We start from the raw sequence: 56,292 nt of genomic DNA on the forward strand, positions 1-56,292 counted from the left end.
GGACGATCGCGGCCGACCCGCACCTCGTCACCAAGATCCTGATCGGGATCAACCTCGCGGTGTTCATCGCCGTCCAGGTGCGGCCGTCGATCCTGCACGACATCACGCTCATCGGCGCCTGGCCGCCCGCCCCCTTCGCAGCCACCATGGGCGTCGCGGACGGCGAGTGGTACCGCCTGGTGACCTCGATGTTCACCCACCAGGAAATCTGGCACATCGGCTTCAACATGATGAGCCTGTGGTTCCTCGGCGGCCCCCTCGAAGCTGCCCTCGGCCGCGCCCGCTACCTCGCGCTCTACTTCGTCTCCGGACTCTCGGGCAGCGCCCTGGCCTATCTGCTGGCCTCCCCGAGCACGGAGACGCTCGGCGCCTCAGGCGCGATCTTCGGCCTGTTCGGCGCCACGGCTGTCCTCATGCGCCGCCTCCGGTACGACATGCGGCCGATCATCGCCCTGCTGGTGATCAACCTCATCTTCACCTTCGGCTGGAGCAGCATCTCCTGGCAGGCCCACATCGGCGGCCTCGTCGCCGGTGTCATCACCGGCTACGCCATGGTCCACGCCCCGCGTGAGCGACGGGCGCTGGTGCAGTACGGCACCTGTGCGCTGGTCCTGCTGGTGGTCGTGGGCATGACCCTGTTGAGGACGGCCCAGCTCACCTGAGCGGTTCAGTTGTCCACAGTGGGTGGCGAATCTTGTGCATAGTGTGCGCGAACAACTGTGCCCCCTGTCGCTGACCCGTGTTTCCGCAGGTCAGGCAGGGGGCGAACGGGTCTTCGATTGCCGGTGTGTCAGTCACACCAGCGTCAACACCCGAGGGGTTATCCACAGATCGTCTTTCTTTTCCCCATGTGGAAAACCGCTGTGGATAACTCAGTGGATAGCCCTGGGTAGAGCTACTTCCACTGTGTGGAGACGCCGAATCCGGCGGCGATGAAGCCGAAGCCCACCACGATGTTCCAGTTGTCCAGAGCGTCGATGGGCAGCGAACCGTCGGTCACATAGAAGACGACGATCCAGGCGAGACCGATGACGAACATGGCCAGCATCACCGGGGCGACCCAGGAGCGGCTGGTCAGCTTGATGGCGGTCGCCTGCTTCGCCGGCGGCGGCGTGTAGTCGGCCTTCTTGCGGATACGTGACTTCGGCACGAGGGTCTCTCCTGTCGATGCGCTGCGTGGCCGCGCAGGTAACTGGGTGTGGCTCGGGGCAGCGTACAAGGGGACACTTAGCGCTCCCCCGGGCGTCCGTTAGCGTAGTGCTTCCGTGGCGCCGAAGGAGATAAGGGTACGTTGAGCAATTCTGCCGACTCCCCCCAGTCCGGATCCAGTCCTGACCGCAGGCGAGGTTTCCGGCCCGTGCGCGTGCTCACCGTGGGCGTCTTCGCTCTCGCGGGACTCATTTTCTTCACCAGTTTCAATACGGCCAAGGGCACCAATATCCGCACGGACACGTCCTTGCTGAAGCTCTCGGACCTCATCCACGAGCGCAGCCAGAAGAACGGCGAGCTCGACGAGTCCACCGGCTCCCTGCGCCGCGACGTCGAGTCGCTCGCCGAGCGGGACGACGGCAGCACCAAGGCCGAGGACGACAAGCTCGCGGCCCTGGAGAAGAACGCGGGCACGCAGCAGCTCAAGGGCGAGGCGGTCACGGTCACGCTCAACGACGCCCCGCCGGACGCCACCGCCAAACTGCCCGGCTATCCCGAGCCGCAGCCCGACTACCTGGTCATCCACCAGCAGGACCTGCAGGCCGTGGTGAACGCGATGTGGCAGGGCGGCGCCCAGGGCATCAAGGTCATGGACCAGCGGCTGATCTCCACCAGCGCCGTGCGCTGCGTGGGCAACACCCTGATCCTGCAGGGCCGGGTCTACTCGCCGCCGTACAAGATCACGGCGGTCGGTGATCCGGAGAAGCTGCAGCAGGCGCTCGCGGACTCCAAGGCGATCCAGAACTACATGGTGTACGTCAACGTCTACGGGCTCGGCTGGAAAGTCGAGGAGGACGGGACGGTGACTCTTCCCGGCTACTCGGGCACAGTGGATCTGCAGTACGCCAAGCCCGTGGAGTAGTCGGTCTCTTCTGGAGCCGCCGGTGCGCGTGATCGTCAGGACCGTCAGCGAGTTGTGCATCACCGTCGGCACCGTGATCGTCCTCTTCGTGGTCTACGTGCTGTTCTGGACCGGCGTGAAGGCCGACGACGTCATGGGCGACCAGATCGACCAGCTGCAGGATCAGTGGTCGAAGGGGAGCGTGGAGCAGCCCAGGGCCACGGGGGGCGCGGAGGCGAGTCCGGAGGATCCGGCGCCGTACAAGAGCGGCAAGCCCTTCGCGATCATGTACATCCCACGGCTTGGTTTCACGTGGAACAAGCCGGTGCTCGAAGGCACCGCCACGAACACCCTGAAGAAGGGCCTCGGCCACTACGCGCGCACCACGCAGCTCGGCCAGCAGGGCAACTTCTCGGTGGCCGGCCATCGGCGGACGTACGGCGATCCCTTCAAGGACTTCCCGAAGCTGCGCCGCGGGGACGCGGTGGTGCTGACGGACGGGACCACCTGGTTCACGTATCGGATCGACAAAGGGCCCTACAAAACGGTGCCCACCGACGTTGAGGTGATCGATCCTGTGCCACGTAAGTCCGGGTACACGCGGTCGGGCCGCTATCTCACGCTGACCACGTGCGATCCGGAGTGGGGGCACAGCCACCGGCTGATCGTCTGGGCGCATCTGGACTCCACACAGCCTGTGGAGGCAGGGAAACCTCAGGCCCTGCGCCGTTAGTCTGGTGCGGTACGGCGTGAGTCTGGTGCCGTGGTGCGACGGAAGGGACGGCATGTACGGCTGGATCTGGCGGCATCTGCCGGGGAACGTGTGGGTGAGGGCGTTGATCTCACTCGTGCTGGTCCTCGCTGTGGTCTACGTCCTCTTCCAGTACGTCTTCCCGTGGGCCGAACCGCTGCTGCCCTTCAACGATGTGACGGTGGACAACCAGTGAGTGCGCGCATTCTCGTCGTCGACAACTACGACAGCTTCGTCTTCAACCTGGTCCAGTACCTGTACCAGCTGGGCGCCGAGTGCGAGGTGCTGCGCAACGACGAGGTGTCGACGGCGCACGCCCAGGACGGCTTCGACGGCGTGCTGTTGTCGCCGGGCCCCGGGACCCCCGAGGAGGCGGGCGTCTGCATCGAGATGGTGCGCCACTGCGCCGCCACCGGTGTGCCGGTCTTCGGCGTCTGCCTGGGCATGCAGTCGATGCAGGTGGCGTACGGCGGTGTCGTGGACCGCGCTCCCGAGCTGCTGCACGGCAAGACCTCGCTGGTCGAGCACGAGGGCAGGGGCGTCTTCGCGGGCCTGCCGACGCCCTTCACGGCGACGCGCTACCACTCGCTGGCCGCCGAGCCGGAGACGGTGCCGGCCGAGCTCGAGGTGACGGCGCGGACGCACGACGGGATCATCATGGGCCTCAGGCACCGTGAACTGCCGGTCGAGGGTGTGCAGTTCCACCCCGAGTCGGTGCTGACGGAGCACGGCCACCGGATGCTGGCCAACTGGCTGGTGGAGTGTGGCGACCAGGGTGCGGTGGCGAGGTCGGTGGGGCTCGCCCCGGTGGTGGGCAGGGCCACGGCGTGACGGCCCTGCGCCCCGAGCGCGAGTCGGAGACCTCGTACGGGGAGCAGTCGTACGAGGTCTCCGGTGCGCTTGGGGACTGGTACGACAGTGCGTCGTACGACACCGGCGGCCAGGACGAGCCGTGGATACCCCCCGCCGACGACGAGACCGTCGCGCTGCGGATTCCCGACGGCGAGTCCATATCGGCGTCTGGCGCCCCATCAGCCCCCTCCGCCACTGGGACCCCGACGGGCGGGCGGGCGGCCCGCAGAAAGGCCGCCAAGCGCCGTCATGGGCGTCACGGGGGCACTTCGGAGCCCGAGACACCCCGGACGGCCGACGAGAAGCCCCTCTCGCGTGTGGAGGCGCGCCGCCAGGCGAAGGCGCGCAAGCCCGGCCCGGCGGTCGTCGCGAGCCGTGCGATAGGCGAGGTGTTCATCACCACCGGCGTGCTGATGCTGCTGTTCGTGAGCTACCAGCTGTGGTGGACGAACGTCCGGGCGCACGCGCAGGCGGACAAGGAGGCGAGCAGCCTCCAGGACGACTGGGCGAGCGGCAAGCGCGCCCCGGGCTCCTTCGAGCCGGGACAGGGCTTCGCGATTCTCCACATCCCCAAGCTGGACGTGGTCGTGCCGATCGCCGAGGGCGTCAGCAACAAGAAGGTGCTCGACAAGGGCATGGTCGGCCACTACGGCGAGGGCGCGCTGAAGACGGCGATGCCCGACGCGAAGACCGGCAACTTCGCGCTCGCGGGGCACCGCAACACGCACGGCGAGCCGTTCCGGTACATCAACAAGCTCACCGCGGGCGACGAGATCGTCGTGGAGACGCAGACCGAGTACTTCGTCTACAAGATGACGTCGACGCTGCCGGTGACGGCGCCGAGCAACACGAGCGTGATCGGGCCCGTTCCGCCGCAGTCCGGTTTCACCGAGCCGGGCCGCTACATCACCCTCACGACCTGCACGCCGGAGTTCACCAGCAAGTACCGGTTGATCGTCTGGGGCAAGATGGTCGAGGAACGGCCGCGCAGCAAGGGCAAGCCGGATGCGCTAGTCCAGTAAGGGCAGATGAAACGTGGCAGCGACCACCGACGGCACCGAAGAGCAGACGAGCACGTCCGGATCCCGGCAGCAGGCCCCGCGCCGGCGCCGCGGCACGGGCCGGATCGCCATGGCGGTCAGCTTCTTCGGTGAACTCCTCATCACGGCGGGCCTGGTCCTCGGCCTGTTCGTCGTCTACTCCCTCTGGTGGACCAACGTCGTCGCCGACCGTACGGCGCACAAGCAGGCCGACAAGGTCCGCGACAGCTGGACCGCCCAGAAGGACACCGGTCCCGGCGCCCTGGACACCAAGAACGGCATCGGCTTCCTGCATGTCCCCGCGCTGAAGAACGGCGAGGTCCTGGTCGAGAAGGGCACGGAGGCGAAGGAGTTGAACGACGGCGTCGCCGGCTACTACACGGACCCCGTCAAGGCCACGCTCCCCACCAGCGGCAAGAAGGGCAACTTCACCCTCGCCGCCCACCGCGACGGCCACGGCGCCAAGTTCCACAACATCGACAAGATCAAGAAGGGCGACCCGATCGTCTTCGAGACGAAGGACAAGTGGTACGTCTACAAGGTCTACGCGATCCTTCCGGAGACCTCGAAGTACAACGTCAAGGTCCTTGGCAAGATCCCCAAGGAGTCCGGCAAGAAGAAGGCCGGCCACTACATCACCCTGACGACCTGCACGCCGGTGTACACGTCCCGGTACCGGTACGTGGTGTGGGGCGAGCTGGTCCGCGTCGACGCGGTGAACAGCGAGCGGACGCCGCCGAAGGAACTCGGCTGACGAGAGCTGGCGGAAGACGGCGGAAGCTGACGGAAGCCGGCGGAACCTGACGGAAAGAGCCCCGGCACCCTGATCAGGGTGCCGGGGCTCTTTCCTGTTGCAGGGGGGACGGTCAGTCCTCCGTGCGGGCCGCCGTTCCGGACGTACCGCCGAAGATGTTGCCGCCGTTGTTCCCGCCGTTGTTGTTGCCGACGCTGACGGTGGTCAGGGTGATCTGGGTGCTGCCCGGATCGTCGACCTCGTTGCCGGCGCCGGGATCCTGCTGGGCCACGAGCGCGGTGTCGCTCTGGTCGCTGTTGTTCGCGAACTGGATGTTCGTGAAGCCGGCCGCATTCAGGGTCTGCCTGGCCTGCGAGACCGTCTGGCCGACGACGTTCGGGACCTCGGTCTTGTCCGCGGCCTTGCCGATCTGGATGTTCACCGCGGAGTTCTTGTCGGCCTGGGTACCGGACCCCGGCGTGGTCGAGATGACCTTGCCGATCAGGTTGGTGTCGTCGGTCTCGACCTCGGTGCAGTTGCCGACCAGTTCGTTGGCCGTCATCTGGGCCTTGGCCTCGTCACAGGTCTTGCCGGTGACGTCCGGGACCGTGGCCTTCTCCTCGGCCTTGGCGATGGTGAGGGTGATCGTGGAGCCCTTCTCCACTTCCTCGCCGAGCTTCGGGTCCTGCTCCAGGACGGTGCCCACCTCTTCTGTGGACTCCTTGTCCTTCGTCTTGACTTCGAACCCGTACTTCTCGCCTTCCAGCGTCTCCGTGGCATCGTCGATGTTCTGGCCGAGAACACTCGGCACGGCCACCTTCGGGGCGCCGGTGGAGACCACGATGCTGACGGTGGAGTTCTTCTCGACCGTGGTGCCCGACTTCGGGTCCTGGTCGCAGACGTTGCCCTTGGTCGTCTCCTCGCAGGCCTTCTTCGTGACGTCCCCGAGCTTGAGGCCGCTGTTGGTCAGGCGTTTTCCGGCTTCGCCCTGAGACACGTTGACGAGGTTCGGCACGGCGACCGTGTCGTTGCCCGCGCCTCCGTTGCCGCTGAAGATCCACTTTCCGATCAGGATCGCGCCGACGAGCACGAGGACACCCGCGACCACCAAGAGGATCGTCGAGGTGTTCGACTTCTTCTGGCGGCGCCGGTCGGGGCGGTCGTCGTAGCCGTAGCCGCCGTCGTCCGGGTTCATGGGCGGCAGCATCGACGTGGCGCCGGCGTCCGTGGCGCGCAGGGCCGTGGTCGGCTGGTCGTCGGGGTAGCCGCCGTAGCCGACCGAGCCCATCGCTGCCGTGGCCGCGACCGGCTGGCCGTCGAGACAGGCCTCGATGTCGATGCGCATCTCGTCGGCGGACTGGTAGCGGTAGTTCGGGTCCTTGACCAGTGCCTTGAGGACGATGGCGTCCATCTCGGGCGTGATCTCGGGGTCGAACACCGACGGGGCCTGCGGCTCTTCCCGTACGTGCTGGTACGCGACCGCGACCGGGGAGTCGCCGACGAAGGGCGGGCGGACCGTCAGGAGCTCGTACAGCAGACAGCCCGCGGAGTAGAGGTCCGACCGCGCGTCCACCTGCTCGCCCTTGGCCTGCTCCGGGGAGAGGTACTGGGCGGTGCCGATGACCGCGGAGGTCTGCGTCATCGTCATGCCGGAGTCGCCCATGGCGCGGGCGATGCCGAAGTCCATGACCTTGACCTGGCCGTTGCGCGTGAGCATGACGTTCGCCGGCTTGATGTCACGGTGGACGATGCCGGCTCTGTGCGAGTACTCCAGGGCCTGGAGGATGCCGATGGTCATCTCCAGCGTCCGCTCCGGCAGCAGCTTGCGGCCGGAGTGGAGCAGCTCGCGGAGCGTGGAGCCGTCGACGTACTCCATGACGATGTACGGGATCGAGACCCCGTCGATGTAGTCCTCGCCCGTGTCGTAGACCGCGACGATCGCGGGATGGTTGAGCGAGGCGGCCGACTGGGCCTCCCGGCGGAACCGGGCCTGGAAGGAAGGGTCGCGCGCGAGGTCCACGCGCAGCGTCTTCACCGCCACGGTGCGGCCGAGTCGGGTGTCATGTGCGAGGTAGACCTCCGCCATGCCACCACGACCGAGCACATGGCCCAGTTCGTACCGGCCGCCGAGGCGACGCGGCTCTTCCATAGCTTCCTACCAGCCCTCTCCGTCGGTCCCGACCGGCACATGCGTGCGGTCGGAGGCTGCCGTCCGGGCCTACCGTACCCGTCTGGCGTTGTGTGACCTGGCCAAGCCCGTCACCCGATACAGGACCGGTATCGCAACGTGCACCGATGCGAAGGGGACGTGATCGGGGTCACTTCTTGCTGTCGATGACCGCCTCCATCACGCTCTTCGCGATGGGGGCCGCGAGGCCGCCACCGGAGATGTCGTCACGGACCGCGTTGTCGTCCTCGATCACAACAGCCACGGCTACGGGCGAGCTGTTGCCGACCTTGGCGTACGAGAGGAACCACGCGTACGGGTTCTTGCTGTTGTTCTCGCCGTGCTGTGCGGTACCGGTCTTGCCGCCCACCGTGACGCCGTCGATCTGGGCGTTCTTGCCGGTGCCGTCCTTGACGACCGTCTCCATCATCGACTGGAGGATCTGGGCGTTCTCCGCGGACAGCGGCTGGCTCATCTTCTCCGGGTCGGTCTTGGAGATGGGGTCGACGTTCGGGGCCTGGAGCTCGTCGACCATGTACGGCTTCATCAGGGTGCCGTCGTTGGCGACGGCCGAGGCGACCATGGCCATCTGCAGCGGGCTCGCGGCGGTGTTGAACTGGCCGATGGAGGACAGCGCGACCTCGGAGGGCGCCATGTCCTTGGAGAAGACCGACGCGCTGGAGCGGACCGGGGTGAACTGCTCCTCGTCGAAGCCGAACTTCTTGGCCTCGGCGAGCATCTTGTCGTTGCCGAGGTCGGAGCCGACCTTGCCGAAGACGGTGTTGCAGGAGTACTGCAGCGCCACGCGCAGAGTGGCGTTCTTGCAGGGGATGTTGCCCTCGTTCTTCAGCTGGGTCGTGGTGCCCGGCATGGTCCACGGCAGCGGTGAGTCGGTCTTCGAGTCGGCGCCGTCGTAGAGGTTGTTCTCCAGGGCGGCGGCCGCGGTGACGACCTTGAAGGTGGAGCCGGGCGGGTAGACCTCGCGCAGCGCCCGGTTGAGCATCGGGTCGTCGGGGTTGTTCTTCTTGTCGAGGGCCTTCCAGGCCTTCTCGTCCGACTCGCTGCCGCCGGCGATCGTCGAGGGGTCGTACGACGGGTAGGAGGCCAGCGCCAGGATCTTGCCGGTGGTCGGGTCGAGGGCGGCGACCGCACCCTTGCCGCCCTGCTTCTTCAGGCCGTCGTAGGCGGCCTTCTGGGCGGCGGCGTTGAGGGTGGTGACGACGTTGCCGCCCTCCTTCGCCTTGCCGGTGATCATGTCGAGGGTGTTGCGGAAGAAGAGCCGGTCGTCGTTGCCGGTGAGGATGCCGTCCTCGATGGACTCCAGCTGGTTGGCGCCGTAGGCCTGCGAGACGAAGCCGGTGACCGGCGCCCACATGGCGCCGTCCTTGTAGGTGCGCTTGTACTTGAAGTCGCCCGTGGTCGTCTCCGCGTGCCCGGTGATGGCCTTGCCGTCGACGATGATGTCGCCGCGGGGCGTGGCGTAACGCGCGATGAGGACGCGGCGGTTGTCGGGGTCTTCCTTGAGGCTGTCGGCCTTGACGTACTGGAGCCAGTTGTCGCGGACGAGCAGGGCGAGGACCAGGAGGCCGCAGAAGATCGCGATCCGGCGCAGGGGCTTGTTCATGACGGGCGGACCACCTGGGTCATCTCGGCGTCGGGGTTCGGGGCGGGGGCGGGCGCCGGGCGGCGTGCGGTGTCGCTGATCCTGATCAGGATGCCGATGAGGGCCCAGTTGGCGATGACGGAGGAACCTCCGTACGCCAGGAAGGGCATCGTCATACCGGTCAGCGGGATCAGGCCCATCACACCGCCGGCCACCACGAAGACCTGCAGTGCGAAGGCGCCGGACAGGCCGATGGCGAGCAGCTTGCCGAAGGGGTCGCGGGCGGCGAGTGCGGTGCGCACGCCGCGTTCCACGATCAGGCCGTAGATCAGCAGGATCGCCATGATGCCGGCCAGGCCCAGCTCCTCGCCGAAAGTGGCGAGGATGAAGTCGGAGTTGGCGGCGAACCGGATGAGCTCGGAGTGGCCCTGGCCCCAGCCGGTGCCGAGGGTGCCGCCGGAGCCGAACGCCCACAGGGCCTGCATGGCCTGCTCGGAGTGGACCATGCCGTCGCCGTTCGGGGTGCGGCTGAGCGTGTACTCGCGCATGGGGTCGAGCCAGGCCTGGACGCGGGTCTGGACGTGCGGTTCGAAGCTGGCCACGCCGACGGCGCCGACCGCGGACATCAGCAGACCGAAGACGATCCAGCTGGTCCGCTCGGTGGCGACGTACAGCATGATGACGAACATTCCGAAGAACAGCAGCGAGGTACCGAGGTCGGTCTCGAAGACCAGGATGAGGATCGAGATCATCCAGACGACGATGATCGGGCCGAGGTCGCGGCCGCGCGGCAGGTACAGGCCCATGAAGCGGCGGCTGGCGAGGGCGAGCGCGTCGCGCTTGACCATCAGGTAGCCGGCGAAGAAGACCGCCAGGACGATCTTGGCGAACTCGCCGGGCTGGATGGTGAAGCTGCCGACCTGGATCCAGATCTTGGCGCCGTAGGTGATGTCGGCGCCGAGGCCCGGGACCAGCGGGAGGAGCAGCAGGACCAGCGCGCCGACCATGGAGATGTAGGTGTAGCGCTGCAGGACGCGGTGGTCCTTGAGGAAGATCAGGACGACCGAGAACAGGGCGATGCCGAGTGCCGTGTAGATCAGCTGGTTGGTGGCCTTGCCGCCGGCGACGCCGATCCCCCGCAGCAGCGCGGACTGGTCGAGCCGCCAGATGGCGACGAGGCCGAGGCCGTTGAGCAGGGTGGCGAGCGGCAGCAGCAGCGGGTCCGCGTACGGCGCGAACTTGCGTACGACGAGATGGCCGACGCCGGCCAGGAGGCCGAGGCCCAGGCCGTAGCTCAGCAGGCCGGCGGGTACCTCGTCGTCGATCGCGAGGCCCACGTTGGCGTAGGCGAAGACCGGGATGAGGACGGCGAACACCAGCAGGGCGAGCTCGGTGTTGCGCCGGCTCGGGGCACCGATCGAGCCGATCGTGGACGTGTGGTGCGTCGACGTGTTCGTGGGACTACTCATCGTGTGACTGGGCCTCTCACCGCTTGCTCACTGCGTACCGCACTGCGAGACGACCTTCTGCTCTTCCTCCGAGAGAGTGGGGCCGGGGGTGGGCGCGGTCGGGGATGCGGAAGCGTTCGGGGACGGGGAGGTCGTGCCGGTCGGGCTCGGTGTCGCCTTGGACGCGAGGGAGGAGGTGGTGGTTCCCGTGGTCCCGCCGGCCTCGCCTTCGCCCGTCTCGGAGTTCTTCTCGCTCTCGGTCGCCTGCGCGTCGGCCTTCTTCTTGCAGGCGGAGGCCTGCACGGCCAGCTCGTCGATCTTCTTCTGGGCGGTCTTGAGGTCGCCCTCGGCGATCGTGCCCTCGACGAGCTTCTGCTGGTACGGCGGCAGGTACTTGAGTTCGATCTCGGGGTGGTCCTTGGAGACCTTCGAGAGCGAGACCCAGGCCAGGTCCTGGCTGATGCCCCGGTACAGGGCGATGTGTTCGTCGTTGGCGCCGACGTAGTACTGCGTCTGGGTCCAGCGCCAGCCGCCGTAGAGGCCGCCGCCGATGATGCCCAGCGTGAGGGCGATGTAGAAGGATCTCTTCAGCCACTTGCGGCCGGTGCGGGGCTTGACGAAGTCGTCGTCGCCGTAGTCACCGAAGCTGCCCGCGGGGATGTAGCCGGTGGTGTCGCCGGAGCCGGGCGGGCCGAACTCGCCGCCGCCCTGGCCGGGGACCTGGCGGCCGAGCCCGGAGGCGCGGCCGGCCGGGGTCTGCATGATGCCGTTGTCGTGCAGCTGGAGCTGGTTCTCGGCGACCGCGCCGACCACGACCGGGGTGTCGGAGAGCTGCCCGGCGAGGGTGTCCCCGGTGTCCAGGTCCAGTACGTCGGCGACGATGACCGTGATGTTGTCGGGGCCGCCGCCGCGCAGCGCGAGCTGGATCAGCTCCTGCACGGTCTCCTGGGGGCCCTGGTAGCTGGCGAGGGTGTCCTCGAGGGTCTGGTGCGAGACGACCCCGGACAGTCCGTCGGAGCAGATCAAGTAGCGGTCGCCGGCGCGGACTTCACGGATGGAGAGGTCGGGCTCGACGTGCTCGCCGCTGCCCAGCGCGCGCATCAGCAGGGAGCGCTGCGGGTGGGTGGTGGCCTCTTCCTCGGTGATACGGCCCTCGTCGACCAGGCGCTGCACCCAGGTGTGGTCCTGCGTGATCTGGGTCAGGACGCCGTCGCGCAGCAGGTACGCGCGCGAGTCGCCGACGTGCACGAGGCCGAGGCGCTGGCCGGTCCACAGCAGGGCGGTGAGCGTGGTGCCCATGCCCTCGAGTTGGGGGTCCTCCTCGACCAGGGCGCGCAGTTGGTCGTTGGCGCGCTGGACGGCGGTGCCGAGGGAGGTGAGGACGTCGGAGCCGGGCACGTCGTCGTCGAGGGCGACGATGGTGGAGATGGCCTCGGAGGAGGCGACCTCACCGGCGGCGGCGCCGCCCATGCCGTCGGCGATCGCGAGCAGGCGCGGGCCGGCGTATCCGGAGTCCTCGTTGCCCTCCCGGATCATGCCTTTGTGCGATCCGGCGGCGAAGCGCAGTGACAGACTCATGCGCACCTCGCCCGTCGGCTCCGGGTACATCCGCACGGTGCCCACCCTCCGGTCGGGAGCGCGCCGGGGCCCGTCGTGGGGGCCGCCGCTGCGTGCTCGCTCCGCTCGCGCTCATTCATGACGTAGCACTACTTCCGCAGCTCGATGACGGTCTTGCCGATGCGGATCGGCGCGCCGGGCGCGATCGGCGTGGGGGTCGTCAGCCGCGTTCGATCGAGGTACGTGCCATTGGTGGAGCCCAGGTCCTCGACGATCCACTGGCCGTCGCGGTCCGGATAGATCCTGGCATGCCGGCTGGAGGCGTAGTCGTCGTCCAGCACGATGGTGCTGTCGTGCGCCCGGCCCAGCGTGATGGTCTGGCCCTGGAGCGCGACGGTGGTGCCGGTGAGTGTGCCCTCGGTCACCACCAGCTTGGTGGGGGCGTTGCGGCGCTGGCGGCCACCGGAGGCCTGCTGGCGTTGGGGCGGGGGCGCGGCCTGCCGGGCGGCCTGCTGCGGCCGCCCGCTCTCTCGCCTGGACCCGCGCTGAGTGACGCGCGTTCCGAACAGGTCGCTGCGGATGACCTGCACGGCCACGATCACGAACAGCCACAGTACGGCCAGGAAACCCAGCCGCATGACCGTGAGGGTCAGCTCTGACATTGCCCCCGCTTCACCCTTCGGCTTGCCGGTAAATGATGGTGGTGCTGCCCACGACGATCCGCGAGCCGTCGCGGAGCGTAGCGCGGGTGGTGTGCTGCCCGTCCACCACGATGCCGTTGGTGGACCCGAGATCCTGGATGGTCGAGGGCGTTCCGGTCCGGATCTCACAGTGCCGGCGCGAGACGCCGGGGTCGTCGATCCGCACGTCGGCCTCGGTGCTGCGGCCCAGCACCAGCGTCGCGCGGGAGATCTGATGGCGGGCGCCGTTGATCTCGATCCAGTGGCGGGTGCGTCCGCCGGCTGCCGGCTGTGCGGCCGGCGGACGCTGGGCGTCGGCGGGCTGCGGGTAGCCGTAGCCGCCGGGTGCGCCGGGGCGGCCGCCGGGGGGCGGCGCGGCCGGCATGGGCGGGGCGCTCGCGGGTGCGGCGGACGGCGGTTGGCCGTAGCCGCTGGGGGCGGTCGGCCGTGCGGCCGGGGCCGCGGTCCCGGGAGCCTGCTGATTGGTGGAGGAGGCGAGCGTACGGCTGCGCACCCGGTACAGGCCGGTGTCGAGGTCGTCCGCCTTCTCCAGGTGGACCTTGATGGGGCCCATGAAGGTGTAACGCTGCTGCTTGGCGTAGTCGCGCACCATGCCGGCGAGCTCGTCGCCGAGCTGGCCGGAGTAGGGGCTGAGCCGCTCGAAGTCCGGTGTGCTCAGCTCCACGATGAAGTCGTTGGGGACGACCGTGCGGTCGCGGTTCCAGATGGTCGCGTTGTTGTCGCACTCGCGCTGGAGTGCTCCCGCGATCTCCACGGGCTGCACCTCGGACTTGAACACCTTGGCGAAGGTGCCGTTGACCAGACCTTCGAGACGCTGCTCGAACTTCTTCAGGACTCCCATGGGGCACCTCCTTCGGCGTTGCCGTCCTGTGTACTGCGTACCTGGTACTGCTTACTGATCGTATCCACGCGCCGCTCGATCGGCTGGTTCCCCCTGTCGGACCGGTCGACAGGTGTCGACGACTCCGAAGTTCCCTGTGGAGCTCCCCTTCGAACTCCTCTGTCAAGGATCGTAGAGGCGGCCGCAGACCAGTGTCCCGCACCTGACTGTGGAGCCCGACCTGCTCCGGGGGAGACGGGGGCTACCGGTACGAGGTTGATACGTGAACCGTTACACGTTGATACGTAGCCGAGGGCGCCCCGGGTTGGTCGGTCGCCGGCGGGAGCTGACGAACCCGCTGGTGGGCGGCTGCCCAGGGATAAGGGATGTGAATCCACCCTCTCCGGCGTGCTAATGTTCTCGGTGTCGGAAGGCCCCGGACCACGCGGAACGGAGCCCAGGACACACCCAATGCGCGGGTGGCGGAATAGGCAGACGCGCTGGATTCAGGTTCCAGTGCCCGCAAGGGCGTGGGGGTTCAACTCCCCCCTCGCGCACCATACGAGACGGTCGTCATCGTGAACACGATGGCGGCCGTCTCGCTTTGTTGTGCCCGCGGGCAGGTGGGGCGCCGGGTGTGAGCTCTTTCTCACGTGAGCCCGGTCACCGGCGGGGGCGGGCGGGGCGGCGGTGGCATCGTGCTGCACCCTGTCCGGTCCCTGTGGGCGGGTGTCGGCACCCTGCCGGTGTGGCTCCCTGCATTGCATTTCCGTGGTGGGGAGCGGAAATGCTCGGCAGGAATTCAGTTGTCGGTCGGGCAGGGAGAACCGGTCGGCGAAGCGGGATGAATTTCTGTTTCTGATTTCCGAGAGGGAATTACTTAATGAGCGTTTTCGGTCGCCGCGTAGGACCCGATCCGGGGCTCGGAGCCCGTCGCGACGGCCGGCGTGGACGGGGTCGGCCCAGCTGGGGATGGCAGGTCCCCCTCCCGGTTCACCACGCGGTGCCGGGTTCCGACGAGGAGTTCGCGCCCGTGTGAAACCTTCCTGAGGCGCTCCGGAAAATCTTCGGGCGGTGAGTCCCGAAGTCGCTCCGCAGGCGCTCGTGACGCGTCGGGAAAAAACGAACTCCTGGAGCAGCGGAAGGAATTGGCCGAGGCGGATACGTTCCCGTATCGAGGAGCTCACACAGCGGTGCGAGGACCTTGCCGTACGGGGCGTGGCGATGCGCGGTGTCCGTCTCGACAGCGTTCACCTGCCCGCGGAAGATCGCGGTCACGAGGGCGGAGGTGTACGACCCGGCGGTCTGACGGGCCGACCTCCGGCTGAACCGAAGCCGGGCGCCGTACGGCTGTGGGCATGGGGCCGTAGACACATGTGCGCGGCGTCGGCCGGGACGGAGGAGGTGCCGACGGGCGCCGGTCAGGGGGTCACTCCCGCAGGCCGGCCAGTTCCACCGGCCGGCGCCGCATGGCGAGGCCGGCCGGGGCGACGGAGGAGACCACGGCGAGCACCGCACAGGCACCGACGGCCGCGCCGAGCTCCGCCCACGGCATCTCCACCGGGCTCCACACCGACAGCAAGCCGAGCGCGCCCCACATGCCCAACAGGTTGAGCCCGGCGACCAGGAGCCCGAGCACCCCGCCGACCGCGACGACCATCAGCGCCTCGGCGCCGACCAGCCGCAGCACCTGCCCCTGGGTGGCCCCGGCCAGCCGCAGCACGGCCAGGTCGCGGACCCGGTCGCAGGTCGCCATGACCATGGTGTTGGCCAGGGAGATGCCGGTGTAGAGCAGGGCGATGCCGAGGACCAGCAGGAAGCCGATGGGGGTCCCTCCGCTCGAGCGAAGCCGGGAGTGGGGGAGGGCGGTCCGGTTGGTCTCGGGGTAACTGGACTGTACCCACTGGGACTTGGTGAAGATCTCCCCGCCGGACGCGCTCACCGCGTTCCGCAGTCCGGCGGCCACCGCCGCGGAGTCGGCGCCGTCGGCGAGGGCGACGTCCACGCGGTCGACGCTCGCGCCGGGGGCGTTGGCCGGGGTGACGTAGACGCCGTTGTCGCCGGTGCCGGTGGTCATGACCGCGGCGATCCGCAGCGACTTCTTCGTGCCGTCGCCGAGCCAGACGTCCACGGTCTGTCCGACGGTGTGCTTCTCCCACTCCTCGTTGACGATGACCGACCCGTCGTCGAGGTCGCTCACCTTCCCGGCGGCCAGCGGCAGACGGACGGTCTCGGCGAGCGGGCCGGCCTCGGCGGCGCGGGCCTCGGACTTGATGAGGGCCACGCCCTCCTCCAGGACGTAGACGGCGCTCGACGAGGTCGCCGACACCTCGGCACCCTGCACCGCGCGCAGCTTCTCCACCGTCGCCGCGTCGAAGCCCGCGTCCCCGGCCGGGGTGACGACGAAGGCGGCGGCGGTCTGCTCGCGCGTCTCGGTGGCCTTGGCCTCGTTCAGCGTGGCGGTGGCGCCCAGCAGCGAGCCCGTGAGGGCGACCGTCACGAGGACGGGCGCCGCGATGGCAGCCGTACGACGGATGCCCGCGGCCGCGTTCTCGCGCACCAGCATCCCGCCCGCGCCCGGCAGTTGGGCCGGCAGCCAGGCGATCAGCCGGGTCAGCGGGCGCACCAGGACCGGCGCGAGCAGCGCGATCGCGGTGATCAGCAGCATCGGGCGGCTGACATAGGTCTTGCGGTGCAGCAGCTCGCCCGGGTCGGTCACCAGGGTCAGGCCCAGCGTCACCGCGGCGGTCAGCAGCAGGCCCGCCCCGAACAGTCGGCGGCCCCACGTCATCGCCTTGGTGTCCACGGACGCCTCGCGCAGCGCCTGGGTGGGACCGGTGCGGCCGGCCCGCCAGGACGCGGCGATCACCCCGAGCAGCGCGACGAGCAGTCCGGTCCAGAAGGCCATGTGGTACGGCCAGGTGAAGTCCCCGATGGTGAACCAGCTCGGCGCCAGCTCCCCGTCGACCACCCACTCGGCGAGCCGCGGGGCGCCGTACGCGCCGAGCACGCAGCCGGCCGCCGAGGCGAGCACGCCGACCAGCAGCGCCTCCGCGCACACCATCCGCCGGATCTGGCCCGGCGTGGCCCCCGCGGTGCGCAGCAGACCGAACTCCCGGCGCCGCTGGGCGACCGCGAAGGCGAAGGTGGACGCCACCACGAACACCGACACGAAGGCGGTGACCCCGCCGGCGGTGCCGAACATGGCGTTCATCGCGGTGAGCGCTTCGCTGTCGCGGTCCGGGTCGGCGTCCGCGAGGCGGCGCTCGGTGCCGGTGAGCACCTGGGCGGTGTCGCCCACCGCGCTTCTGACCGCCGTGGCATCCGCGTCCACCACCACCAGCTGCGTGCTCACCGGCGAGAGTTCGGCCGCCCGCGCGTCGGTGTAGAAGACGGCGTCCTCGAAGCCGCGCGGGGCGGCGGTGCCGACGGTGCCGACGACCGTCACGGTGCCGTGGTCGGTGCGCACCTGCTGACCGGTCCGGGCCCAGTCGCCGGTGACGACTTCGGTGGCCGCTCCGGGCGCTCGTCCGGCCGTGATCTCGTACGGCGTGAACGCGGCCGTGGACCAGGGGTGGCCCACCAGGTCGCCGGGCCCGCCCTCGGCGCGTACGGCGAAGGACCGGTCCGCGACGACGGTGCCGAGCTCCTTCAGCTTCGCCACGGTCTGCGCGGGCACCGCGCGCGGGTGGGCGAGCTTGTGGGTGCGGTCGCCGATCGGGGTCGGCACGGACAGGGTGTCCTGCCCGCGGACGACGACCGGCGCCGCGGCGAAGCGCTCCGGCTGCCGCTCGGGCGCGTCCAGCGAGGAGGCGAGGGCCAGCCCCATCACGACGAGCAGGGCGACGCCCAGCGAGAGCGCGACGAAGCTGCCGACGAAGGTGACCCAGCGGGTGCGCAGGGTACGAAGGGTGATGCTCAGCACGGGGTGGCCTCCGAGTTGCTCAGGAGGGCGGAGTCCGAGGTGGTCAGGAGGGGGGCTGCCGGGGCGGTCAGGAGGGCCGATTCCGAGGCGGGCGGTACCGCAGCCTCCAGCTTGGTCATGCGGGCGGCGATGTCGTCGGCGCCGGCCCCGGCCAGCTCGCCGTTGACGCGGCCGTCGACGAGGAAGACGACGCGGTCGGCGTAGGAGGCGGCCACCGGGTCGTGGGTGACCATGATGATCGTCTGGCCCTCACGGTCGACCATGCCGCGCAGCAGGGTTAGCACCTCACGGCTGGTCTGCGAGTCCAGGGCACCGGTCGGCTCGTCGCCGAAGAGGACCTCGGGGCGGGTGACCAGGGCGCGGGCCAGGGCGACGCGCTGCTGCTGCCCGCCGGACATCTCCGTCGGCCGGTGCCGGGCACGGTCGCCGAGCCCGACCTGCCGGAGCACCTCACGGACCTGGGCCTTCGGGACGCGCCGGCCGGCCAGGCGCAGCGGCAGGGAGACGTTCTGCTCGGCGGTCAGCGACGGCAGCAGGTTGAACGCCTGGAAGACGAACCCGATGCGCTCCCGGCGCAGCAGGGTCAGCTTGGTCTCGCTGAGCCTGGTCAGCTCGGTGCCGCCCACCGCGACCGAGCCCGAGGTGGGGCGGTCCAGGCCCGCGGCACACTGCAGCAGGGTCGACTTGCCGGAGCCGGAGGGGCCCATGACGGCGGTGAAGGTGCCGCGCGGGAAGGAGAGGGAGACCTGGTCGAGCGCCGTCACGGCGCTGTCGTCCGACCCGTACCTCCTGCTGACGGAACGCAACTGGATGGCGTCGTTGTTCATGTGTCCCCACTTCGTTCGGTGTCTGTCCTCCCGCGCACCTGGGCGGGACAGGGCATCGGGGCATCGAGGGTTCGGGGGTTTGGGCATCGGGCATCGGGCTGTGCGGGGTCTGTCACCCGGGCCCGGTGGGCCCGATGACGTAGCCGACGAACACCGCGCCCGCGCCCCGCCGTTCGATCGGACCGAGGGCCCGCTCGGTGTACCTGCGCCCGCCCGCCCGGGCCTGCGGCGGGGTCAGGATCCGGGACTTCCGGTACCGGCCGACGGCGTAGCCGGCCAGGTTGCCCAGGGCCGCGCCGGTCGATGCGGTCAGCAGCACCGCGCCGGTCGATGCGGTCAGCAGCAGCACGCCGGTCAATGCCGTCAGCAGCACCGCGGCGAGAATGCCGGTGCCGCCGTGCGCTGCCATCTGCTCCGCCGGCCAAGCCGTCATCCGGGGTGCCGCCTCTCTCGTCTTCTCGATGCCTCCACGAAACCGTGCGGAGCCACTCGGACGCAGTGCGGCAGAACCGAGACTCGGGGTAGGGCCAGGCATACCCACGGGGCTCGTCTCAGCCTGCCTGGACCGGCCAACCGGGCCGTACGACAGTGGAGTTACGACAGTGGAGTTGGGCTTCACCCGGTGAGGCGCCCGTGACCCGTCGTAGGGCGGCCGGGACCGTCGTACGGCCGACTCGGCGGCACCCCGCCCACCGGCCCGTACCCCGCCTCCCACCTGGCCGGATCGTGGCCCGCGCGCCCCCGGGGGTATGGCCGGCCCTACCCTCCGTCCGCCCCCTGGACCCATGGCCCCGCCCCCCGCCGCCCTTCTACCGTGATCCCCATGCACCCTCGGAATGTGTGGCAGGCCATGTCCCGGCCGGGCTTCCTGCTGTCGGCGTGGCCGTGGCGCTCGGTCGGCTATCTGCTGACCGGTGTGGTCTGCGGTGTCCTCGCCCTGGTGGGGATCGTGACGCTGGCCGCGGTCGGCGGCGCCCTGGCCATCGTGCTCGTGGGGCTGCCGCTGCTCGTCGTCCTCGCGCTGGCCGGCCTCCCGGTCGCCCGGGTGGAGCGGCGCAGGCTGCGGCTGGTCGACCTGGACCCGGCCCCCGACCCGCAGCGGCTGCCCGCCACCGAGGGCCTGTGGGTCTGGCTCATGACCCGGCTGCGGGAGCAGGCGACCTGGCGCGAACTCGGGTACGCCCTGCTGTTCGCCGGCCTGCTCTGGCCGGCCGACGCCCTCGTGGTCACCGTCGCCCTGCTCTTCCCGGTGTCCATGGCCGCCACTCCGCTGCTCATGGCCACCGTCGGCGGGGGCGAGGAGACGAAGGTGCTCAAGCAGTGGACGGTCACCACCTGGCCGACGGCGTTCGGGGTCGCCGTCCTCGGGCTGCTGCTGCTGGCCCTCGGCGCCTATGTCCTCGGCGTCGCGGCCGGCGCCCGCGCCGAACTGACCCGCCTGCTGATCGCCGACCGGGACGCCGAACTCGGCGCCAGGGTCGTCGAACTGAGCCGTTCCCGCGTGCGGTTGGTGGACGCCTTCGAGGCGGAACGCCGGCGCATCGAGCGCGACCTGCACGACGGTGCCCAACAGCGCCTGGTCGCCCTGACGATGACGCTGGGCCTGGCCCGCCTCGACGTCCCGCCCGGACCGCTCGCCGATCAGCTCGCCAAGGCCCACGACGAGGCGGGCAAGGCGCTCGCGGAGCTGCGCGAGCTCATCCACGGCATCCACCCCAAGGTCCTCGCGGACTACGGCCTGACCGCCGCCGTCGCCGACGCCGCGGACCGGTCCGTGGTCCCGGTCGACGTCGAACTGGCGGTGCCGGGGCGGCTGGAGCAGGCGGTGGAGGCGGCCGCGTACTTCGTCGTCTGCGAGGCCCTCGCCAACATCGCCAAGCACAGCGGCGCACAGCGCGCCGAGGTGCGGGGCGGGCACGCGGGCGGACGGCTGCTGCTCGAGGTGCGGGACGACGGCCGCGGCGGCGCCGACGCCTCGGCGGGCAGCGGACTGACCGGACTCGCGGACCGGGTGTCGGTCCTGGATGGCAAACTCGCCCTGTCCAGTCCGCCGGGCGGACCGACCCTGCTGCGTGTGGAGTTTCCTTGCGAGTTGACCGAGGCGGCCGATCGCTCCGCGTAGTACTGGCCGAGGACAGCGTGCTGCTGCGCGAGGGCCTCATCGGCCTGCTCGGCCGCTGCGGCCACGAGGTCGTCGCGGCCGTCGGCGACGCCGAGGCGCTGATCGCCGCCGCCGAGGAGCACACCCCCGACATCGTCGTCACCGACGTCCGTATGCCGCCCGGTTTCCAGGACGAGGGCCTGCACGCCGCGGTCCGCCTCCGCGAGACCCGTCCCGGCCTGCCGGTGCTGGTCCTCAGTCAGTACGTGCAGCGGGCGTACGCCTCCGAACTCCTCGACTCCGGCGACGGCACCGGCGTCGGCTACCTCCTCAAGGACCGGGTCGGGCAGGTCGAGGAGTTCGTCGACGCGCTGTGCGAGGTCGCGGGCGGCGGCACGGTCGTGGACCCCGAGGTCGTACGACAGCTGCTGCGCCGCCGCCGGGACCCGCTGGAGCGGCTCACCCCGCGCGAGCGGGAGGTCCTCGCACTGATCGCGCAGGGCAGGTCCAACGGGGCGATCGCCCGTGAACTCGTCGTCTCCGAGGCGGCGGTCGGCAAGCACATCGGGGGGATCCTGACGAAGCTGGACCTGCCGCCGGCGGACGAGACGCACCGGCGGGTGCTGGCGGTGTTGGCGTATTTGCGGGCGTGAGGGGGTGGGGGCCGGGGGGCTTCGTGGCCCGGTGGCCCGGTGGCCCGGTGGCCCGGTGGCCGGTGGCCGGTGGCCGGTGGCCCGTTGGCCGGGAAGCATCTCCCGATATAGGTGTGGCATGCGTACGGCTTAGCGCCGACGTGAACTGTGGGCCGCGCCCGGCGACTCCCGCCGGGCGCCCCGTGCCCCGGTGAATCCTTCCGGGGCACCTGTGCCGGGAGGTAAGGCCCGTGCGCCGTCGCCTCACCGTCTCGCTGCTCGCCGCCCCCTGCTCCCTGCCTCCTGTTCACCGCTGCGCTCGCCGTGCTCACCAGCTGGACCCAGACCGGCACGTTCGACGCCAACAAGGCCCGCCTGGACACCGCGTTCCACGCCGGCCTCCAGCGCGTCCGCGCGACCTGCTCGGGCCTGAAGAAGGCCTCGTGCAACGCGACGGTGTGGACGTACTACCAGGCTGTGGACAAGCTGGGCTGAGTTGTCCACAGGGTCTGACGCGTTTCGGCCACCGGCTGTACGGTCGGCACAAGTTGATGTTCGGGCCGACGGTCGGGCCGAGGTGCGGAATGGCGCGGGGAGGCGGTCGCAGTGACCGAGAGCGGTGTGAGTGTGGAGACCGGGGTGCGGGGGACGGTTTCGGACACCGGGCCGGTGCGGCGGCTGCCCAGGGTGCCCGGCTTCGCCGAGCGGTCCGCCGCGGGCTCGCCCAAGCAGGAGGGCAAGGCCCTGCGCGACGGCGTCCCGCGCAGCGCGCACGCCACGCTCGACCTCGACGCCTCCCGCCCCGACGCGGTGAGCGCGGTCGAGGCGTCGAGCCACGGCCGCATACCCGGGCTCAAGCCGATCCGGATCGGCAGGATGGCGGCCACGCCGTTCGCCTTCCTGCGCGGCGCGGCGGGCCTCATGGCGCACGACCTGGCCCGCACCCCCATGACCAGGATCCGCGCCCAGATCTGCGGCGACGCGCACGCGGCGAACTTCGGCCTGTACGGCGACGCCCGCGGCGGCCTGGTCATCGACCTGAACGACTTCGACGAGACGGTCCACGGCCCCTGGGAGTGGGACCTCAAGCGGCTCGTCGCCTCGCTGGTCCTCGCGGGCCGGGAGGCCGGCGCCGACGAGGACACCTGCCGGGCGGCGGCGCACGGCGCGGTGGGGGCGTACCGCCGCACCATGCGGCTGCTCGCCAGGCTCCCGGTCCTGGACGCGTGGAACGCCATCGCGGACGAGGAGCTGGTCTCCCACACCGACGCCCATGACCTGATCGGCACCCTGGAGCGGGTCTCGGAGAAGGCGCGGGCCAACACCAGCGGGCGTTTCGCGGCGAAGTCGACGGAGCCGACCGAGGACGGCGGCCGCCGCTTCGTGGACGCCTCGCCCGTACTGCGGCGCGTTCCCGACGCAGAGGCGGCAGCAGTGGCCGCGTCCCTGGAGGAGTACGTGACCACGCTCTCCGAGGACCGCCTCCCGCTGCTGGCCCGGCACGCGGTGCACGACGTGGCGTTCCGCGTGGTCGGCACGGGCAGCGTCGGCACCCGCTCCTATGTCGTCCTCCTGCTGGACCACCGCGGCGAGCCGCTGGTCCTGCAGGTGAAGGAGGCGCGGGCCTCCGCCCTGGTGCCGCACCTGGTGACCGCCGGCTTCGAGGCGCCGCCCGTCGACCACGAGGGCCGCCGGGTCGTGCTGGGCCAGAAGCGCATGCAGGTCGTCAGCGACATCCTGCTGGGCTGGACGACGGTCGAGGGCCGTCCCTACCAGGTCCGTCAGTTCCGCAACCGCAAGGGCAGCGTCGACCCCGCGGCCCTCTCCGCCGACCAGATCGACGACTACGGCCGCATGACCGGCGCCCTTCTGGCCCGCGCCCACGCCCACAGCGCGGACCCCCGCGTGATCGCCGGCTACTGCGGCAAGAGCGAGGAACTCGACGAGGCGATGGCGGCCTTCGCCGTGGCTTACGCCGACCGCACCGAAGCGGACCACGCGGACCTGGTGGCGGCGGTACGGGTGGGGAGGGTCGCGGCGGAGCTGGGGGTGTGAGGACGGGCGGTGCCTCGCGTGGCCGGGGCGGCCGGAGCCCCGGCGCGGCACGCACGGGGGCAGGAATGCGGTACGCGGCCTGAAGGCCTTGCCTGCACCCCGCGCCCCGCAGGCCTTGCCCGCGTCCCGCACCCCGCGCCCCGCACGAGGTGCGAGGCCGATCCGCCCGTCTGATGCTGAGAGGCCATCCGTCCGCCCGAGGGCATCCCGGAGCAGAGCCTGGCCTGCGGAAAGCGGGGCATCGAGTGGGACACCGCGTCGCTCTGCCGGAAGCCGCTGCCGACGTGCCGGTCGGTGTCTGCTCCTCGGCGTGAGCAGAGGGCACCGGCGCCGTGGCCTACGCTGTTCGGATGACGACCCCGGAAGCTGAGCAGCAGGGTGGGGGTGCCGCCGGTGAGGAGCAGGTGACGCCCGAGGGCGCCGGTGTGCCCCGGCCCGAAGAGCGGCTGGAGCGGGCCGTGCGCGCCGCCGAGCAGGCGCTGATCGAGTACGAGATCGCGGTGGAGACCTTCCGCATCGAGGTGGACAACTTCTCCCGGCTCCACCACCAGAGGCTCGGCCCGGTGTACGCGCGGCTCGACGAACTGGACGCCCAGATAGCGGAGGCCCGGGCCGCCCGCACCGGCGACCCCGAGGACCGGCGCAAGGCGGACGAGGCACGGGCCCGGGTGCTGCCCATGCCCGGCGTCGAGGAGCTGTTCCACGGCTGGATGGACGGGGAGGGGCTGTTCCCGGAGGCCGAGGCGATGCTCACCGACCAGCCGGTGCAGCCCCCGCAGCGGGTGCGCCCCAGCGACGAGGCCCGCAAGCTCTACCGCGAGCTGGCCCGCAAGGCCCACCCCGACCTGGCGCAGGAGGACGGGGAGCGGGCACGGCGCGAGGAGTTCATCACCCGGGTCAACGCCGCCTACTCCCGCGGCGACGAGACGCTGCTGCGGGAACTGGCCGAGGAGTGGGCCGCGGGCCCCGTGCCCAAGGAACAGGGCCCCACCCCCGCCGAGGAGCTCTACGCCCGCCTCGAATGGCTCGCCCAGCGCAAGGAACTGCTCTCGGTGGTCGCGCGGGAGCTGGAGGAGAGCGCGATCGGCGGGATGCTCCGGCTGGCCCCGGACGACCCGGACCGCCTCCTGGAGGAGATCGCCGAGCAGCTGCTGGCGCAGGTTTCCGAGCGCGAGTCGGAGCTGGCGGAGCTGCTCGGGCAGGAGTGACCCATGGCCGTGTCCGGTCCGCGCCGGCGTCGGGTAGCGTCGGACACATGTCTTTTGGAGCTGGTGTGCCCACGGTCGAGGTCACGGACCTCAAGGACAGCGACTTCCTGCTGGACGTCCGCGAGGACGACGAGTGGCAGGCGGGTCACGCCGAAGGGGCGCTGCACATTCCCATCAGTGAGTTCGTCGCCCGGTACGGCGAGCTGACCGAGGCGGCACCGCAGGACGGGCGGGTCCACGTGATCTGCCGCTCCGGTGGCCGCTCGGCCCAGGTCACGATGTACCTCGCCCAGCAGGGCATCGACGCCGTGAACGTCGACGGCGGCATGCAGCTGTGGGCGGAGGTCGGCCGCCCCGTGGTGACCGACGACGGACAGCCGGGCTTCGTTCTCTAGCCCCCTCCCGGCCGCTCAGCCCAGGGGATGGGCCGCCAGCAGGTCCCCCAACGCCTCCTCGTGTGCCGCCGCCGGGCCGAGCGACAGTTCCAGGTACTTGGCCCAGGCGTGGTACCGGTGCAGGGGATAGTCGACGTCGGCACCGAACCCGCCGTGCAGATGCTGTGCCGTCTGCACGACCCGCCGCACGCCCTCCGAGGCCCAGATCTTGGCCACGGCGACGTCCCCGGCCGCGGGCAGCGCACCCTGCGCCCCCGAACCGATCCGCCACGCGGCCTGCCACAGCGTGACCTCCATCGCGCGCAGGTCGATGTACCGGTCGGCGGCCTGCACGGCGACGGCCTGGAAGGTGGCGACCGGGAACCCGAACTGCTCCCGCTTGCTCGTGTACTCGCTGCTCATCCGCAGCACCCGCTCGCCCAGCCCGAGCGCCAGCGCACACGTCCCCGTGGTCAGCAGATCCCGCAACCACTCCCACGCGCCCTCGGTGTCGATCACGTCCCGATCCGCGATCCGCGCGGACTCCAGCCGCAGCTCGCCCAGCCGCTCCCCGCTGGTGGAGAACTGCTCCCCGAGCACGACCCCTTCACCCACCCGGGGGACCAGCGCGAGGACGGTCCGATCGGCGGCCGTCCGCGCCGGTACGACGACGAAGTCGGCGTTGTACGCCCACGGCACCGCCGTCTGCACCCCGTCCAGGACCCAGTCGGCGCCCTCCTGCCGAGCGGTGACGGCGAGTTCGGCCGGGTCGTGACCGGTACGGCCGTTCGCGGCGACGGTCAGCACGACCTCCCCGCGCCCGGCCCCGGCCAGCAGACCTGACCTCAACTCCTCACCGCCGTAGGCCTGTACGGCCGACATGGCCGCGCTGCTCTCCAGCAACGGCACCCGCGCCAGCACCTTCGCCGACTCCCGCAGCACCAGGCACAGCGCGATGGCGTCCAGGCCGGCCCCGCCGTACTCCGGGTCCAGCAGCAGGCTCAGCAGGTCCGCGTCGGCGAGCCTGGCCCACAGCGCACGGTCGAAGTCGTCGGCGACGGCGCCTGTGGTGAGCGCCGGGCTGGGCACCGCGTCCGGCGCGACGTCGGCGAACACGCCGCGCGCCGCCTCGGCCGCCGCCTGCTGCTCCTCGGTGAAGGTGAAGTCCACGGTCCCGGTCCTCCCGACGGCTCAGCTGATCTGACGGTCCGTCAAGATAGAACAGGTTCTAGAAGAAGGGAACGGGCTGCCGATGCCTACGTGTCGAATACCTACGTGTCGAATACCTACCTGTCGAAGGTCTACCTGTCGAAGTCCAACTCCACCTTCTCGGTCACGGGATGCGACTGGCACGCCAGCACATACCCCGACTCCGTCTCCTCCGGCTCCAGCGCGAAGTTGCGGTCCATGCGCACCTCGCCGGAGACCAGGAAGGCCCGGCACGTCCCGCACACCCCGCCCTTGCAGGCGTAGGGCGCGTCGGGTCGGTTGCGCAGCACTGTCTCCAGAAGGGACTCGCCGTCCTGGACGGGCCAGCTCCCGCCGCGGCCGTCCAGCCGGGCGGTCACCGTGCTGTGCGCGGGAGCAGGCGCGGTCGCGGTCGCGGTGGGGGCGACGGGGTCCACATGGAAGATCTCCTCATGGATGCGGGTACGCGCGACCCCGAGCTCCCGCAAGGCCCGTTCCGCCCCCTGCACCAGCCCGAACGGCCCGCACAGGAACCACCCCGCCACCCGCTCCACCGGCAACAGCGCCGGCAACAGCCCGGTGAGCCGCTCCCGGTCGAGCCGTCCGGACGGCAGCCCCGCCTGCTGCTCCTCCCGGGACAGCACCGTGACCAGCTGGAACCGCTCCGGCCAACGGTCCTTCAGATCGGCGACCTCCTCGAGGAACATCGTCGAGGCGGACGTCCGGTCGCTGCGTATCAGACAGAACCGGGCCTCCGGCTCGCGCGCCAGCAGCGTCGCCGCGATCGACAGCACCGGGGTGATGCCGCTGCCGCCGACGATCGCCGCGTAGAGCCCGGGCGCGGGGTCCAGGCTGAAGCGTCCCGCCGGTGTCATCACCTCCAGCTCGTCACCGGCGTTGATCTCCTTGAGCGCGTACGCCGAGAAGGCCCCGCCGTCCACCAGTCGCACCCCGACCCGCAGCGTGCGGGGCCCGTCGCCGGCCGGGGCCGGTGCCGGGGAGCAGATCGAGTACGTCCGCCGGATCTCCTGGCCGTCGGCCGTGCGGCGCAGGGCGAGATGCTGGCCCGCGGCGTGCCGGTACTCCTCGCGGAGCTCGGGCGGCACGGTGAAGGTGAGGGCCACGGAGTCGTCGGTGAGCCGGTCGACCGCGGCCACCGGGAGCGGGTGGAAGCGGGCCATCACAACTCCTTGAAGTGGTCGAACGGTTCACGGCACGCGAGGCACCGCCGCAGCGCCTTGCACGCCGTCGAGGAGAACCGGCTGAGCAGCTCGGTGTCGGCGGACCCGCAGTGCGGGCACCGGATGGGGTCGGTCTCCGGGGCGAGGGCGGCCCGGGTCGGCCCCAGCTGGAGGGCGACCGGTCCGGCGGTCCGCCCCGCGCGCGGCGGCGCGATGCCGAACTCCCGCAATTTGCGCCGCCCTTCGTCGGTGATGTCGTCCGTCGACCAGGCGGGAGCGAGCACCCTGCGGACGGTGACCTCCCGCATCCCGTGCTCCTGGAGCACCCGCTCGATGTCCACGGACATCGACTCGACGGCCGGGCAGCCGGTGTACGTCGGGGTCAGCTCGACCTCGACCGAGTCCGCACCTCTCATGTGCACCGCGCGCACCACGCCCAGCTCCCGCAGCGTGAGCACGGGCAGTTCGGGGTCGGGCACCGAACCGGCGAGCGCGAGGAGTTCCGCCTCCAGCGGGGTGGTCGTCACCATGACGCCCCCGGGTGACTGCGGTGGAGGTGCTGCATCTCGGCGAGCATCCGCCCGAAGGGCTCGGTGTGCAGGCCCTGCCGGCCTGCCCCGGCCCTCCACGCCCCGGAGCGCGGACCTTCGGGGACGGTCAGGGTGGCCCGGCGCAGCATGCCCTCGACGGACTCCAGCCACGCCGCCTCCAGGGCGGCTCCGTCGACGTCGAGCCCCTCCACCGGCCGGAACATCTCGCCGGTGAACCTCCACAGCGCCTCGCACGCCCGCTGGGCGCGCTCATGGCTCTCGTCCGTACCGTCGCCGAGCCGCACGGTCCACTGCTCGGCGTGGTCACGGTGGTAGGCGACCTCCTTGACGGCCTTCGCGGCGAGCGGCGCGAAGGGGCCGTCGCCCGCGGCCAGTTCGGCGTAGAGCAGGTGCTGGTAGGTGGAGAAGTACAGCTGGCGGAGGATGGTGTGGGCGAAGTCGCCGTTCGGCTGCTCGACCAACTGGACGTTGCGGAAGGCGCGTTCCTCGCGCAGGTAGGCCAGCTCGTCCTCGTCGCCGACCAACGACAGCAGCACCCGGGCCTGGCCCAGCAGGTCCAGCGCGATGTTGGCGAGGGCGACCTCCTCCTCCAGGACGGGGGCGTGGCCGGCCCACTCCCCGAGGCGGTGCGAGAGCACCAGGGCGTCGTCGCCGAGGGCGAGGGCAGCGGTCGTGGACACGGTGGTGGTCACAGGTGCTTCACCCCCTCCGGGATCTCGTAGAACGTCGGGTGCCGGTACGGCTTGTCGGCGGACGGTTCGAAGAACGGGTCCTTCTCGTCGGGCGAGGACGCCGTGATCGAGGACGAGGGGACGACCCAGATCGAGACGCCTTCGCCGCGCCGGGTGTACAGATCACGGGCGTTGCGCAGGGCGAGCTCCGCGTCCGGTGCGTGCAGGCTGCCGGCGTGGGTGTGGGAGAGGCCGCGGCGGGAGCGTACGAAGACCTCCCACAGAGGCCAGTCGGTGTTCGTCATGCGCGTGTTGCTCCCGTCTCGCCGGTGTGCTTGTCCGCGTAGGCCGCGGCCGCCTCCCGCACCCAGGCGCCCTCGTCGTGCGCGCGCCTGCGCTGCGTTATCCGCTGTTCGTTGCAGGGGCCGTTGCCCTTGAGGACCTCCCGGAACTCCGTCCAGTCGATCGGGCCGAAGTCGTGCTGCCCGCGCTCCTCGTTCCACCTCAGGTCCGGGTCGGGGAGGGCGAGGCCCAGCGACTCGGCCTGCGGGACACAGATGTCGACGAAGCGCTGGCGCAGCTCGTCGTTGGAATGGCGCTTGATCTTCCACGCCATCGACTGCGCGGAGTGCGCGGACTCGTCGTCGGGCGGGCCGAACATCATCAGGGACGGCCACCACCAGCGGTCCACCGCGTCCTGCGCCATCGCGTGCTGCTCGGGGGTGCCGCGGCTGAGGGCCAGCAGCAGTTCGTACCCCTGGCGCTGGTGGAAGGACTCCTCCTTGCAGATGCGGACCATCGCGCGTGCGTACGGGCCGTAGGAGCAGCGGCACAGGGGCACCTGGTTGGTGATCGCGGCGCCGTCCACCAGCCAGCCGATCGCGCCGACGTCCGCCCAGGTCAGGGTCGGGTAGTTGAAGATCGAGGAGTACTTCTGGCGGCCGCTGTGCAGCTTGTCGAGCAGTTCGTCGCGGCCGGTGCCGAGGGTCTCGGCCGCGCTGTAGAGGTAGAGGCCGTGGCCGGCCTCGTCCTGGACCTTGGCCATCAGGATGGCCTTGCGGCGCAGTGAGGGTGCGCGCGTGATCCAGTTCGCCTCCGGCTGCATACCGATGATCTCGGAGTGGGCGTGCTGGGCGATCTGCCGGACGAGGGTCGCGCGGTAGGCGTCGGGCATCCAGTCGCGCGGCTCGATGCGCTCGTCGGCGGCCACCGCGGCGTCGAAGCGCCGCTCGTACGCGACGGTGTCGACGGCGGTGTCCTGGGCGCCGTACGCCTGTGTACGGGTCGTCTGGTGCGCGGCTGCTGTCGCCATGAGGTCCCCCTCGACCTGGGCCCTGCCGGAATCTGCTCCCGACCGATCGTTCGGTTCGTGCGATTCCATGGTGTGACGGGCGCCGTAAGGTGTCAACCGCTGTGGATAACCTGCGGGCGTCCCCTGTGGACAACCGGACGGAACCGGAGGGGAGTGGGGAGGACCACGGCGAGGTCGGCCCGGCGGGGCTGTGCGGGGCGGGCGGGCCTGAGTACCGTTCCCGTTCGAGTGCCGTGGAGTGGCGCATGTGGGTGCTGGGGCGCCCTGCGGCCGGGCGGCCGGAAGAGGACAGGAATCGGGAAACGGGGCGGAATGGACGCGTACGACGCAGGCTCGGAGGCCCGGCAGCGGCCGGACGGGCCGAGCGAGCCGGGCGGTGCCCCCGAGCCGGCCGAGCCCTCCGCCGGCATGCCGGCGACCCTCCCCGGCCCGTATCCCGAACCCCGAACCGGTGTCGCCGCCCTCTCGCTCCGCTATCAGATCGGTGCCGCCCTGGCCCTCGCGGTCGTCGCGGTAGCCGTCTGTGTCCACATGGGCATGGTGCTCCTGCACGTCGCGCCGTCGAACACGGTGACGAAGCAGCACGGCAAGGCGATCGACGAATGGATCTACCCGGAGTTCGAGCAGAACTGGAAGCTCTTCGCCCCCAACCCGCTGCAGCAGAACATCTCGGTCCAGGCCCGCGCCGAGATCCGCACCGCGGACGGCGGCAGCCAGGAGACCGGCTGGTACGACCTGTCCGCCGAGGACGGCAAGGCCATCGACGGCAATCTGCTGCCCAGCCACACCCAGCAGAACGAGCTGCGCCGGTCCTGGGACTTCTTCATCGCAACGCACGACGGCGACAACCGTCCGATGGGCCTGCGCGGCTCCCTGTCCGAGACGTATCTGCGCCGCATCGTGGTGCTCCGCCTGGAGCGTGAGGACGCGGCCGGAGAGGGCGGCTCCGTTCAGCGCGTCCAGGTCCGCTCCCGTACCACCAACGTCCGGCCGCCGAAGTGGAGCCAGGAGCAGGTCTCGGACCAGCCCGTGTACCGCGAGCTGTCCTGGTGGACGGTCCCGGCGGACAGTGCGGACGACAACACGGAGGGGAGTGCGCGGTGAACCGCTTCGCCCTGTCCCTGTCGACCGCCATCGCCCGCGTCACCGAGTCGGCCCTCGGCCCCTACCAGACCGCAGTGATCCGCATCGGCTTCAGCGCGACCTGGCTGCTGTTCCTGCTGCGCGAGTTCCCGCACCGCCAGGAGCTGTACGGACCGGACGGCCCGTGGAGCTGGGACCTCGCCGATCAGCTGATCTCGACCAACGGCGCCTTCTCGGCCCTGATGTGGTCGGACGGCCGCTTCTGGTTCGAGACCCTCTACGTGCTCGCCGCACTGGCGAGCCTCCTGTTGCTGCTCGGCTGGCGCACCCGCACGATGTCCGTGCTGTTCATGGTCGGCGTGCTCTCGCTGCAGAACCGCAGCATCTTCATGGGCGACGGCGGCGACAACGTCCTGCACCTGATGTGCATCTACCTCGTGTTCACACGCTGCGGCCAGGTGTGGTCGCTGGACGAGCGGCGGGCCCGGCGGACGAGTGCGGCACGCGCGCGTGGGGAGCACGTCCGGGACCGGGTCGGCCCGGCCCTGTGGACCGTGCTCGGGCTGGTTCTGGTCACCGTGACGGTGCTGGGGCGGCTCGACGGCGACCTGGTCGTGCCCGTGCTGCTGTGGGGCGTGTGGCTGGCGCAGGCCCTGTGGTGGGCCGTCGGACGCTTCGTCCGGGGCGCCGAGCCGCGGATCCTGCTCGACGTCGTCGCCAACATCGTCCACAACGGCGCCCTGCTCGTGATCATGGCCGAGGCCTGTCTGATCTACGCGACGGCCGGCTGGTACAAGATCCAGGGCTCGCGCTGGCAGGACGGCACGGCCGTCTACTACCCCCTCCACCTCGACTACTTCTCGCCCTGGCCCGCCCTCGCCGACCTGCTGTCGGCCAGCAGCGTCATGGTGCTGCTGGTGACGTACGGCACGGTCGCCGTCCAGGTCGCCTTCCCGTTCACGCTGTTCAACCGGCGGGTCAAGAACATCCTGCTGGCGGCCATGATCACCGAGCACGCGGTGATCGCGGTCGTCCTCGGGCTGCCGTTCTTCTCGCTGGCGATGATCGCCGCCGACGCGGTCTTCCTGCCGACGTCGTTCCTGTGCCGCCTGGGCGACCGGGCGGCACGCGCGCGTGACCGGCTGGTGGCGGGCAGGGGCCGTACGACGTTGCCCGGGCAGCGTGCCCGCAGGACCTCTGAGAGCCCCGGCGACCCGGAGAACCCCGAGCACACGCACGTAGGCTTCACGGCATGACCGACCCCCTGCGCGCCTGGCACCGACTCGAGGGCACCGGCGTCCTGCTCGACGGCTTCCACGCCCTCAAGCACGCCGTGCGCTTCGGGGCCGAGGTCCCGGTGGCGGTCGCCGTCGACCGGGTGGCCACGCTCGCCCTGGCCGACGAGCTGGCTCCGGACGTACGGGACACCCTGGACGCGCTCCTGACGGAGGTACCGGAGTCGACGTACCAGGCCCTTGTCCCGCGCCCGCACCCCACCGCGGTGGTCGCCCTTGCCGTACGGCCCTCCCGCGCCGCCAACCTGGAGAAGCTCGCGCGCACGCCCCGGCCCACCCCTGTCGTGGTCCTCGACGACCCGCGCAACCTCGGCAACGCGGGGGCCGTGATCCGCCTGGCCGCCGGCTTCGGGGCGACCGGCGTGGTCACGACCGGGACGCTCGACCCCTGGCATCCCACGGTGGTGCGCGGCGGGGCGGGGCTGCACTTCGCGACCGCCGTGGAGCGGCTGACCGTCGCCGAGCTGCCGCCCGGGCCGGTGTTCGCGCTCGACCCGGAGGGCGACGACATCCGGGGAGTGAAGCTCCCGGACGACGCCGTCCTCGCGTTCGGCTCGGAGCGGAGCGGCCTGTCCGCCGAACTCCGCGCGCGGACCGACCATTTGCTGTCCCTGCCGATGCGTCGGCAGGTCTCCAGCTACAACCTGGCGACGAGTGTGGGGATGACCCTGTACCACTGGAGCATGGGCACTGCAGCGCCCCTTTAGGGGCGCTGGGCTGGATCGATTTGCGGCTCCGCCGCGTGGGCGCGACCAGCCACAATCGGGCCCGCAGCCGCGCAGCGACCCGCACCCCCGAGCTCTTAGGCCTCCCGACGAACCTCAACAACCCGGAACCGGTTCGCCACGAACGCCCCGTCGCACAGCGCAGCGTTCGCCGCCGGGTTACCCCCCGACCCGTGGAAGTCGGAGAACGCGGCGGTCTGGTTGACGTACACCCCACCGGTGAGGTTCAGCGACAGCTGGGCCGCCTCCTCCAGGCACACCTCCTGCACGGCCTGCTCGACCTCCTCGTCGGTCGTGTACGCCCCGACGGTCATCGCACCCTTCTCGCGGATCGTCCGGCGCAGCAACTCCACCGCGTCGGATGCCGAGTCCACCGCCACGGCGAAGGAGACGGGCCCGAAGCACTCGCTCATGTACGCGGCCTCGTCGTCCGCCCCCTCCCAATATTTCCGCGCCCCGTCCAGCTTCACGATCACGGGCGTGCGCACGACCGCGTCCGGGAACTCCGGGTTGCCGATCTCCCGGGAGGCGAGGGCGACTTCGCCCAGGCCGGCCGCGGCCTCCAGACGCGCCTTCACGTCCGGGTTGACGATCGCGCCGAGCAGGGCGTTCGCGCGCGCGTCGTCGCCGAGGAGTCCGTCGACCGAGCGGGCGAGGTCGGCGACGACCTCGTCGAAGGTCTTGGGTCCCTCGTCGGTGCGGATGCCGTCCCGGGGGATGAGCAGGTTCTGTGGGGTGGTGCACATCTGGCCGCTGTACAGGGACAGCGAGAACGCCAGGTTGGAGAGCATCCCCTTGTAGGTGCCGGCCGACTCCACGAGCACCGTGTTGACGCCGGCCTTCTCCGTGTAGACCTGCGCCTGGCGGGCGTTGGCCTCCAGCCAGTCGCCGAACGCCGTGGAGCCCGTGTAGTCGATGATCCGGATCTCGGGCCGGGTGGCGAGCGTCTTCGCGATGCCCTCGCCGGGGCGTTCGGCGGCCAGCGCGACCAGGTTCGGGTCGAAGCCGGCCTGGCTCAGGACCTCCCGCGCGACCTGCACGGTGAGCGCGAGCGGCAGCACCGCGCGCGGGTGGGGCTTCACCAGGACCGCGTTGCCGGTGGCGAGCGACGCGAACAGACCCGGATAGCCGTTCCACGTCGGGAAGGTGTTGCAGCCGATGACCAGCGCGATCCCGCGCGGGACCGGCGTGAACTGCTTGGTGAGCGCCAGCGGATCGCGCTTGCCCTGGGGCTTGGTCCACTCCGCCGTGTCGGGGGTGCGGACCTGCTCCACGTACGCGTACGCCACCGCCTCCAGGCCACGGTCCTGCGCGTGCGGTCCGCCCGCCTGGAACGCCATCATGAACGCCTGGCCGGAGGTGTGCATGACCGCGTGCGCGAACTCGTGCGTCCGGTCGCTGATCCGCTTGAGGATCTCCAGACAGACCACCGCGCGCGTCTCCGCGCCCGCGTCCCGCCACGCGCGCTGTCCGGCCTTCATGGCGGGCAGCAGCTCGTCGATGTCCGCGTGCGGGTACTCGACGCCCAGCTCGATGCCGTACGGCGACACCTCGCCGCCCACGAAGTCGTCCGTGCCGGGCTGGCCGAGGTCGAGGCGGGTGCCCAGGAGGGCGTCGAAGGCGGCCTTGCCCGCCGCCGCGTCCAGGCTGCCCTGCTCGCCGTAGGCCTTCGGGTGCTCGGGGTGCGGGGACCAGTACGCGCGGGTGCGGATCGCCTCCAGCGCCTGGTCGAGGGTGGGCCGGTGCTTGGCGATCAGCTCGTGGGCGGTCAGTTCGGCGGCCATGCGGGACCAACTCCTCGTCTCAAGAACTCTTCGTCGAGCTCATGACCTGGGCAGAGATAGGGGCAGGAAATCGAGGGGTGCGGCGCGAAGCGCCTCAGGCAGGGTGGTGGCGGGTGACGGGTGGGCCAGTGAGAGTTAGAGTAACCGAACGATCGGTCGGGACAAGGGGGTCCGGCGCATCTGTGGAAAACCCCGTGCGGGAGGATCGCGCACATGACAGGCATCGACCTCAGCAGCCCCGTGGCCGTCGTCGGCACCGGCACCATGGGCCAGGGCATCGCCCAGGTCGCCCTGGTCGCCGGCCACCCCGTACGGCTGTACGACGCCGTCCCCGGCCGCGCGCGGGAGGCGGCCGACGCGATCGGCGCCCGCCTGGACCGGCTCGTCGTCAAGGACCGCCTCACCGGCGCCGACCGGGACGCGGCACGCGCCCGGCTCACTTCCGCCGAGACCCTCGCCGACCTCGCGGACTGCACCCTGGTCGTCGAGGCCGTCCTGGAGCGCCTCGACGCCAAGCAGGGCCTGTTCCGCGAGCTGGAGGACATCGTCGGCGAGGACTGTCTGCTCGCCACCAACACCTCCTCCCTGTCGGTGACGGCCATCGGCGGCGCCCTGCGCAACCCCGGCCGCCTGGTGGGGCTGCACTTCTTCAACCCCGCCCCGCTGCTGCCCCTGATCGAGGTCGTCTCCGGGTTCGCCACCGACGTCACGTCGGCCACGCGCGCGTACGAGACGGCACGCGCCTGGGGCAAGACGCCGGTCGCCTGCGCCGACACCCCCGGCTTCATCGTCAACCGCATCGCGCGGCCCTTCTACGCCGAGGCCTTCGCGGTCTACGAGGCCCAGGGCGCCGACCCCGCCACCATCGACGCGATCCTGCGCGAGTCCGGCGGCTTCAAGATGGGCGCCTTCGAACTGACCGACCTCATCGGCCAGGACGTCAACGAGTCGGTCACCCACTCCGTGTGGCGGGCCTTCTTCCAGGACGCGCGCTTCACGCCCTCGCTCGCCCAGCAGCGCCTCGTCGAGGCCGGCCGCCTCGGCCGCAAGACCGGACAGGGCTGGTACGACTACGCCGACGACGCCGATCGCTCCGAGCCGCACACCGCCGAGCCGGCCCAGCCGCCCGCGTACGTCGTCGCCGAGGGCGACCTGGGCCCCGCCGCCGAGCTGCTCGCCCTGATCCGTGAGGCGGGCATCCAGGTCCGCGACGACGACGAGGACCACGGCACCCGTCTGGTGCTGCCCGGCGGCGGCCAACTCGCGCTCGCCGACGGTCAGACCTCGGTCGAGTTCCGGGACGTCGTCTACTTCGACCTCGCGCTCGACTACCGCTGGGCCACCCGTATCGCCCTGTCCGCCAGCCAGGACACCACCTCGCAGACCCTCTCCGAGGCCATCGGCCTCTTCCAGGCGCTCGGCAAGGACGTCAGCGTCATCGGCGACGTCCCCGGCATGATCGTCGCCCGTACGGTCGCCCGGATCGTCGACCTCGCGCACGACGCCGTCGCCAAGGGCGTGGCCACCGAGGAGGACATCGACACCGCGATGCGCCTGGGGGTCAACTACCCGCTCGGCCCCTTCGAGTGGAGCCGCAGACTCGGCCGCAACTGGGCCTACGCCCTCCTCGACGACCTGCACCTGCGCGACCCCTCGGGGCGCTATGCACCGTCCCTCGCGCTGTACCGCCACGCGTACGCCACCGACAAGCGGGAGGGCAGCACCTCATGACCACCGCCAAGCGCGACACGTACACGCCGGAGACCCTGCTGTCCGTCGCCGTCCAGGTCTTCAACGAGCGCGGCTACGACGGCACCTCCATGGAGCACCTGTCCAAGGCGGCCGGCATCTCCAAGTCGTCGATCTACCACCACGTGTCCGGCAAGGAGGAGCTGCTGCGCCGCGCCGTGAGCCGGGCGCTCGACGGGCTCTTCGGGATCCTCGACGAGGAGCACGCGTGCGTGGGGAGTGCGTCCGAGTGCCTGGAACACGTCGTCCGGCGCATGGTCGAGGTGCTGATCACCGAACTGCCGTACGTGACGCTGCTGCTGCGCGTGCGCGGCAACACCGGCACCGAGCGATGGGCCCTGGAGCGGCGCCGCGACTTCGACCATCAGGTCGCCGAGCTGCTGAAGGCGGCGGCCGCCGACGGGGACGTGCGCGGCGACGTGGAGGTCCGGCTCGCGACCCGGCTGGTCTTCGGGATGATCAACTCCATCGTGGAGTGGTACCGCCCGGACGGGCGCGGCATGAACGAACGCGAAGTGGCGGACGCGGTCGTGCGGTTGGTGTTCTCGGGGCTCCGCAAGGAGGCTTGAGAGGGCGGCCTGAGGGGTCGGCTGGAGAGGCTCCAGGCGAGTTCAGCCCTGCGGCTCCAGGTCCTCCTCCTCGAACACCAGCAACGTGCGTGTGCTGAGCACCTCGGGGATCGCCTGGAGGCGGGTGAGGACCAGTTCGCGCAGCGCCTTGTTGTCGGGTGTGTGCACCAGGAGCAGGACGTCGAAGTCGCCGCCCACCAGGGCGATGTGGGACGCGCCGGGCAGCTGTCGGAGCTGCTCGCGGACCGTGCGCCAGGAGTTCTGGACGATCTTCAGGGTGATGTAGGCCGAGGTGCCCTGGCCTGCGCGTTCGTGGTTGACGCGGGCGCCGAAACCCCGGATGACGCCGTCCTCGATGAGGCGGTTGATACGCGCGTAGGCGTTGGCGCGCGAGACATGCACCCGTTCGGCGACGGACCTTATCGACGCGCGGCCGTCCGTCTGGAGCATCTGCAGGATGTCCTGATCGATGGCGTCGAGCGGACGGGGGGAGGGCACGGGCCCGCTGCCGTCCGGACTCTCGGCCATTTGTTCAGGTGCCATGTCCCCCCGCCTCCCTACCATGGACGTACTGCGTCCATCTCAGGTTGTGGAGAACCGTTTGTCCACAGCCTGAGGGGGCCTGTAGCCAAAATGTGCCGACGACCGAACAATCGGTAGGTGAGGCGCCTCACATCCGTGACGCGTCCGGAGCCGCTCCCACGAGGAGGTGCCGTCATGACGGTCATGGAGCAGCGGGGCGCATATCGGCCATCACCGCCGCCCGCCTGGCAGCCCCGCACGGACCCCGCGCCGCTGCTGCCCGACGCGGAGCCCTACCGCGTGCTCGGCACGGAGGCGGCCGCCCAGGCCGACCCGGCCCTGCTGCGCCGCCTGTACGCCGAGCTGGTGCGCGGCCGCCGCTACAACGCGCAGGCCACCGCCCTCACCAAGCAGGGCCGCCTCGCCGTCTACCCCTCCAGCACCGGCCAGGAGGCCTGCGAGGTCGCCGCCGCGCTCGCCCTGGAGGACCGCGACTGGCTCTTCCCCAGCTACCGCGACACCCTCGCCGCCGTCGCCCGTGGCCTGGACCCCGTGCAGGCGCTGACCCTCCTGCGCGGCGACTGGCACACCGGCTACGACCCGCGCGAGCACCGCGTCGCCCCCCTGTGCACCCCGCTCGCCACCCAGCTCCCGCACGCCGTCGGCCTCGCGCACGCCGCCCGCCTCAAGGGCGACGACGTGGTCGCGCTCGCCATGGTCGGCGACGGCGGCACCAGCGAGGGCGACTTCCACGAGGCGCTGAACTTCGCCGCCGTCTGGCAGGCCCCGGTCGTCTTCCTCGTCCAGAACAACGGCTTCGCGATCTCCGTCCCGCTCGCCAAGCAGACCGCGGCCCCGTCGCTGGCCCACAAGGCCGTCGGCTACGGCATGCCCGGCCGCCTGGTCGACGGCAACGACGCGGCCGCCGTGCACGAGGTCCTCTCCGGCGCAGTACGGCACGCGCGCGAGGGCGGCGGCCCCACGCTGATCGAGGCCGTCACGTACCGCGTCGAGGCCCACACCAACGCCGACGACGCGACCCGCTACCGCGGCGACGCCGAGGTCGAGACCTGGCGCGGGCACGACCCGATCGCCCTCCTGGAGCACGAGCTGACCGAGCGCGGCCTGCTCGACGAGGCCGGCATACAGGCCGCGCGGGACGCCGCCGAGACCATGGCCGCCGACCTGCGCGAGCGCATGAACCAGGACCCGGTGCTCGACCCCATGGACCTGTTCGCCCACGTGTACGCCGATCCCACCCCGCAACTGCGCGAACAGCAGGACCTGTTGCGGGCCGAGCTGGCGGCCGGGCACGAGGAAGGCGCGCAGCGATGACCACCGTCGCCCTCAAGCCGGCCACCATGGCGCAGGCCCTCACGCGCGCGATGCGCGACGCCATGGCGGAAGACCCCACCGTGCACGTCATGGGCGAGGACGTCGGCACCCTCGGCGGCGTCTTCCGGATCACCGACGGGCTCGCCAAGGAGTTCGGCGAGGACCGCTGCACCGACACCCCGCTCGCCGAGGCCGGCATCCTCGGCACGGCCGTCGGCATGGCGATGTACGGCCTGCGCCCGGTCGTGGAGATGCAGTTCGACGCCTTCGCCTACCCGGCGTTCGAGCAACTGATCAGCCACGTCTCGCGGATGCGCAACCGCACGCACGGCGCGATGTCCCTCCCCCTGACCATCCGCGTCCCCTACGGCGGCGGCATCGGCGGCGTCGAGCACCACAGCGACTCCTCCGAGGCCTACTACATGGCGACCCCGGGGCTCCACGTCGTCACACCCGCCACCGTCGCCGACGCCTACGGCCTGCTGCGCGCCGCCATCGCCTCCGACGACCCGGTCGTCTTCCTGGAGCCCAAGCGCCTGTACTGGTCGAAGGACTCCTGGAACCCGGACGATCCGCGGACCGTTGAACCGATAGGCCGCGCGGTGGTGCGGCGCTCGGGCCGGAGCGCCACACTCATCACGTACGGGCCGTCCGTACCCGTCTGCCTCGAAGCCGCCGAGGCGGCCCGGGACGAGGGGTGGGACCTCGAAGTCGTCGACCTGCGCTCCCTGGTGCCGTTCGACGACGAGACGGTCTCCGCCTCGGTACGGCGGACCGGGCGGGCGGTCGTCGTACACGAGTCGGGCGGGTTCGGCGGCCCGGGCGGGGAGATCGCGGCCCGTGTCACGGAGCGCTGCTTCCACCACCTGGAGGCGCCGGTGCTGCGCGTGGCGGGGTTCGACATCCCCTACCCGCCGCCGATGCTGGAGCGTCACCACCTGCCCGGCGTGGACCGGATCCTGGACGCCGTGGGGCGTCTGCAGTGGGAGGCCGAGGGCTGATGGCACAGGTGCTGGAGTTCAAGCTCCCCGACCTCGGGGAGGGACTCACCGGGGCGGAGATCGTCCGCTGGCTGGTGGAGGTCGGCGACGTCGTGGCCGTCGACCAGCCGGTCGTCGAGGTCGAGACGGCCAAGGCGCTGGTCGACGTGCCGTGTCCGTACGGCGGTGTGGTCACCGCCCGCTTCGGCGAGGAGGGCACGGAACTTCCGGTGGGGGCACCGCTGATCACCGTCGCGGTGGGCGCGCCGGCCGCCGGCGATTCGACCGAGGGCTCGGGGAACGTACTCGTGGGATACGGCACTTCGGAGGCGCCGGCGCGCAGGCGGAGGGTGCGGCCGGGACAGACGGCACCCGTGGCACCCGCACCTGCTGTGGGAGCGAACGGCCACGTCAGTGCACCCGAGACAGTGGACGGTCCCGTCCCCGTGATCTCGCCTCTGGTGCGCAGGCTCGCCCGCGAGAACGGCCTCGACCTGAGGGAGCTGACCGGCTCCGGACCCGACGGCCTGATTCTGCGGGCGGATGTCGAGTACGCGCTGCGCGCCGCCGCCGCGAAGGGACAGGCAGCGGTGCCGGCGACGACAGCCCTCCCGCAGACCGCCGCCCCCGAAGGCACCCGTATCCCCCTCAAGGGCGTCCGGGGCGCCGCCGCCGACAAACTCTCCCGCAGCCGCCGCGAGATACCGGACGCGACCTGCTGGGTGGACGCCGACGCGACCGAGCTCATGCGGGCGCGGACGGCCATGCAGCGCTCTTCTGGGGGACGCCCCCAGACGCCCGCGGCCGGGGGCGTCAAGATCTCCCTGCTCGCCCTCCTGGCAAGGATCTGCACCGCAGCCCTCGCCCGCTTCCCCGAGCTCAACTCCACCGTCGACATGGAGGCCAGGGAGATCGTCCGGCTCGACGCCGTGCACCTCGGGTTCGCCGCGCAGACCGAGCGGGGCCTGGTCGTACCGGTCGTCAGGGACGCGCACGCGTGCAACGCGGAGTCGCTGACGGCGGAGTTCGCCCGGCTGACCGAGGCGGCCCGCACGGGCAGCCTCACCCCCGGGGAACTCACCGGCGGCACCTTCACGTTGAACAACTACGGCGTGTTCGGCGTCGACGGCTCCACGCCGATCATCAACCACCCCGAGGCGGCCATGCTCGGCGTCGGCCGCATCGTCCCCAAGCCCTGGGTGCACGAGGGCGAGCTGGCGGTGCGGCAGGTCGTGCAGCTCTCGCTCACCTTCGACCACCGGGTGTGCGACGGCGGCACGGCAGGCGGCTTCCTGCGCTATGTGGCGGACTGCGTGGAACAGCCGGCGGTGCTGCTGCGCACGCTTTGATGACGCCCGATGCCCTGATTGCACCGGCTCCCCCGCGTTCCCTGTGATCGCTGCGGCACGCATACTCGGGGGGTGACCGCATACGACGCCGTCGTCCTCGCCGGAGGTGCCGCCCGGCGGCTCGGCGGTGCGGACAAGCCCGGCGTGCATGTGGGCGGCCGCGCCCTGCTCGACCGGGTGCTGGCCGCCTGCGCCGACGCGCGCACCACCGTCGTCGTGGCCGCTCCCCGCCCGACCGTGCGGCCCGTGACCTGGGCCCGCGAGGACCCGCCCGGCGGCGGCCCGGTGGCCGCCCTTGACGCCGGGCTACGGCACACCTCGGCGGAGCACGTGCTGGTCCTCTCCGCCGACCTGCCCTTCCTCGAAGAGGGCACCGTACGGCGGCTGCTGACCGTCCTGCGTGAGAGTGGCGCCGACGGCGTGCTGCTCACGGATGCCGACGGCCGCGACCAGCCGCTGGTGGCCGCGTACCGCGCGCCCGTGCTGCACCACGGACTCAAAGCACTCACAAGCGAGCACGGCGGCCTCACCGGCCTCCCCCTCCGCCGACTCACCGCCGGCCTCCATCTCAGCCGCGTCCCCGACCCCGTCGCATCCTTCGACTGCGACACCTGGGACGACATCGCCACCGCCAGGGCACGCATCAGGGAGCATGGGCACGTGTTGGATGAATGGATTTCCGCAGTCAAGGACGAGCTGGGCATCGACCTGGACGTCGACATCAGCGTGCTGCTCGACCTGGCCCGCGACGCCGCCCACGGCGTGGCCCGGCCCGCGGCACCACTGACCACCTTCCTCGTCGGCTACGCGGCCGCGCAGGCCGGGGGAGGCCCCGAGGCGGTGGCCGAGGCATCCCGCAAGGCCGCCGCCCTCGCCCTCCGCTGGGCGGACGAGAACGACGAGAACACGGCCGACGCCAAGCCGGACACAGCCCCGGACGCCGGATGACCGCCCGGGCGACCCGGACCGGCGAGGACGCCGAGGACCTCGACATCGAGGAAGTGCTCGCGCTCGTGAAGGAAGACAACGGCCGCACCCCCGGCAACCACGTGCCCGCGCCCGGCCCCCAAGAGCCGGAACAGAAGTCCGGACCCAAGCCGGACCCCCACCACAAGGCCACCCCCTGGCCCGAGGCCCGCACCATCGCCGCCCGAGCCGCCCGTGCCATGCGCCTGGGCACTCGCCGAGCGCTCGTCTCGGTACGCATCGAGGACGCCCTCGGCCTCACTCTGGCCGCACCTCTCGCCGCCCTCACCGATCTCCCCTCCTTCGACACCTCGGCGATGGACGGTTGGGCGATCGCGGGCCCCGGCCCTTGGGAAGTACGCGACGAGGGTGTCCTGGCCGGGCGCGCGGAGCCCGAGCCGCTCACCGACGGCGAGGCGGTCCGTATCGCCACCGGCGCCCGGATCCCCTCGGACACCACCGCCGTCCTGCGCAGCGAGCACGGCCGCAGCGACGACAAGGGCCGCCTGCACGCCACCCGGGAGGTCCAGCACGGACAGGACATCCGCCCGCGCGGTCAGGAGTGCCGCAACGGCGACCAGCTCCTGCCGCCCGGCACCCTCGTCACCCCGGCAGTACTCGGCCTCGCCGCGGCCGCCGGATACGACACCCTGACCGCCGTACCCCGCCCCCGCGTCGAAGTCCTCGTCCTGGGCGACGAGTTGCTCACCAAGGGCACTCCCCGTGACGGCCTGATCCGCGACGCGCTCGGCCCGATGCTCCCGCCCTGGCTGCGCGCACTCGGCGCCGAGATCACCGCCGTACGCCGCCTCGGCGACGACGCCAAGGCGCTGCACAAGGCCATCACCGCATCCGACGCCGACCTCGTCGTCACCACCGGCGGCACCGCGGCCGGCCCCGTCGACCACGTCCACCCCACGCTCCAGCGCATCGGCGCCGAGCTCCTGGTCAACGGCGTCAAGGTGCGCCCCGGCCACCCGATGCTGCTGGCCCGCACCAAGGAGAACCAGCACCTGGTCGGCCTGCCGGGCAACCCCCTCGCCGCCGTCTCCGGCCTGCTCACGCTCGCCGAACCGCTGCTGCGCACCCTCGCCGCACGCCCGGCCCCGGAGCCGTACACCCTGCCCCTGAGAGGCGAGGCGCACGGGCATCCGTACGACACCCGGCTCATCCCCGTCGTCCTGCGCGGCGACAGCGCCGTTCCGCTGCACTACAACGGCCCCGCCATGCTGCGCGGTATCGCGGCGGCGGACGCGCTGGCCGTCGTACCGCCCGGTGGGGCCCGTCCGGGTCAGGAGCTCGAACTCCTCGACCTGCCCTGGGCGTCCGCCGGAATCGGGGTGTGTTTCACGTGAAACTTCCGGGCCATGACGCGATCGCCCGCCAGGCGGACGAGCATCTCGTGACCCATCGGGTGAAGCTCCCGAGGAAGGTGGTGGAGCACCCGTTCCGGCAGGTGGCCAAGCGGGTCATCATGGCTCTGCTGGTGCTGGTCGCCACCGCCCTGATCGTCTACTTCGACCACGACGGCTACAACGACAACTCCGACGGCTCCGTCGACCTGCTCGACTCCTTCTACTACGCGACCGTCACCCTCTCGACCACCGGCTACGGCGACATCACGCCGGTCAGTGATGCCGCCCGGCTCGTCAACATCTTCGTCGTCACGCCCCTGCGTGTGATGTTCCTGATCATCCTGGTCGGCACCACGCTCGAGGTCCTCACCGAACGCACCCGGGAGGAATGGCGCCTGAACCGCTGGAGGTCCACCTTGCGCGACCACACCGTCGTCGTCGGCTTCGGTACGAAGGGGCGCTCGGCGATCCAGACCGTCTGTGCGACCGGGCTGAAGAAGGAACAGGTCGTGGTGGTCGACCCCAGCGCCAAGGTGATCGAGGCAGCCACGGCCGACGGCTATGCGGGGATCGTCGGGGACGCGACGCGCAGCGAGGTACTCAAGCGGGCCGAGGTCCACAAAGCCCGGAAGATCATCATCGCGACCCAGCGCGACGACACGGCCGTCCTGGTGACGCTGACGGCCCGGCAGCTCAACAAGGGCGCCAAGATCGTGGCCGCGGTGCGCGAGGAGGAGAACGCGCCGCTGCTGAAGCAGTCCGGCGCCGACGCGGTCATCACCAGCGCCAGCGCGGCCGGCCGGCTCCTCGGTCTGTCCGTGCTCAGCCCCGCGGCCGGCATGGTGATGGAGGACCTCATCCAGCAGGGCAGCGGGCTCGACATCGTCGAACGGCCGGTCATAAAGGCCGAGGTGGGCAAGGGGCCGCGTGAGACGGACGACCTGGTGGTGAGCGTCGTACGCGGGCACCGGGTGCTCGGATACGACGATCCGGCCATCGGGACGCTGGAGTTGACGGACCGGTTGATCACGATCGTGCGGGCGACGCCGGGCTCGCAGATCGCGCCCGACGTCCGCCCGATTCCCTCGAGCTGACTACTTGCGGTTGTACAGCCGCATCGTGACCGGTCCGAAGATCGCGATGAACAGGCCCGCCCAGCCCAGCGACCAGGCGATCTCGTCGGTCGGCCAGGCGCCCGCCATCAGCTCGCGGACCGCCGAGGACAGGTGGGTGATCGGGCTGTTGTTGACGAAGGCCTGCAGCCAGCCCGGCATGGTCGTCGGGTCGACGAAGATGTTGGACAGGAAGGTCAGCGGGAACATCACCATCATGCTGACGCCCATCACCGACTTCTCGGTGCGCAGCAGCAGCCCGAACATCGTCCAGATCCACGAGAACGCGAACGAGAAGACGATCAGCAGCGCGATCCCGGCGACCACACCGCCGAACCCGCCGTCCGGGCGGTAGCCGAGGATCACGCCGACGGTGAGCATCACGACGGACGCGATCGTGTAGCGCAGGGCGTCGCCGAGCAGATAGCCGACCATCACCGAGGGCCGCCAGATCGGCAGCGTACGGAAGCGGTCGAAGACGCCCTTCTCGATGTCGGTGTTCACCGAGACGCCCGTGTACATCGTGATCATCACCACCGACATCACCATGATGCCCGGCAGCAGGAACTGGATGTACTCCTTCGGGGACCCGGCCAGGGCACCCCCGAACAGGTACGTGTACATCAGCACCATCATGATCGGGAACGCGGTGACGTCGAAGAGCTGCTCCGGTACGTGCTTGATCTTGAGGATCGCCCGCCAGCCGAAGGTCAGCGAGGCCGACAGCGCGCTGGGCCGTGGCGGCCGTTCCCCGGCGACGAGCAACGCGGCGAGGGACTCGGCGCTGACGGGGGCGAGGTCCTGGGTCTCGGTCGTTGTCGCGGTGCTCATGCCGCCACCTCGTCCTTGGGCTCGTGGGTGTCGTGTCCGGTGAGGGCGAGGAACACCTCGTCCAGGCTGGGCTGGCCGAGGGAGAAGTTGTCCACTACGACGCCGCCCCGGGCCAGCTCGGCGAGCGCGCGGGCCGCCTGCTCGGCCGCCCCCTGACCGTTCGCGGCGCCGCCGCCGACGCGCGCTGTCAGGGCCACCGGATCGGGCTCCAGCTGCACCTGCACGTCCAGGGTCCGCCGTAGCACCTCCGCCGCCTCGGGCCGCTGCTGTGCGTCCCGCAGCCGCAGGTGTACGGAGCCGGCGCCGACGGACGCCTTGAGCTCGCCCTTGGTCCCCTCGGCGATCACCCTGCCGTGGTCGATGACGGCGATCCGGGACGCCAGCTGGTCGGCCTCGTCGAGGTACTGCGTGGTCAGCAGCACGGTCGTGCCCTGGGCGACCACCGCGCGCACGATGTCCCAGACCTGGTTGCGGCTGCGCGGGTCGAGGCCGGTCGTCGGCTCGTCGAGGAAGAGCAGCTCGGGGGTGTTGAGGATGGACGCGGCGATGTCGATGCGGCGCCGCATGCCGCCGGAGTAGTGCTTGACCTGCTTTCCGGCCGCTTCCGTGAGCCCGAAGGCGTCCAGTAGCTGCCCGGAGCGCTCCCGCGCGGCCCTCTTGTCGTGGCCGAGGAGCCGGCCCAGCAGGACCAGGTTCTCGGTGCCGGTGAGGTCCTCGTCCACGGAGGCGTACTGGCCGGTGAGGCTGACCCGGCCGCGGACCTCGTCGGCCTCGCGGACGACGTCGTGGCCGAAGACGTGCGCCTGGCCGCCGTCAGGACGCAGGAGGGTGGCGAGCATCCTCACTGTGGTTGTCTTGCCGGCGCCGTTCGGGCCGAGGAGGCCGTAGACCGTGCCGGCCGGCACGGCGAGGTCGACTCCGTCGACGGCCCTCGTATCGCCGAAGGTCTTCACCAGGCCTGCGGTCTCGATGGCCACGGCTGACGGGTGCTGGCTCATGGTGGGGTTTCCTTCCGCGTACTTGGGTTACGCATGGGGAGACCTTTACCGTCGCTCAAACTCATCGGTCCTGCACAGTGATTTTCGGAGGGGACCTGTTGCAGGGCGGCTGCGGGCCGGTGGGGGCTGGTCGCGCAGTTCCCCGCGCCCCTGAGTGGGTGCGGGCAGCGCCAGTCACGATGGGCGGGGAGTAGCGTCGCCGCCATGCATGCGATCACGATTCCCGAACCTGGTGGGCCCGAGGCGCTGGTCTGGAGTGAAGTCCCGGATCCCGTGCCCGGCGAGGGCGAGGTCCTGGTCGAGGTGGCGGCCAGTGCCGTCAACCGGGCCGACATCCTGCAGCGGCAGGGCTTCTACAACCCGCCGCCGGGGGCGTCCCCCTACCCCGGCCTGGAGTGCTCCGGGCGGATCGTCGCGCTCGGCACCGGCGTCTCCGGCTGGTCCGTCGGCGACGAGGTGTGCGCGCTGCTCGCGGGCGGTGGCTACGCCGAGAAGGTCGCCGTACCGGCGGGCCAGCTGCTGCCCGTGCCCAAGGGCGTCGGCCTCACGCAGGCCGCGGCGCTGCCCGAGGTGGTCTGCACGGTCTGGTCGAACGTCTTCATGATCTCCCACCTGCGCCCCGGCGAGACGCTGCTCGTGCACGGCGGCTCCAGCGGCATCGGCACGATGGCGATCCAGCTCGCGAAGGCCGTCGGCGCGAAGGTCGCCGTCACGGCGGGCACGCAGGGGAAGCTGGACCGGTGCGCCGAACTGGGCGCCGACATCCTGGTCAACTACCGCGAGCAGGACTTCGTCGAGGAGATCAAGAAGGCCACCGACGGAGCCGGCGCCGACGTCATCCTCGACAACATGGGCGCCAAGTACCTGGACCGCAACGTCCAGGCCCTCGCCGTCAACGGCCGGCTCGCGATCATCGGCATGCAGGGCGGCATCAAGGGCGAGCTGAACATCGCCGCACTCATGAACAAGCGGGCCGCGATCAGCGCGACCTCGCTGCGCGCCCGCCCGATCGAGGAGAAGACGGCGATCGTGGCGGCCGTACGCGAGCACGTCTGGCCCCTCCTCGACGCCGGTCACATCCGCCCGGTCGTCGACCGCGAGGTGCCGATCAGTGACGCGGCCGCCGCGCACCGGGTCGTGGAGGAGAGCGGCCACATCGGCAAGGTCCTGCTGGTCACGGCGTAGGTCCTAACCGCGCCGCACCCTCAGGGCGAGGAGAGCGAGCCCCAGGCCGAGCCCGACGAGCACCAGGCCGCTGCCGAGGGGCAGGATCTGCAGCCGGGGCCGGGAGGGTGCCTCGGCCTGCCCCACGGGGTGCGCGGACGGCCCGGTTTTCTGCGGCTCATCCGCTGCGGCATCGGCGGCGGCCTCTGTGGCACTGTCCCGCGCGCCGTCGGTGGCCTCGTCGGTGTCGGCGGCACCCGCGTCGTTCGGTGGCGTCTCCGCTTCCGGGTCGGCAGACCTCGCGGGATCCACCGGCTCCACCCGCCGTCCCGGCCGCTCCCGGCCTTCCCCCGCCCGGCTCCCGGCCCGGGAGCCGGAGGGGGAAGGCGCGACGGAGGCTGAAGGGGAGGCACGCAGCGGCCCGTGCGCCGGCATCGGCTCCGACGGGGTACCGGAGGGGGTGGCCGACGCGCTCGCGGTGGCACTCGGCGACGACTCGACGCCGTACGCCTGCTGAGCTCCGTAGGGAGAAACCACCGCCGCCGCCCCCACCACGATCAGCAGTCCCGTCGCCCGCAGCCATGGAGTCACGGAACAAGCCTGGCATCAGGTAGCTCACCCGGCATTCCGGACTCCGCTGGACAGTCGATCCGCTCTGTAAACGGTGGATCACCCTCCACCGGGGGCACCAGGGTGGTGAGGTGTACGGGTGCGAGAGAATGGCGGCATGGAGATGCCGAGGAACGAACGGTCGCCGGAGAACCCCCAGATCCTGGTCGTGGGCCAGGACGGGATGGCCCTCGGCGGCGGAGGCGACGAGGACTCCCGCGAGATTCCGGTGACGGAGATGGTCGAGCAGCCGGCGAAGGTCATGCGGATCGGAAGCATGATCAAGCAGCTGCTCGAAGAGGTCCGCGCCGCTCCCCTGGACGAGGCGAGCCGGGTCCGGCTCAAGGAGATCCACGCCAGCTCGGTGAAGGAGCTGGAGGACGGCCTGGCCCCCGACCTCGTCGAGGAGCTGGAGCGGCTCTCCCTGCCCTTCACGGACGACGGGATCCCGAGCGACGCGGAACTGCGCATCGCCCAGGCCCAGTTGGTCGGCTGGCTGGAGGGTCTCTTCCACGGGATCCAGACCACGCTGTTCGCCCAGCAGATGGCCGCGCGGGCCCAGCTGGAGCAGATGCGCCGCGCGCTCCCGCCGGGCGTCGGCGGCCACGAGGGCGACGACCCGCGCGCGGGCGGCCGCTCTGGCGGCCCGTACCTGTAAACCCCTCACACACGCACGAAGGGCCCGGCAGCTTCGGATGCCGGGCCCTTTACTCGTTCTACTCGTTCGGGTTCTTGTGCGGCTTCAGTGCGAAGTCGGTGTGCGTGACCTTGGCCACGGCCCGCCGCCGGCCGAGCCGACCTCAGGGCACGGACACGTCAAGCTCGGTGCCCGTTCCGTGGCCGTAAGCGAAAGAAGCGTCGCGCAAGCGTTACAGGTGCCCTACGGCCGGTACACAGGATTTGCACGCCGGCACGTAATACAGGTTTGATGACCGGTCCGTCTCGGTCCGGTCCCCGGGCTCATCCCGGACCGGTGGCTTGCGCGGAGGCTGTAGCGTGGCCGACGGAGACCGTAACAACACCGCGCGCACCGCGGGCAGAAACGACGGCGAGGACTGATGGCACAGCAGCAGCGCGCTCAGGGCCCGTCCGACCCCGAGGCGACTGGCGGCGGGATGTCAGATGCGCCGGAATTGTGGGGTAACGGCGGGCTGGTCGGCGACGGCCGATATCGACTGACACGCAGACTCGGCCGGGGCGGCATGGCCGAGGTGTTCGCGGCCGAGGACGTACGTCTCGGACGCACCGTGGCGGTCAAGCTGCTGCGCGCCGACCTTGCCGAGGACCCGGTTTCCAAGGCCCGCTTCACGCGCGAGGCCCAGTCCGTGGCCGGCCTCAACCACCACGCGATCGTCGCCGTGTACGACTCCGGCGAGGACTTCGTCGGCGGTCAGTCCGTGCCGTACATCGTCATGGAGATCGTCGAGGGGCGCACGATCCGCGACCTCCTCCTCAACGCCGAGGCGCCCGGCCCCGAGCAGGCCCTGATCATCGTCTCCGGTGTGCTGGAGGCGCTCGCCTACTCGCACCAGCACGGCATCGTGCACCGCGACATCAAGCCGGCGAACGTCATCATCACGCACAACGGCGCCGTCAAGGTCATGGACTTCGGCATCGCCCGCGCGCTGCACGGCGCCCAGTCGACGATGACGCAGACCGGCATGGTCATGGGCACCCCGCAGTACCTCTCCCCGGAGCAGGCGCTCGGCAAGGCGGTCGATCACCGCTCCGACCTGTACGCGACGGGCTGCCTGCTCTACGAACTCCTCGCCCTGCGGCCCCCGTTCACCGGCGAGACCCCGCTGTCCGTGGTCTACCAGCACGTCCAGGACATCCCGACGCCGCCGTCGGAGTTCTCCGACGCCTCGCCGCCGGAGCTCGACGGGCTCGTCATGCGCTCGCTCGCCAAGGAGCCGGACGACCGCTTCCAGACGGCCGAGGAGATGCGCGGGCTGATCCAGTACGGCCTGCAGATGCTGTACGACCAGGGCAGTCACACCGGCACCTGGAACACCGGCCCGGTGAACGCGCACGACGGCCGGCAGACCCCGGCGGGAGGCTTCGCGAGCACGACCGTGCTGCGCCAGACCGGCGACCCCTCCGGCACCGCCCAGATCCCCCGGCCCATCCTGCCCTCCGGCTACGGCGGCGGGGACGACGGCGGCTTCGAGGGGAACGGCAACAAGGGCAGCGGCCGCGGCAAGCTCTGGATCCTCGCCGTGCTCGCGGTGGTCGCCATTGCCGCGGGCGTCGCGCTTGCGCTCAACGGCGGTGACGGGGGCGGTGGCGGCAACGGCACCACGACGTCGCCGACCGCCTCGCAGACCACCGACGACGAGACGGCCAGCGAGACGCCGAGCGACGAGGCGACGGACGAGGCCACCGACACGTCCACGGACGACGGCACGAGTTCCGGCGGCTCCAGCTACACGCCGTCGTACACGCCTTCGTACACGCAGTCCTACACGCCTTCGCCCACGGCGACGCAGCCGTCCGAGACGGCGACTGAGCCGACGGAGACGGCCGAGCCGACCGAGACGGCGACGCAGCCCACGGAGACGGCCGAGCCGACGGACACCGCCGGGGGCGACACCGAAGGCGGCGAAGGCTGATCAGCCTCCACTGACGCACACTCCGCACGCGCGCGTGGGACCCGGGAACGGGCTCCACGCGCGCTTGCCGGGCTCCTGTGCCGGCCGCCGTGTCAGTCGCCGTGCCGGTCTTCATGTCCGGCGGCGAACGCGTCGCACACCGCGTCGTACTCCCGCGTCCACCACACCGCGAGCGCCGAGGCCGCCGGGAACTGCGGGTCCGCGCGGGTGTCGCCGCGCTCGTAGTGCCAGCGCAGCATCCAGAAGTCGTTGAGGCGCTCCCACCACACGCGGTGCACGGCCGCCGCGAGCTGGGAGGGCGTGGCCCCGGCCGCGCGCCGGTACGCGCGCGCGTACGCCCGCACCTTCGGCAGGTCGAGCGCCCCCGCGGGCCGTACGAAGAAGATCGCGGCGGCGCGTACGGCCTCCTCCGCGCGGGGCTTCACGCCGAGCCGGTCCCAGTCGACGATCGCGGCGGGCGCGTCGCCCTTGTAGAGCAGGTTGAACGGGTGGAAGTCGCCGTGCACCCAGCCCACCGAGCCGCCGTGCGGAGGCCGCCGGCCGGCGTGCTGTTCCAGCAGTGCGCGCCGCTCCAGGAGGCGGTGGCGGGCCAGTTCGTCGAAGGAGTCGGCGGGGCGGTGGCGGCGTACGCGCGCGAGGAGGTCGTCGATGAGGGCGAAGGTGTCGGCGGGGTCGGCGCTTCCGTCGGCGGGGGCGGCGCCCCCGGCGGGTTGGGTGCGCGCCCGCGCGTGCGCCGGCATCACGCGCTCCAGGCTCGCATGCACCACCCCCAGCAGCGCTCCGAGCCGCCCGCACTGGCCGGCGGTGAGCTGGCCGCCGTGGCGGTGCCGCCCCTCGATCCACGGGTGCAGGGCGTACGCGTGACCGCCGACGACCGCCACCGTGCGCCCGTCGTGGCCGGTGAGCGGCGGCGCCACCGGGACGCCCAGGTCGGCCAGGCGCTGGGTGGCCCGGTGCTGGCGGGCGATCGCGGCCGGGTCGGCGGTCTCCGGGTCGAAGTGGTGCTTGAGGAAGTAGCGGCCGCGGGTCGTACAGAGCCGGTAGCCGCGGTTGAGCAGCCCCTGGTCGACGGGTTCGCAGGCGAGGGCGGAACCGGCGGCGTACTGGCGGAGGAGGGCGCCCAACGGGGGCGCGTGAGGCATGAGGGGTGGTACACATGGGCGCGGCACGCGCCAGATGCTAGGGCACGATCCGGGCCTGTGAGCTGGGCGTTGTCACAGACAGTCGCTGACAGTCTCTTTCGGTCACGGCATGTGCTCGAAGTGGCGTTCCAGGGCGCCGTCCGTCGAGTGCACGGTCCCGAACTGGGGCTCGACGGCCAGATAGACGGGCTCGTACGGCTCGCCGTCCACGGAGCGGGGAGCGGGGCCGAAGCGCTCGATCTCGGCGGCGGTGGGGTCGTACGCCGCGCACTCGCCCACGACCTGCACCGACCACAGGCCCTCCCCCGGGCGGGCGAAGCTCAGGTTGTCGGAGCCGTACGCGACCACGCCGCCGACGCACGCCCGGTGGTAACCGACGCTCCCCGGCATCCGGATCAGGAGCCGGCCGTCCACCACGATGTGGCGGGCGAAGGCGAGAAAGGGCAGGGCGCGCATGCTGGTGGCGACCCGGCCGTAGTCGGTACGGGCGAGCAGGTCGACGGCGAGCTGTTCGGCGGAGGGCATGTACTCACTGTGCGCGGAGGGGCAGCAGCGACAACAGGGACATAGGTCCCTAATGCGCTCGGTGACGCCTCAGTGTTTCTCCGCCTGCATCCGCGCCACGTACGCGGCCGCCTGGGAGCGCCTCTGCATACCGAGTTTGGAAAGCAAACTCGAGACATAGTTCTTGATCGTCTTCTCGGCGAGGTGCAGCCGCTCACCGATCTGGCGGTTGGTGAGCCCCTCGCCGATCAGGTCGAGGATCCTGCGCTCCTGGTCGGTGAGGTGCGCGAGCTTGTCGTCGGACCTGGCGGTGCCGCCGTCGCGCAACCGCTCGAGCACGCGCGCGGTGGCCACCGGGTCGAGCAGGGACTTGCCGGCGGCGACGTCCCGGACGGCATCCAGCAGTTCGTTGCCGCGGATCGCCTTGAGGACGTACCCGGAGGCGCCCGCCATGATCGCGTCGAAGAGGGCCTCGTCGTCGGCGAACGAGGTCAGCATCAGGCACTTCACCGACTCGTCCCCGGAGCGGATCTCGCGGCACACCTCGACGCCGCTGCCGTCCGGCAGCCGTACGTCGAGCACCGCGACGTCGGGCCGGGTGGCCGGGATCCGCGCCAGCGCTTCGGCCGCCGTGCCGGCCTCGCCGACGACCTCGATGTCCGCCTCGACCGACAGGAGTTCATGGACACCGCGCCGGACGACCTCGTGGTCGTCGAGGAGAAATACCCTGATTTTTCCTTCTTCGCGCACGAGGTCAGTCTCACACAAGCTCCACGGACCTGCTCCGGGTGGGCTCTTCCCGTGACCTGGGTCACCGATATAACGTGCCGTTGTTCCGGCCCCCTGCAAGGCTGTGACCAGGAGTTGTTCCAGGCTTTCGGGATTTACTTGGAAATCCAAGCAAAATCCCAGGTCAGGAGGGGTTTCACAGAAATGTGGAGCACTGGGTAACGTGCCTTTTGCAGGGCGCTCGCCGGGGCACCTGTCACGCCTGTCCCGAACGAGCCGCACCCACCCCGTGCGTCCGTAGGGCCGCAGGTGAGCCGCACTGGCACCCGGCGAACCCGGGTACGCCGGACCGACGGAGGAGCACACGTGACCGTGGAGAGCACTGCCGCGCGCACACCGCGACGCAGCGCCAGTACCAAGAGCCCGGCCGGCAAGCGCACGACCGCCAAGAAGGCGCCGGGCACCGACCCCGAGCTCGTGCAACTGCTGACGCCCGAGGGCAAGCGCGTCAAGAACGCCGAGTACGACTCGTACGTCGCCGGCATCACCCCCGATGAGCTCCGCGGTCTGTACCGCGACATGGTGCTCACCCGCCGCTTCGACGCCGAGGCCACCTCCCTTCAGCGCCAGGGCGAACTGGGCCTGTGGGCCTCGCTGCTCGGCCAGGAGGCCGCCCAGATCGGCTCCGGCCGGGCCACCCGCGAGGACGACTACGTCTTCCCGACCTACCGCGAGCACGGCGTCGCCTGGTGCCGAGGCGTCGACCCCACCAACCTGCTGGGCATGTTCCGCGGCGTGAACCACGGCGGCTGGGACCCCAACGACAACAACTTCCACCTGTACACGATCGTCATCGGCTCGCAGACGCTGCACGCGACGGGCTATGCGATGGGCGTGGCCAAGGACGGCGCGGACAGCGCGGTCATCGCGTACTTCGGCGACGGCGCCTCCAGCCAGGGTGACGTGGCCGAGTCGTTCACCTTCTCCGCGGTCTACAACGCCCCGGTGGTGTTCTTCTGCCAGAACAACCAGTGGGCGATCTCCGAGCCGACCGAGAAGCAGACCCGCGTCCCGCTCTACCAGCGCGCGCAGGGCTACGGCTTCCCGGGCGTCCGCGTCGACGGCAACGACGTCCTCGCCTGCCTCGCCGTGACGAAGTGGGCGCTGGAGCGCGCTCGCCGCGGCGAGGGCCCGACGCTGGTCGAGGCGTACACCTACCGCATGGGCGCCCACACCACCTCCGACGACCCGACGAAGTACCGGGCCGACGAGGAGCGCGAGGCGTGGGAGGCGAAGGACCCGATCCTGCGCCTTCGTCGGTACCTCGAGGCCTCAAACCACGCGGACGAGGGATTTTTCGCGGAACTGGAGACCGAGAGCGAGGCGTTGGGAAGGCGAGTGCGCGAAGCGGTCCGCGCCATGCCGGACCCGGACCACTTCGCCATCTTCGAGCACGTGTACGCGGACGGGCATGCGCTCGTCGACGAGGAGCGAGCCCAGTTCGCCGCCTATCAGGCGTCGTTCGCGGACTCGGAGGGTGAGGGGGTCTGATCATGGCGGCAGAAACCGTGACATCCAAAAGCATGGCCCTGGCCAAGGCGATCAACGAATCGCTGCGCCGCGCCCTGGACTCCGACCCCAAGGTCATCATCATGGGCGAGGACGTCGGCAAGCTCGGCGGCGTCTTCCGCGTGACGGACGGCCTCCAGAAGGACTTCGGCGAGAGCCGCGTCATCGACACCCCGCTCGCCGAGTCGGGCATCGTCGGCACGGCGATCGGCCTCGCCCTCCGCGGCTACCGCCCGGTCGTGGAGATCCAGTTCGACGGCTTCGTCTTCCCGGCCTACGACCAGATCGTCACGCAGCTCGCGAAGATGCACGCGCGCTCGCTCGGCAAGGTCAAGCTCCCGGTCGTCGTCCGCATCCCCTACGGCGGCGGCATCGGCGCGGTCGAGCACCACTCGGAGTCCCCCGAGGCGCTGTTCGCGCACGTGTCGGGCCTGAAGATCGTGAGCCCCTCCAACCCGTCCGACGCGTACTGGATGATGCAGCAGGCCATCCAGAGCGACGACCCGGTGATCTTCTTCGAGCCCAAGCGACGCTACTGGGACAAGGCCGAGGTCAACACCGAGGCGATCCCCGGCCCGCTGCACAAGGCCCAGGTGGTCCGCGAGGGCACGGACCTCACGCTCGTCGCCTACGGCCCCATGGTGAAGCTCTGCCAGGAGGTCGCCGACGCGGCCGCCGAGGAGGGCCGGTCCCTGGAGGTCCTCGACCTGCGCTCGGTCTCGCCCCTGGACTTCGACTCGATCCAGACCTCGGTGGAGAAGACACGCCGCCTCGTGGTGGTCCACGAGGCGCCGGTCTTCTTCGGTTCGGGCGCGGAGATCGCCGCCCGGATCACCGAGCGCTGCTTCTACCACCTGGAGGCACCGGTGCTCAGGGTCGGCGGCTACCACGCCCCGTACCCGCCGGCCCGCCTGGAGGACGAGTACCTGCCGGGCCTGGACCGGGTGCTCGACGCCGTCGACCGTGCCCTGGCGTACTGAGGAGAGGGTCGTGACGACGATGACTGAAGCGTCCGTGCGGGAGTTCAAGATGCCCGACGTGGGCGAGGGACTCACCGAGGCCGAGATCCTCAAGTGGTACGTCCAGCCCGGCGACACGGTGACGGACGGCCAGGTGGTGTGCGAGGTGGAGACGGCGAAGGCGGCCGTCGAACTCCCCATCCCCTACGACGGAGTGGTCCGCGAACTCCGCTTCCCCGAGGGCACCACGGTGGACGTGGGCACGGCGATCATCGCGGTGGACGTGGCGGGCGGGGGCGCGGCTCCGGCCGAGGCATCCGTCGAAGCCCCCGCACCCGAGACCGCTGTGGAGAAGAAGCCGGAGGGCCGCACGCCGGTCCTCGTCGGCTACGGCGTCGCCACCTCCTCGACCAAGCGCCGCCCGCGCAAGGGCCCCGAGGTCCCGGTCCAGCAGGCCTCGGCCGAGAAGATCCAGGCCGTCCAGGCGGTCCAGACCGAGCTGAACGGCCACGGCCCGGCCGCCGCCGTGGAGTCCCGCCCCCTGGCCAAGCCGCCGGTGCGCAAGCTGGCGAAGGACCTGGGCGTCGACCTGGCGACGGTGACC

Annotated in this window: 53 protein-coding genes, 1 tRNA gene and 1 pseudogene (2 of these 55 running past the window's edge); 31 read left to right on the forward strand and 24 right to left on the reverse strand. The window is 70.9% G+C overall.

Going from position 1 to position 56,292, the window contains the following annotated elements; translation table 11 throughout:
• A protein-coding gene (locus IG08_RS0128005) for a rhomboid family intramembrane serine protease (RefSeq protein ID WP_030608159.1) crosses the window boundary here: on the forward strand, positions 1–662 show its 3' portion. It extends 223 nt beyond the left edge of the window; 662 of the gene's 885 nt are visible here — the last part of the coding sequence; its start codon lies off the left edge, out of view; it ends in the stop codon at positions 660–662.
• Positions 663–895: 233 nt separating this feature from the next.
• Here the strand turns inward: IG08_RS0128005 and crgA are convergent, their stop codons facing one another.
• Positions 896–1,150 carry a cell division protein CrgA gene (gene crgA / locus IG08_RS0128010; protein ID WP_030608162.1) on the reverse strand — a complete coding sequence of 85 codons (255 nt, stop codon included), beginning with the start codon at positions 1,148–1,150 and terminating at the stop codon, positions 896–898.
• A gap of 141 nt (positions 1,151–1,291) precedes the next feature.
• Between crgA and IG08_RS0128015 the strand changes: the two genes are divergently transcribed.
• Genes IG08_RS0128015 through IG08_RS0128040 form a run of 6 tightly spaced genes read left to right on the forward strand, consistent with a single transcriptional unit; the run spans position 1,292 to position 5,447 of the window.
• The gene (locus IG08_RS0128015) at positions 1,292–2,071 is read left to right on the forward strand and encodes a DUF881 domain-containing protein (RefSeq protein ID WP_063757793.1); all 780 of its coding nucleotides are present in this window, start codon (positions 1,292–1,294) and stop codon (positions 2,069–2,071) included.
• 22 nt (positions 2,072–2,093) lie between these two features.
• The gene (locus tag IG08_RS0128020) at positions 2,094–2,783 is read left to right on the forward strand and encodes a class E sortase (protein WP_030608168.1); all 690 of its coding nucleotides are present in this window, start codon (positions 2,094–2,096) and stop codon (positions 2,781–2,783) included.
• Between the two features lie 16 nt (positions 2,784–2,799).
• The gene (locus tag IG08_RS0128025; RefSeq protein WP_199820911.1) at positions 2,800–2,997 is read left to right on the forward strand and encodes a hypothetical protein; all 198 of its coding nucleotides are present in this window, start codon (positions 2,800–2,802) and stop codon (positions 2,995–2,997) included.
• A complete protein-coding gene (locus IG08_RS0128030; RefSeq protein WP_030608174.1) occupies positions 2,994–3,632 on the forward strand; it encodes an aminodeoxychorismate/anthranilate synthase component II in 639 nt (212 codons plus the stop codon). Before IG08_RS0128025 ends, IG08_RS0128030 begins: the two co-directional genes overlap by 4 nt.
• On the forward strand, positions 3,629–4,675 hold the full coding sequence (locus IG08_RS0128035; RefSeq protein ID WP_030608177.1) for a class E sortase: 1,047 nt from the start codon (positions 3,629–3,631) through the stop codon (positions 4,673–4,675). Before IG08_RS0128030 ends, IG08_RS0128035 begins: the two co-directional genes overlap by 4 nt.
• A gap of 13 nt (positions 4,676–4,688) precedes the next feature.
• A complete protein-coding gene (locus IG08_RS0128040) occupies positions 4,689–5,447 on the forward strand; it encodes a class E sortase (RefSeq protein WP_030608180.1) in 759 nt (252 codons plus the stop codon).
• 112 nt (positions 5,448–5,559) lie between these two features.
• Here the strand turns inward: IG08_RS0128040 and pknB are convergent, their stop codons facing one another.
• From pknB to IG08_RS0128070, 6 genes are all read right to left on the reverse strand, one after another.
• On the reverse strand, positions 5,560–7,575 hold the full coding sequence (gene pknB, locus IG08_RS0128045) for a Stk1 family PASTA domain-containing Ser/Thr kinase (protein ID WP_030608183.1): 2,016 nt from the start codon (positions 7,573–7,575) through the stop codon (positions 5,560–5,562).
• A 169-nt stretch (positions 7,576–7,744) separates the two neighbouring features.
• The gene (locus tag IG08_RS0128050) at positions 7,745–9,217 is read right to left on the reverse strand and encodes a peptidoglycan D,D-transpeptidase FtsI family protein (protein WP_030608185.1); all 1,473 of its coding nucleotides are present in this window, start codon (positions 9,215–9,217) and stop codon (positions 7,745–7,747) included.
• Positions 9,214–10,665 (reverse strand): FtsW/RodA/SpoVE family cell cycle protein, encoded by a 1,452-nt coding sequence (locus IG08_RS0128055; RefSeq protein WP_030608188.1) that lies wholly within the window; start codon positions 10,663–10,665, stop codon positions 9,214–9,216. Before IG08_RS0128055 ends, IG08_RS0128050 begins: the two co-directional genes overlap by 4 nt.
• Before the next feature lie 27 nt (positions 10,666–10,692).
• Positions 10,693–12,252: a Stp1/IreP family PP2C-type Ser/Thr phosphatase gene (locus IG08_RS0128060; RefSeq protein ID WP_030608189.1), complete on the reverse strand. Its 1,560-nt coding sequence runs from the start codon at positions 12,250–12,252 to the stop codon at positions 10,693–10,695.
• Between the two features lie 98 nt (positions 12,253–12,350).
• The gene (locus IG08_RS0128065; protein ID WP_030608192.1) at positions 12,351–12,863 is read right to left on the reverse strand and encodes an FHA domain-containing protein FhaB/FipA; all 513 of its coding nucleotides are present in this window, start codon (positions 12,861–12,863) and stop codon (positions 12,351–12,353) included.
• A gap of 10 nt (positions 12,864–12,873) precedes the next feature.
• The gene (locus IG08_RS0128070) at positions 12,874–13,743 is read right to left on the reverse strand and encodes an FhaA domain-containing protein (protein ID WP_030608195.1); all 870 of its coding nucleotides are present in this window, start codon (positions 13,741–13,743) and stop codon (positions 12,874–12,876) included.
• 452 nt (positions 13,744–14,195) lie between these two features.
• Between IG08_RS0128070 and IG08_RS0128075 the strand changes: the two genes are divergently transcribed.
• Positions 14,196–14,282 (forward strand) — tRNA-Leu (locus IG08_RS0128075).
• 869 nt (positions 14,283–15,151) lie between these two features.
• On the opposite strand, the gene IG08_RS0128080 is transcribed toward IG08_RS0128075, so the two are convergent.
• The 3 genes from IG08_RS0128080 to IG08_RS0128090 all read right to left on the reverse strand — a co-directional run bounded on the left by IG08_RS0128080 (position 15,152) and on the right by IG08_RS0128090 (position 18,907).
• On the reverse strand, positions 15,152–17,647 hold the full coding sequence (locus IG08_RS0128080; RefSeq protein ID WP_030608198.1) for an FtsX-like permease family protein: 2,496 nt from the start codon (positions 17,645–17,647) through the stop codon (positions 15,152–15,154).
• Positions 17,641–18,474, reverse strand: coding sequence for an ABC transporter ATP-binding protein (locus IG08_RS0128085; protein WP_078655787.1), 834 nt, complete (start codon positions 18,472–18,474; stop codon positions 17,641–17,643). Before IG08_RS0128085 ends, IG08_RS0128080 begins: the two co-directional genes overlap by 7 nt.
• Positions 18,475–18,586: 112 nt before the next feature.
• Positions 18,587–18,907 (reverse strand): SNARE-associated domain-containing protein, encoded by a 321-nt coding sequence (locus tag IG08_RS0128090; RefSeq protein ID WP_030608202.1) that lies wholly within the window; start codon positions 18,905–18,907, stop codon positions 18,587–18,589.
• A gap of 417 nt (positions 18,908–19,324) precedes the next feature.
• Between IG08_RS0128090 and IG08_RS0128095 the strand changes: the two genes are divergently transcribed.
• From IG08_RS0128095 to IG08_RS0128120, 6 genes and pseudogenes are all read left to right on the forward strand, one after another.
• Entirely contained in the window at positions 19,325–20,596 is a 1,272-nt protein-coding gene (locus IG08_RS0128095; RefSeq protein WP_030608204.1) for a sensor histidine kinase, read from the forward strand.
• Positions 20,560–21,228, forward strand: a complete 669-nt coding sequence (locus tag IG08_RS0128100; RefSeq protein WP_052424914.1) for a response regulator transcription factor — start codon at positions 20,560–20,562, stop codon at positions 21,226–21,228. The genes IG08_RS0128095 and IG08_RS0128100 overlap by 37 nt, the downstream gene beginning before the upstream one ends.
• Before the next feature lie 324 nt (positions 21,229–21,552).
• A pseudogene (locus tag IG08_RS60255) lies at positions 21,553–21,702 on the forward strand (phospholipase); the annotation flags it as partial.
• A gap of 111 nt (positions 21,703–21,813) precedes the next feature.
• Positions 21,814–23,262: a DUF2252 domain-containing protein gene (locus IG08_RS0128110; protein WP_390898490.1), complete on the forward strand. Its 1,449-nt coding sequence runs from the start codon at positions 21,814–21,816 to the stop codon at positions 23,260–23,262.
• Between the two features lie 350 nt (positions 23,263–23,612).
• Positions 23,613–24,470 (forward strand): J domain-containing protein, encoded by an 858-nt coding sequence (locus IG08_RS0128115; protein ID WP_030608210.1) that lies wholly within the window; start codon positions 23,613–23,615, stop codon positions 24,468–24,470.
• A 65-nt stretch (positions 24,471–24,535) separates the two neighbouring features.
• A complete protein-coding gene (locus IG08_RS0128120; protein ID WP_030608211.1) occupies positions 24,536–24,865 on the forward strand; it encodes a rhodanese-like domain-containing protein in 330 nt (109 codons plus the stop codon).
• Between the two features lie 15 nt (positions 24,866–24,880).
• On the opposite strand, the gene IG08_RS0128125 is transcribed toward IG08_RS0128120, so the two are convergent.
• The 6 genes from IG08_RS0128125 to paaA all read right to left on the reverse strand — a co-directional run bounded on the left by IG08_RS0128125 (position 24,881) and on the right by paaA (position 29,747).
• On the reverse strand, positions 24,881–26,014 hold the full coding sequence (locus IG08_RS0128125) for an acyl-CoA dehydrogenase family protein (RefSeq protein ID WP_030608213.1): 1,134 nt from the start codon (positions 26,012–26,014) through the stop codon (positions 24,881–24,883).
• A 131-nt stretch (positions 26,015–26,145) separates the two neighbouring features.
• Positions 26,146–27,213: a 2Fe-2S iron-sulfur cluster-binding protein gene (locus IG08_RS0128130; protein ID WP_030608215.1), complete on the reverse strand. Its 1,068-nt coding sequence runs from the start codon at positions 27,211–27,213 to the stop codon at positions 26,146–26,148.
• Positions 27,213–27,743 (reverse strand): 1,2-phenylacetyl-CoA epoxidase subunit PaaD, encoded by a 531-nt coding sequence (gene paaD, locus IG08_RS0128135; RefSeq protein WP_030608217.1) that lies wholly within the window; start codon positions 27,741–27,743, stop codon positions 27,213–27,215. Before paaD ends, IG08_RS0128130 begins: the two co-directional genes overlap by 1 nt.
• Positions 27,737–28,456: a 1,2-phenylacetyl-CoA epoxidase subunit PaaC gene (gene paaC, locus IG08_RS0128140; protein ID WP_030608219.1), complete on the reverse strand. Its 720-nt coding sequence runs from the start codon at positions 28,454–28,456 to the stop codon at positions 27,737–27,739. Before paaC ends, paaD begins: the two co-directional genes overlap by 7 nt.
• The gene (paaB, locus tag IG08_RS0128145; protein ID WP_030608221.1) at positions 28,453–28,740 is read right to left on the reverse strand and encodes a 1,2-phenylacetyl-CoA epoxidase subunit PaaB; all 288 of its coding nucleotides are present in this window, start codon (positions 28,738–28,740) and stop codon (positions 28,453–28,455) included. The genes paaC and paaB overlap by 4 nt, the downstream gene beginning before the upstream one ends.
• Complete coding sequence (gene paaA, locus IG08_RS0128150) at positions 28,737–29,747, reverse strand: 1,2-phenylacetyl-CoA epoxidase subunit PaaA (RefSeq protein WP_030608223.1); 1,011 nt, start codon at positions 29,745–29,747, stop codon at positions 28,737–28,739. Before paaA ends, paaB begins: the two co-directional genes overlap by 4 nt.
• A 312-nt stretch (positions 29,748–30,059) precedes the next feature.
• On the opposite strand from paaA, the gene IG08_RS0128155 reads away from it, so the two are divergent.
• From IG08_RS0128155 to IG08_RS0128165, 3 genes are read left to right on the forward strand one after another with little or no spacing between them, the layout of a single operon-like run.
• Positions 30,060–30,851 (forward strand): DUF5819 family protein, encoded by a 792-nt coding sequence (locus IG08_RS0128155; protein WP_030608225.1) that lies wholly within the window; start codon positions 30,060–30,062, stop codon positions 30,849–30,851.
• Positions 30,848–32,086 (forward strand): HTTM domain-containing protein, encoded by a 1,239-nt coding sequence (locus IG08_RS0128160; protein WP_030608227.1) that lies wholly within the window; start codon positions 30,848–30,850, stop codon positions 32,084–32,086. Before IG08_RS0128155 ends, IG08_RS0128160 begins: the two co-directional genes overlap by 4 nt.
• Positions 32,083–32,832 carry a TrmH family RNA methyltransferase gene (locus tag IG08_RS0128165; RefSeq protein ID WP_030608230.1) on the forward strand — a complete coding sequence of 250 codons (750 nt, stop codon included), beginning with the start codon at positions 32,083–32,085 and terminating at the stop codon, positions 32,830–32,832. Before IG08_RS0128160 ends, IG08_RS0128165 begins: the two co-directional genes overlap by 4 nt.
• Before the next feature lie 95 nt (positions 32,833–32,927).
• Here the strand turns inward: IG08_RS0128165 and paaN are convergent, their stop codons facing one another.
• Positions 32,928–34,634 carry a phenylacetic acid degradation protein PaaN gene (gene paaN / locus IG08_RS0128170; RefSeq protein ID WP_030608232.1) on the reverse strand — a complete coding sequence of 569 codons (1,707 nt, stop codon included), beginning with the start codon at positions 34,632–34,634 and terminating at the stop codon, positions 32,928–32,930.
• 213 nt (positions 34,635–34,847) lie between these two features.
• On the opposite strand from paaN, the gene IG08_RS0128175 reads away from it, so the two are divergent.
• A complete protein-coding gene (locus tag IG08_RS0128175) occupies positions 34,848–36,365 on the forward strand; it encodes a 3-hydroxyacyl-CoA dehydrogenase (RefSeq protein ID WP_030608235.1) in 1,518 nt (505 codons plus the stop codon).
• Positions 36,362–36,952 (forward strand): TetR/AcrR family transcriptional regulator, encoded by a 591-nt coding sequence (locus IG08_RS0128180; RefSeq protein WP_030608238.1) that lies wholly within the window; start codon positions 36,362–36,364, stop codon positions 36,950–36,952. The genes IG08_RS0128175 and IG08_RS0128180 overlap by 4 nt, the downstream gene beginning before the upstream one ends.
• Before the next feature lie 42 nt (positions 36,953–36,994).
• On the opposite strand, the gene IG08_RS0128185 is transcribed toward IG08_RS0128180, so the two are convergent.
• Positions 36,995–37,480, reverse strand: coding sequence for an Lrp/AsnC family transcriptional regulator (locus tag IG08_RS0128185; RefSeq protein WP_030608240.1), 486 nt, complete (start codon positions 37,478–37,480; stop codon positions 36,995–36,997).
• A gap of 189 nt (positions 37,481–37,669) precedes the next feature.
• Here IG08_RS0128185 and pdhA (IG08_RS0128190) point away from each other — a divergent pair, with 189 nt between their 5' ends.
• The 6 genes from pdhA (IG08_RS0128190) (at position 37,670) to IG08_RS0128215 (ending at position 44,553) form a co-directional block, all read left to right on the forward strand.
• Positions 37,670–38,809 (forward strand): pyruvate dehydrogenase (acetyl-transferring) E1 component subunit alpha, encoded by a 1,140-nt coding sequence (gene pdhA / locus IG08_RS0128190; RefSeq protein ID WP_030608242.1) that lies wholly within the window; start codon positions 37,670–37,672, stop codon positions 38,807–38,809.
• Complete coding sequence (locus IG08_RS0128195) at positions 38,806–39,810, forward strand: alpha-ketoacid dehydrogenase subunit beta (protein ID WP_030608243.1); 1,005 nt, start codon at positions 38,806–38,808, stop codon at positions 39,808–39,810. The genes pdhA (IG08_RS0128190) and IG08_RS0128195 overlap by 4 nt, the downstream gene beginning before the upstream one ends.
• Entirely contained in the window at positions 39,810–41,138 is a 1,329-nt protein-coding gene (locus tag IG08_RS0128200; protein ID WP_030608245.1) for a dihydrolipoamide acetyltransferase family protein, read from the forward strand. The genes IG08_RS0128195 and IG08_RS0128200 overlap by 1 nt, the downstream gene beginning before the upstream one ends.
• Before the next feature lie 72 nt (positions 41,139–41,210).
• Complete coding sequence (locus IG08_RS0128205; RefSeq protein ID WP_030608247.1) at positions 41,211–42,086, forward strand: NTP transferase domain-containing protein; 876 nt, start codon at positions 41,211–41,213, stop codon at positions 42,084–42,086.
• On the forward strand, positions 42,083–43,459 hold the full coding sequence (locus IG08_RS0128210) for a molybdopterin molybdotransferase MoeA (RefSeq protein WP_030608250.1): 1,377 nt from the start codon (positions 42,083–42,085) through the stop codon (positions 43,457–43,459). Before IG08_RS0128205 ends, IG08_RS0128210 begins: the two co-directional genes overlap by 4 nt.
• On the forward strand, positions 43,456–44,553 hold the full coding sequence (locus IG08_RS0128215; RefSeq protein WP_030608252.1) for a potassium channel family protein: 1,098 nt from the start codon (positions 43,456–43,458) through the stop codon (positions 44,551–44,553). The genes IG08_RS0128210 and IG08_RS0128215 overlap by 4 nt, the downstream gene beginning before the upstream one ends.
• On the opposite strand, the gene IG08_RS0128220 is transcribed toward IG08_RS0128215, so the two are convergent.
• Positions 44,554–45,402 (reverse strand): ABC transporter permease, encoded by an 849-nt coding sequence (locus IG08_RS0128220; RefSeq protein WP_030608254.1) that lies wholly within the window; start codon positions 45,400–45,402, stop codon positions 44,554–44,556.
• Complete coding sequence (locus tag IG08_RS0128225; RefSeq protein WP_030608255.1) at positions 45,399–46,400, reverse strand: ATP-binding cassette domain-containing protein; 1,002 nt, start codon at positions 46,398–46,400, stop codon at positions 45,399–45,401. Before IG08_RS0128225 ends, IG08_RS0128220 begins: the two co-directional genes overlap by 4 nt.
• A 204-nt stretch (positions 46,401–46,604) precedes the next feature.
• Between IG08_RS0128225 and IG08_RS0128230 the strand changes: the two genes are divergently transcribed.
• Positions 46,605–47,585, forward strand: a complete 981-nt coding sequence (locus IG08_RS0128230; RefSeq protein ID WP_030608257.1) for an NAD(P)H-quinone oxidoreductase — start codon at positions 46,605–46,607, stop codon at positions 47,583–47,585.
• Between the two features lie 3 nt (positions 47,586–47,588).
• Here IG08_RS0128230 and IG08_RS57480 read toward each other — a convergent pair whose 3' ends face one another.
• Positions 47,589–48,155, reverse strand: a complete 567-nt coding sequence (locus IG08_RS57480) for a hypothetical protein (RefSeq protein ID WP_078655788.1) — start codon at positions 48,153–48,155, stop codon at positions 47,589–47,591.
• A 136-nt stretch (positions 48,156–48,291) separates the two neighbouring features.
• On the opposite strand from IG08_RS57480, the gene IG08_RS0128240 reads away from it, so the two are divergent.
• On the forward strand, positions 48,292–48,831 hold the full coding sequence (locus IG08_RS0128240) for a bacterial proteasome activator family protein (protein ID WP_030608262.1): 540 nt from the start codon (positions 48,292–48,294) through the stop codon (positions 48,829–48,831).
• 400 nt (positions 48,832–49,231) lie between these two features.
• Entirely contained in the window at positions 49,232–50,785 is a 1,554-nt protein-coding gene (locus tag IG08_RS0128245; protein WP_030608266.1) for a protein kinase domain-containing protein, read from the forward strand.
• A gap of 92 nt (positions 50,786–50,877) precedes the next feature.
• Here the strand turns inward: IG08_RS0128245 and IG08_RS0128250 are convergent, their stop codons facing one another.
• The 3 genes from IG08_RS0128250 to IG08_RS0128260 form a co-directional block, all read right to left on the reverse strand.
• On the reverse strand, positions 50,878–51,927 hold the full coding sequence (locus IG08_RS0128250) for a phosphotransferase (RefSeq protein WP_030608269.1): 1,050 nt from the start codon (positions 51,925–51,927) through the stop codon (positions 50,878–50,880).
• Positions 51,928–52,029: 102 nt separating this feature from the next.
• Entirely contained in the window at positions 52,030–52,452 is a 423-nt protein-coding gene (locus IG08_RS0128255) for a pyridoxamine 5'-phosphate oxidase family protein (RefSeq protein WP_030608272.1), read from the reverse strand.
• Positions 52,453–52,521: 69 nt separating this feature from the next.
• Positions 52,522–53,181, reverse strand: a complete 660-nt coding sequence (locus tag IG08_RS0128260) for a response regulator (RefSeq protein ID WP_030608275.1) — start codon at positions 53,179–53,181, stop codon at positions 52,522–52,524.
• A 345-nt stretch (positions 53,182–53,526) separates the two neighbouring features.
• On the opposite strand from IG08_RS0128260, the gene pdhA (IG08_RS0128265) reads away from it, so the two are divergent.
• The 3 genes in view from pdhA (IG08_RS0128265) to IG08_RS0128275 are tightly spaced (at most 10 nt apart) and all read left to right on the forward strand, a layout consistent with a single transcriptional unit that may run on beyond the window.
• A complete protein-coding gene (gene pdhA / locus IG08_RS0128265) occupies positions 53,527–54,711 on the forward strand; it encodes a pyruvate dehydrogenase (acetyl-transferring) E1 component subunit alpha (RefSeq protein WP_030608278.1) in 1,185 nt (394 codons plus the stop codon).
• A 2-nt stretch (positions 54,712–54,713) separates the two neighbouring features.
• A complete protein-coding gene (locus IG08_RS0128270) occupies positions 54,714–55,709 on the forward strand; it encodes an alpha-ketoacid dehydrogenase subunit beta (protein WP_030608281.1) in 996 nt (331 codons plus the stop codon).
• Positions 55,710–55,719: 10 nt separating this feature from the next.
• Positions 55,720–56,292: the 5' portion of a dihydrolipoamide acetyltransferase family protein gene (locus IG08_RS0128275; RefSeq protein ID WP_030608284.1), read on the forward strand. It continues 840 nt past the right edge of the window; the window shows 573 of its 1,413 coding nt (coding positions 1–573); it begins with the start codon at positions 55,720–55,722; its stop codon lies beyond the right edge, outside the window.

The sequence above is a fragment of the Streptomyces fulvoviolaceus genome (genome assembly GCF_000718165.1).
GTDB lineage: Bacteria > Actinomycetota > Actinomycetes > Streptomycetales > Streptomycetaceae > Streptomyces > Streptomyces fulvoviolaceus.

Coding starts and splice junctions, on each gene's coding strand:
- pknB (WP_030608183.1), bottom strand. CDS start 7,575: ATGGAAGAGCCGCGTCGCCTCGGCGGCCGGTACGAACTGGGCCATGTG.
- IG08_RS0128050 (WP_030608185.1), bottom strand. CDS start 9,217: ATGAACAAGCCCCTGCGCCGGATCGCGATCTTCTGCGGCCTCCTGGTC.
- IG08_RS0128055 (WP_030608188.1), bottom strand. CDS start 10,665: ATGAGTAGTCCCACGAACACGTCGACGCACCACACGTCCACGATCGGC.
- IG08_RS0128060 (WP_030608189.1), bottom strand. CDS start 12,252: ATGTACCCGGAGCCGACGGGCGAGGTGCGCATGAGTCTGTCACTGCGC.
- IG08_RS0128065 (WP_030608192.1), bottom strand. CDS start 12,863: ATGTCAGAGCTGACCCTCACGGTCATGCGGCTGGGTTTCCTGGCCGTA.
- IG08_RS0128070 (WP_030608195.1), bottom strand. CDS start 13,743: ATGGGAGTCCTGAAGAAGTTCGAGCAGCGTCTCGAAGGTCTGGTCAAC.
- IG08_RS0128085 (WP_078655787.1), bottom strand. CDS start 18,474: ATGAACAACGACGCCATCCAGTTGCGTTCCGTCAGCAGGAGGTACGGG.
- IG08_RS0128090 (WP_030608202.1), bottom strand. CDS start 18,907: ATGACGGCTTGGCCGGCGGAGCAGATGGCAGCGCACGGCGGCACCGGC.
- IG08_RS0128095 (WP_030608204.1), top strand. CDS start 19,325: ATGTCCCGGCCGGGCTTCCTGCTGTCGGCGTGGCCGTGGCGCTCGGTC.
- IG08_RS0128115 (WP_030608210.1), top strand. CDS start 23,613: ATGACGACCCCGGAAGCTGAGCAGCAGGGTGGGGGTGCCGCCGGTGAG.
- IG08_RS0128130 (WP_030608215.1), bottom strand. CDS start 27,213: ATGGCCCGCTTCCACCCGCTCCCGGTGGCCGCGGTCGACCGGCTCACC.
- paaD (WP_030608217.1), bottom strand. CDS start 27,743: ATGGTGACGACCACCCCGCTGGAGGCGGAACTCCTCGCGCTCGCCGGT.
- paaB (WP_030608221.1), bottom strand. CDS start 28,740: ATGACGAACACCGACTGGCCTCTGTGGGAGGTCTTCGTACGCTCCCGC.
- paaA (WP_030608223.1), bottom strand. CDS start 29,747: ATGGCGACAGCAGCCGCGCACCAGACGACCCGTACACAGGCGTACGGC.
- IG08_RS0128155 (WP_030608225.1), top strand. CDS start 30,060: ATGGACGCGTACGACGCAGGCTCGGAGGCCCGGCAGCGGCCGGACGGG.
- IG08_RS0128165 (WP_030608230.1), top strand. CDS start 32,083: ATGACCGACCCCCTGCGCGCCTGGCACCGACTCGAGGGCACCGGCGTC.
- paaN (WP_030608232.1), bottom strand. CDS start 34,634: ATGGCCGCCGAACTGACCGCCCACGAGCTGATCGCCAAGCACCGGCCC.
- IG08_RS0128175 (WP_030608235.1), top strand. CDS start 34,848: ATGACAGGCATCGACCTCAGCAGCCCCGTGGCCGTCGTCGGCACCGGC.
- IG08_RS0128180 (WP_030608238.1), top strand. CDS start 36,362: ATGACCACCGCCAAGCGCGACACGTACACGCCGGAGACCCTGCTGTCC.
- IG08_RS0128185 (WP_030608240.1), bottom strand. CDS start 37,480: ATGGCCGAGAGTCCGGACGGCAGCGGGCCCGTGCCCTCCCCCCGTCCG.
- pdhA (WP_030608242.1), top strand. CDS start 37,670: ATGACGGTCATGGAGCAGCGGGGCGCATATCGGCCATCACCGCCGCCC.
- IG08_RS0128195 (WP_030608243.1), top strand. CDS start 38,806: ATGACCACCGTCGCCCTCAAGCCGGCCACCATGGCGCAGGCCCTCACG.
- IG08_RS0128200 (WP_030608245.1), top strand. CDS start 39,810: ATGGCACAGGTGCTGGAGTTCAAGCTCCCCGACCTCGGGGAGGGACTC.
- IG08_RS0128210 (WP_030608250.1), top strand. CDS start 42,083: ATGACCGCCCGGGCGACCCGGACCGGCGAGGACGCCGAGGACCTCGAC.
- IG08_RS0128220 (WP_030608254.1), bottom strand. CDS start 45,402: ATGAGCACCGCGACAACGACCGAGACCCAGGACCTCGCCCCCGTCAGC.
- IG08_RS0128225 (WP_030608255.1), bottom strand. CDS start 46,400: ATGAGCCAGCACCCGTCAGCCGTGGCCATCGAGACCGCAGGCCTGGTG.
- IG08_RS0128230 (WP_030608257.1), top strand. CDS start 46,605: ATGCATGCGATCACGATTCCCGAACCTGGTGGGCCCGAGGCGCTGGTC.
- IG08_RS0128240 (WP_030608262.1), top strand. CDS start 48,292: ATGGAGATGCCGAGGAACGAACGGTCGCCGGAGAACCCCCAGATCCTG.
- IG08_RS0128245 (WP_030608266.1), top strand. CDS start 49,232: ATGGCACAGCAGCAGCGCGCTCAGGGCCCGTCCGACCCCGAGGCGACT.
- IG08_RS0128250 (WP_030608269.1), bottom strand. CDS start 51,927: ATGCCTCACGCGCCCCCGTTGGGCGCCCTCCTCCGCCAGTACGCCGCC.
- IG08_RS0128255 (WP_030608272.1), bottom strand. CDS start 52,452: ATGCCCTCCGCCGAACAGCTCGCCGTCGACCTGCTCGCCCGTACCGAC.
- IG08_RS0128270 (WP_030608281.1), top strand. CDS start 54,714: ATGGCGGCAGAAACCGTGACATCCAAAAGCATGGCCCTGGCCAAGGCG.